Source organism: Gilliamella apis (assembly GCF_030758615.1).
Classification (GTDB): Bacteria; Pseudomonadota; Gammaproteobacteria; order Enterobacterales; family Orbaceae; genus Gilliamella; species Gilliamella apis_A.
This window is the reverse complement of sequence record NZ_CP132381.1, coordinates 1,326,445-1,384,115: the sequence shown is the minus strand read 5'-3', so window position 1 is coordinate 1,384,115 and position 57,671 is coordinate 1,326,445. Positions and strand designations below refer to the sequence as shown.

Annotated in this window: 53 protein-coding genes, 2 tRNA genes, 1 pseudogene, 1 CRISPR repeat array and 1 riboswitch (2 of these 58 only partly in view); of the genes and pseudogenes, 16 read left to right on the top strand and 40 right to left on the bottom strand. The window is 35.3% G+C overall.

Annotated features, from left to right (window positions below; all coding sequences use genetic code 11):
* On the bottom strand, positions 1 to 358 hold the 5' portion of the coding sequence (locus RAM17_RS06315) for an RHS repeat domain-containing protein (RefSeq protein WP_110447996.1). Its footprint begins 293 nt before the window's first position; the window shows 358 of its 651 coding nt (coding positions 1–358); the start codon lies at positions 356 to 358; its stop codon lies off the left edge, out of view.
* Between the two features lie 39 nt (positions 359 to 397).
* Here RAM17_RS06315 and RAM17_RS12675 point away from each other — a divergent pair, with 39 nt between their 5' ends.
* Positions 398 to 820 (top strand): hypothetical protein, encoded by a 423-nt coding sequence (locus RAM17_RS12675; RefSeq protein WP_146208329.1) that lies wholly within the window; start codon positions 398 to 400, stop codon positions 818 to 820.
* Positions 821 to 1,008: 188 nt separating this feature from the next.
* On the top strand, positions 1,009 to 1,170 hold the full coding sequence (locus RAM17_RS06305; RefSeq protein ID WP_181414670.1) for a hypothetical protein: 162 nt from the start codon (positions 1,009 to 1,011) through the stop codon (positions 1,168 to 1,170).
* 7 nt (positions 1,171 to 1,177) lie between these two features.
* On the opposite strand, the gene RAM17_RS06300 is transcribed toward RAM17_RS06305, so the two are convergent.
* Positions 1,178 to 1,600: a hypothetical protein gene (locus RAM17_RS06300; RefSeq protein ID WP_110447999.1), complete on the bottom strand. Its 423-nt coding sequence runs from the start codon at positions 1,598 to 1,600 to the stop codon at positions 1,178 to 1,180.
* A gap of 135 nt (positions 1,601 to 1,735) precedes the next feature.
* A complete protein-coding gene (locus RAM17_RS06295) occupies positions 1,736 to 2,380 on the bottom strand; it encodes an SMI1/KNR4 family protein (RefSeq protein WP_181414671.1) in 645 nt (214 codons plus the stop codon).
* 332 nt (positions 2,381 to 2,712) lie between these two features.
* Here RAM17_RS06295 and cysK point away from each other — a divergent pair, with 332 nt between their 5' ends.
* On the top strand, positions 2,713 to 3,678 hold the full coding sequence (gene cysK / locus RAM17_RS06290) for a cysteine synthase A (protein WP_086364358.1): 966 nt from the start codon (positions 2,713 to 2,715) through the stop codon (positions 3,676 to 3,678).
* 92 nt (positions 3,679 to 3,770) lie between these two features.
* On the opposite strand, the gene ruvB is transcribed toward cysK, so the two are convergent.
* The 7 genes from ruvB to recQ all read right to left on the bottom strand — a co-directional run bounded on the left by ruvB (position 3,771) and on the right by recQ (position 12,769).
* Complete coding sequence (gene ruvB / locus RAM17_RS06285; RefSeq protein WP_065578930.1) at positions 3,771 to 4,775, bottom strand: Holliday junction branch migration DNA helicase RuvB; 1,005 nt, start codon at positions 4,773 to 4,775, stop codon at positions 3,771 to 3,773.
* A 14-nt stretch (positions 4,776 to 4,789) separates the two neighbouring features.
* Positions 4,790 to 5,398, bottom strand: coding sequence for a Holliday junction branch migration protein RuvA (gene ruvA, locus RAM17_RS06280; RefSeq protein WP_110448001.1), 609 nt, complete (start codon positions 5,396 to 5,398; stop codon positions 4,790 to 4,792).
* Positions 5,399 to 5,653: 255 nt separating this feature from the next.
* Positions 5,654 to 5,992, bottom strand: a complete 339-nt coding sequence (locus RAM17_RS06275; protein WP_086364356.1) for a YbaB/EbfC family nucleoid-associated protein — start codon at positions 5,990 to 5,992, stop codon at positions 5,654 to 5,656.
* A 33-nt stretch (positions 5,993 to 6,025) separates the two neighbouring features.
* Entirely contained in the window at positions 6,026 to 8,086 is a 2,061-nt protein-coding gene (dnaX, locus tag RAM17_RS06270; RefSeq protein ID WP_110448002.1) for a DNA polymerase III subunit gamma/tau, read from the bottom strand.
* A 251-nt stretch (positions 8,087 to 8,337) separates the two neighbouring features.
* Positions 8,338 to 9,516 carry a M20 family metallopeptidase gene (locus RAM17_RS06265; RefSeq protein WP_110448003.1) on the bottom strand — a complete coding sequence of 393 codons (1,179 nt, stop codon included), beginning with the start codon at positions 9,514 to 9,516 and terminating at the stop codon, positions 8,338 to 8,340.
* 92 nt (positions 9,517 to 9,608) lie between these two features.
* Positions 9,609 to 10,835 carry a hypothetical protein gene (locus RAM17_RS06260; protein WP_110448068.1) on the bottom strand — a complete coding sequence of 409 codons (1,227 nt, stop codon included), beginning with the start codon at positions 10,833 to 10,835 and terminating at the stop codon, positions 9,609 to 9,611.
* A gap of 104 nt (positions 10,836 to 10,939) precedes the next feature.
* Positions 10,940 to 12,769, bottom strand: a complete 1,830-nt coding sequence (recQ, locus tag RAM17_RS06255) for a DNA helicase RecQ (protein WP_110448004.1) — start codon at positions 12,767 to 12,769, stop codon at positions 10,940 to 10,942.
* Between the two features lie 291 nt (positions 12,770 to 13,060).
* Between recQ and RAM17_RS06250 the strand changes: the two genes are divergently transcribed.
* Positions 13,061 to 13,137: transfer RNA gene (locus RAM17_RS06250), tRNA-Val, on the top strand.
* A 768-nt stretch (positions 13,138 to 13,905) separates the two neighbouring features.
* Here RAM17_RS06250 and RAM17_RS06245 read toward each other — a convergent pair.
* On the bottom strand, positions 13,906 to 14,727 hold the full coding sequence (locus RAM17_RS06245; RefSeq protein WP_110448005.1) for a hypothetical protein: 822 nt from the start codon (positions 14,725 to 14,727) through the stop codon (positions 13,906 to 13,908).
* Between the two features lie 183 nt (positions 14,728 to 14,910).
* A tRNA-Arg gene (locus RAM17_RS06240) sits at positions 14,911 to 14,982 on the bottom strand.
* Positions 14,983 to 15,109: 127 nt separating this feature from the next.
* Between RAM17_RS06240 and RAM17_RS06235 the strand changes: the two genes are divergently transcribed.
* Positions 15,110 to 15,868 carry an MlaA family lipoprotein gene (locus tag RAM17_RS06235; RefSeq protein WP_110448006.1) on the top strand — a complete coding sequence of 253 codons (759 nt, stop codon included), beginning with the start codon at positions 15,110 to 15,112 and terminating at the stop codon, positions 15,866 to 15,868.
* 45 nt (positions 15,869 to 15,913) lie between these two features.
* Here the strand turns inward: RAM17_RS06235 and RAM17_RS06230 are convergent, their stop codons facing one another.
* On the bottom strand, positions 15,914 to 16,711 hold the full coding sequence (locus RAM17_RS06230) for a TIGR03915 family putative DNA repair protein (RefSeq protein WP_110448007.1): 798 nt from the start codon (positions 16,709 to 16,711) through the stop codon (positions 15,914 to 15,916).
* A 3-nt stretch (positions 16,712 to 16,714) separates the two neighbouring features.
* Positions 16,715 to 17,980: a putative DNA modification/repair radical SAM protein gene (locus tag RAM17_RS06225; protein ID WP_110448069.1), complete on the bottom strand. Its 1,266-nt coding sequence runs from the start codon at positions 17,978 to 17,980 to the stop codon at positions 16,715 to 16,717.
* Positions 17,981 to 18,290: 310 nt separating this feature from the next.
* Between RAM17_RS06225 and fabB the strand changes: the two genes are divergently transcribed.
* Positions 18,291 to 19,502 carry a beta-ketoacyl-ACP synthase I gene (gene fabB, locus RAM17_RS06220; RefSeq protein ID WP_110448008.1) on the top strand — a complete coding sequence of 404 codons (1,212 nt, stop codon included), beginning with the start codon at positions 18,291 to 18,293 and terminating at the stop codon, positions 19,500 to 19,502.
* A 389-nt stretch (positions 19,503 to 19,891) separates the two neighbouring features.
* Here the strand turns inward: fabB and RAM17_RS06215 are convergent, their stop codons facing one another.
* The 3 genes from RAM17_RS06215 to RAM17_RS06205 all read right to left on the bottom strand — a co-directional run bounded on the left by RAM17_RS06215 (position 19,892) and on the right by RAM17_RS06205 (position 26,509).
* Complete coding sequence (locus tag RAM17_RS06215; RefSeq protein ID WP_110448009.1) at positions 19,892 to 20,218, bottom strand: hypothetical protein; 327 nt, start codon at positions 20,216 to 20,218, stop codon at positions 19,892 to 19,894.
* 156 nt (positions 20,219 to 20,374) lie between these two features.
* Positions 20,375 to 22,327, bottom strand: a complete 1,953-nt coding sequence (locus tag RAM17_RS12670; RefSeq protein ID WP_181414672.1) for a PT domain-containing protein — start codon at positions 22,325 to 22,327, stop codon at positions 20,375 to 20,377.
* A 323-nt stretch (positions 22,328 to 22,650) separates the two neighbouring features.
* Positions 22,651 to 23,158: direct repeats of the CRISPR family, unit length 28 nt; unit sequence TTTCTAAACTACCTACACGGCAGTGAAC.
* A 1,503-nt stretch (positions 23,159 to 24,661) separates the two neighbouring features.
* Complete coding sequence (locus RAM17_RS06205; RefSeq protein WP_306239634.1) at positions 24,662 to 26,509, bottom strand: hypothetical protein; 1,848 nt, start codon at positions 26,507 to 26,509, stop codon at positions 24,662 to 24,664.
* 105 nt (positions 26,510 to 26,614) lie between these two features.
* On the opposite strand from RAM17_RS06205, the gene RAM17_RS12665 reads away from it, so the two are divergent.
* A complete protein-coding gene (locus tag RAM17_RS12665; RefSeq protein WP_444848746.1) occupies positions 26,615 to 26,911 on the top strand; it encodes a hypothetical protein in 297 nt (98 codons plus the stop codon).
* A 253-nt stretch (positions 26,912 to 27,164) separates the two neighbouring features.
* On the opposite strand, the gene RAM17_RS06200 is transcribed toward RAM17_RS12665, so the two are convergent.
* From RAM17_RS06200 to RAM17_RS06165, 8 genes are all read right to left on the bottom strand, one after another.
* Positions 27,165 to 27,293: a hypothetical protein gene (locus RAM17_RS06200; protein ID WP_258334366.1), complete on the bottom strand. Its 129-nt coding sequence runs from the start codon at positions 27,291 to 27,293 to the stop codon at positions 27,165 to 27,167.
* Between the two features lie 263 nt (positions 27,294 to 27,556).
* The gene (locus tag RAM17_RS06195) at positions 27,557 to 27,685 is read right to left on the bottom strand and encodes a hypothetical protein (RefSeq protein WP_255547753.1); all 129 of its coding nucleotides are present in this window, start codon (positions 27,683 to 27,685) and stop codon (positions 27,557 to 27,559) included.
* A gap of 1,443 nt (positions 27,686 to 29,128) precedes the next feature.
* Positions 29,129 to 30,412, bottom strand: a complete 1,284-nt coding sequence (locus RAM17_RS06190; RefSeq protein WP_110448071.1) for an MFS transporter — start codon at positions 30,410 to 30,412, stop codon at positions 29,129 to 29,131.
* A gap of 201 nt (positions 30,413 to 30,613) precedes the next feature.
* Positions 30,614 to 31,846: a pyridoxal-phosphate-dependent aminotransferase family protein gene (locus RAM17_RS06185; RefSeq protein ID WP_110448072.1), complete on the bottom strand. Its 1,233-nt coding sequence runs from the start codon at positions 31,844 to 31,846 to the stop codon at positions 30,614 to 30,616.
* 57 nt (positions 31,847 to 31,903) lie between these two features.
* Positions 31,904 to 32,827 (bottom strand): HTH-type transcriptional activator AllS, encoded by a 924-nt coding sequence (allS, locus tag RAM17_RS06180; RefSeq protein WP_110448073.1) that lies wholly within the window; start codon positions 32,825 to 32,827, stop codon positions 31,904 to 31,906.
* A gap of 3 nt (positions 32,828 to 32,830) precedes the next feature.
* Positions 32,831 to 33,784, bottom strand: a complete 954-nt coding sequence (locus RAM17_RS06175; protein ID WP_110448074.1) for a DUF2877 domain-containing protein — start codon at positions 33,782 to 33,784, stop codon at positions 32,831 to 32,833.
* A gap of 3 nt (positions 33,785 to 33,787) precedes the next feature.
* Positions 33,788 to 35,047, bottom strand: a complete 1,260-nt coding sequence (locus RAM17_RS06170; protein WP_086363310.1) for a DUF1116 domain-containing protein — start codon at positions 35,045 to 35,047, stop codon at positions 33,788 to 33,790.
* Between the two features lie 11 nt (positions 35,048 to 35,058).
* Positions 35,059 to 36,726 carry an acyl-CoA synthetase FdrA gene (locus tag RAM17_RS06165; protein WP_110448075.1) on the bottom strand — a complete coding sequence of 556 codons (1,668 nt, stop codon included), beginning with the start codon at positions 36,724 to 36,726 and terminating at the stop codon, positions 35,059 to 35,061.
* Positions 36,727 to 37,139: 413 nt separating this feature from the next.
* Here RAM17_RS06165 and allC point away from each other — a divergent pair, with 413 nt between their 5' ends.
* From allC to allD, 5 genes are all read left to right on the top strand, one after another.
* Positions 37,140 to 38,366 (top strand): allantoate deiminase, encoded by a 1,227-nt coding sequence (gene allC, locus RAM17_RS06160; RefSeq protein WP_110448076.1) that lies wholly within the window; start codon positions 37,140 to 37,142, stop codon positions 38,364 to 38,366.
* A 12-nt stretch (positions 38,367 to 38,378) separates the two neighbouring features.
* Positions 38,379 to 39,623: an MFS transporter gene (locus RAM17_RS06155; RefSeq protein ID WP_110448077.1), complete on the top strand. Its 1,245-nt coding sequence runs from the start codon at positions 38,379 to 38,381 to the stop codon at positions 39,621 to 39,623.
* A 151-nt stretch (positions 39,624 to 39,774) separates the two neighbouring features.
* Positions 39,775 to 40,554 carry a (S)-ureidoglycine aminohydrolase gene (allE, locus tag RAM17_RS06150; protein WP_110448078.1) on the top strand — a complete coding sequence of 260 codons (780 nt, stop codon included), beginning with the start codon at positions 39,775 to 39,777 and terminating at the stop codon, positions 40,552 to 40,554.
* A 40-nt stretch (positions 40,555 to 40,594) separates the two neighbouring features.
* A complete protein-coding gene (locus RAM17_RS06145) occupies positions 40,595 to 41,497 on the top strand; it encodes a carbamate kinase (RefSeq protein ID WP_110448079.1) in 903 nt (300 codons plus the stop codon).
* Between the two features lie 51 nt (positions 41,498 to 41,548).
* Complete coding sequence (gene allD, locus RAM17_RS06140; RefSeq protein ID WP_110448080.1) at positions 41,549 to 42,598, top strand: ureidoglycolate dehydrogenase; 1,050 nt, start codon at positions 41,549 to 41,551, stop codon at positions 42,596 to 42,598.
* A gap of 124 nt (positions 42,599 to 42,722) precedes the next feature.
* On the opposite strand, the gene RAM17_RS06135 is transcribed toward allD, so the two are convergent.
* Entirely contained in the window at positions 42,723 to 42,863 is a 141-nt protein-coding gene (locus RAM17_RS06135) for a hypothetical protein (RefSeq protein WP_181414677.1), read from the bottom strand.
* A 302-nt stretch (positions 42,864 to 43,165) separates the two neighbouring features.
* Between RAM17_RS06135 and asnA the strand changes: the two genes are divergently transcribed.
* Positions 43,166 to 44,158 (top strand): aspartate--ammonia ligase, encoded by a 993-nt coding sequence (gene asnA, locus RAM17_RS06130; RefSeq protein ID WP_110448081.1) that lies wholly within the window; start codon positions 43,166 to 43,168, stop codon positions 44,156 to 44,158.
* Between the two features lie 69 nt (positions 44,159 to 44,227).
* On the opposite strand, the gene tenA is transcribed toward asnA, so the two are convergent.
* The 8 genes and pseudogenes from tenA to RAM17_RS06090 all read right to left on the bottom strand — a co-directional run bounded on the left by tenA (position 44,228) and on the right by RAM17_RS06090 (position 50,446).
* On the bottom strand, positions 44,228 to 44,890 hold the full coding sequence (tenA, locus tag RAM17_RS06125; RefSeq protein WP_110448082.1) for a thiaminase II: 663 nt from the start codon (positions 44,888 to 44,890) through the stop codon (positions 44,228 to 44,230).
* A 51-nt stretch (positions 44,891 to 44,941) separates the two neighbouring features.
* A riboswitch (TPP riboswitch) is annotated at positions 44,942 to 45,031 on the bottom strand.
* 131 nt (positions 45,032 to 45,162) lie between these two features.
* The gene (locus RAM17_RS06120) at positions 45,163 to 45,543 is read right to left on the bottom strand and encodes a DUF1161 domain-containing protein (protein ID WP_110448083.1); all 381 of its coding nucleotides are present in this window, start codon (positions 45,541 to 45,543) and stop codon (positions 45,163 to 45,165) included.
* Positions 45,544 to 45,679: 136 nt separating this feature from the next.
* Positions 45,680 to 45,910: a hypothetical protein gene (locus RAM17_RS06115; protein WP_110448084.1), complete on the bottom strand. Its 231-nt coding sequence runs from the start codon at positions 45,908 to 45,910 to the stop codon at positions 45,680 to 45,682.
* A gap of 461 nt (positions 45,911 to 46,371) precedes the next feature.
* Positions 46,372 to 46,572, bottom strand: coding sequence for a SemiSWEET family transporter (locus tag RAM17_RS06110; RefSeq protein ID WP_065579012.1), 201 nt, complete (start codon positions 46,570 to 46,572; stop codon positions 46,372 to 46,374).
* Positions 46,573 to 47,130: 558 nt separating this feature from the next.
* Positions 47,131 to 47,613 carry a GNAT family N-acetyltransferase gene (locus tag RAM17_RS06105; RefSeq protein ID WP_198199656.1) on the bottom strand — a complete coding sequence of 161 codons (483 nt, stop codon included), beginning with the start codon at positions 47,611 to 47,613 and terminating at the stop codon, positions 47,131 to 47,133.
* Positions 47,606 to 47,749, bottom strand: coding sequence for a hypothetical protein (locus tag RAM17_RS06100; RefSeq protein WP_181414678.1), 144 nt, complete (start codon positions 47,747 to 47,749; stop codon positions 47,606 to 47,608). The genes RAM17_RS06105 and RAM17_RS06100 overlap by 8 nt, the downstream gene beginning before the upstream one ends.
* A gap of 47 nt (positions 47,750 to 47,796) precedes the next feature.
* A pseudogene (locus RAM17_RS06095) lies at positions 47,797 to 49,010 on the bottom strand (MFS transporter).
* Positions 49,011 to 49,045: 35 nt separating this feature from the next.
* Entirely contained in the window at positions 49,046 to 50,446 is a 1,401-nt protein-coding gene (locus tag RAM17_RS06090; protein WP_110448086.1) for an aminotransferase-like domain-containing protein, read from the bottom strand.
* Positions 50,447 to 50,596: 150 nt separating this feature from the next.
* Between RAM17_RS06090 and pdxS the strand changes: the two genes are divergently transcribed.
* The 3 genes from pdxS to RAM17_RS06075 all read left to right on the top strand — a co-directional run bounded on the left by pdxS (position 50,597) and on the right by RAM17_RS06075 (position 53,493).
* Positions 50,597 to 51,484, top strand: coding sequence for a pyridoxal 5'-phosphate synthase lyase subunit PdxS (pdxS, locus tag RAM17_RS06085; RefSeq protein ID WP_110448087.1), 888 nt, complete (start codon positions 50,597 to 50,599; stop codon positions 51,482 to 51,484).
* Positions 51,484 to 52,077, top strand: a complete 594-nt coding sequence (gene pdxT / locus RAM17_RS06080) for a pyridoxal 5'-phosphate synthase glutaminase subunit PdxT (RefSeq protein ID WP_110448088.1) — start codon at positions 51,484 to 51,486, stop codon at positions 52,075 to 52,077. The genes pdxS and pdxT overlap by 1 nt, the downstream gene beginning before the upstream one ends.
* A 1,011-nt stretch (positions 52,078 to 53,088) precedes the next feature.
* Positions 53,089 to 53,493, top strand: a complete 405-nt coding sequence (locus RAM17_RS06075; RefSeq protein ID WP_110448089.1) for a GFA family protein — start codon at positions 53,089 to 53,091, stop codon at positions 53,491 to 53,493.
* Positions 53,494 to 53,580: 87 nt separating this feature from the next.
* Here RAM17_RS06075 and RAM17_RS06070 read toward each other — a convergent pair whose 3' ends face one another.
* The 6 genes from RAM17_RS06070 to nlpD all read right to left on the bottom strand — a co-directional run.
* Positions 53,581 to 54,030 carry a pyridoxamine 5'-phosphate oxidase family protein gene (locus tag RAM17_RS06070; RefSeq protein WP_110448090.1) on the bottom strand — a complete coding sequence of 150 codons (450 nt, stop codon included), beginning with the start codon at positions 54,028 to 54,030 and terminating at the stop codon, positions 53,581 to 53,583.
* Positions 54,031 to 54,041: 11 nt separating this feature from the next.
* The gene (locus RAM17_RS06065) at positions 54,042 to 54,635 is read right to left on the bottom strand and encodes a UbiX family flavin prenyltransferase (RefSeq protein WP_110448091.1); all 594 of its coding nucleotides are present in this window, start codon (positions 54,633 to 54,635) and stop codon (positions 54,042 to 54,044) included.
* 162 nt (positions 54,636 to 54,797) lie between these two features.
* Positions 54,798 to 56,006, bottom strand: a complete 1,209-nt coding sequence (locus tag RAM17_RS06060; protein ID WP_110448092.1) for an aldose 1-epimerase family protein — start codon at positions 56,004 to 56,006, stop codon at positions 54,798 to 54,800.
* Positions 56,007 to 56,102: 96 nt separating this feature from the next.
* Positions 56,103 to 56,681, bottom strand: coding sequence for a thymidine kinase (locus RAM17_RS06055; protein ID WP_146208330.1), 579 nt, complete (start codon positions 56,679 to 56,681; stop codon positions 56,103 to 56,105).
* Between the two features lie 88 nt (positions 56,682 to 56,769).
* Positions 56,770 to 57,522: a 2,3-diphosphoglycerate-dependent phosphoglycerate mutase gene (gene gpmA / locus RAM17_RS06050; protein ID WP_034902210.1), complete on the bottom strand. Its 753-nt coding sequence runs from the start codon at positions 57,520 to 57,522 to the stop codon at positions 56,770 to 56,772.
* Positions 57,523 to 57,630: 108 nt separating this feature from the next.
* Positions 57,631 to 57,671: the final stretch of a murein hydrolase activator NlpD gene (nlpD, locus tag RAM17_RS06045; protein WP_110448094.1), read on the bottom strand. Its footprint extends 1,045 nt past the window's final position; only the last 41 of its 1,086 coding nucleotides appear in the window; its start codon lies beyond the right edge, outside the window; it ends in the stop codon at positions 57,631 to 57,633.

Genomic DNA, 57,671 nt, shown 5'->3' with positions numbered 1-57,671 from the left:
ACCCAATCGGGGCTAGCTGAGTAAATCTACCTATATCCGGATCATAGTACCTGAAAGTATTGTAATGTAAGCCGTTTTCTCTGTCTAAATATTGTCCCTGATATCTGAGGTTTTGCTCTATAGGTTCGTGTTCGATTTCATGAATCCGCTTTCCCCATAACTGAAAGCTACATTCCCACAGTATTTTACCGTTTGCATCGGTAAGTTCTTCCGGACAGCCATTCAGGTCGGTGTGGAAGTAGCGGATATGTTGTTCTTGGTTGCCGTCTGTGTCTATCCGCGCCAGTGGTTCGTAGCTGTTCTGGTCGGTATAGATATACAGGCTGGTGGGGTGATTCGAGCCGGTTTCCTGAATCATTCTTAAGCCGTCCCACAGGAAGCGGGTACGGTTGTAGGGTTGGCCTTCGCGGTCTATCTGATGTTTTTCGATACGCCGGCCAAGGGCGTCGTAGACGTAGCCGTAACGCTGACTGCGGCCTGTTTGTTCGATGCGTACTTCGCTCAGGCGGTGTTCAGCATCGTAGTGGTAGTGCAGGGTTGTGCCGATGGTCTGTTTGCTGGCAGTTCTGCCGTGCTCGTCGTAGCGGTAGTGGTGTCCTCTGAAATGCAGGAGCTGGTTACAGCGAATCAGGTTGTGATTGCTGTAGTCTTCTCTGTATTTGCTGTCCAGCAGGTTGGCAGCGGCATCGTATTGCAGGTTTTCCCAGTATCTCTGATTACGGCAGCCTTCGATTCTGCCAGTGTGATCATAGCGGTAATCGGTCTGGCGTGTTTGCTGTGTTTTTTGCTTACCAATCGGTCGAGGTTGTCGTACTGGTAGCTGCGTTCGAGCAGGATATCAGGCAGGATGGGATTCTGATTGCGCTGTATCTGTTTGCATTGCAGCCGGCTGTTGCGGTCGTATTTGAACTGGGTGTTCAGGCGTCCCTGAGTGCGTAATATTTCGCGGTGCAGGTGGTCGCGTTCGATATCGCTGATGATGTTGCCGTCGATATTTATCTGGTGCAAGTGTCCGGAATCATAATACAGTTTGTCGATGGCTCGCCTATCCGGCAGGGTAGTGGCGATATGGTTGCCCAATGGTTTGGTCGTAGCTTAGTTGTTATTTACGCCCGTCCAGATAGGTTTGTTCAATTAATCAGCCAGCAATCTTATATTGGAAACAGTTAAAAGTTATTCAAGAAAGAGAAATCATTCCTACTTTTCCATCCGGTGATAAACAAATAACTATTCCTTTTCCTTCCAGTCGAACTACATCACAAATTTTATTTACATTCCAATTTTTTATTTTAGCTAGCTCTAGCCAATTATTAAGTTTCCAGCTATTTATTCTACCAAGAATTACCATCTTTTTTCTAAAACCATGCATGTCAATATCTATACTTATTACAGTGTTATTTTTAGATAAAATATTGACATTGCCATATAGATGGCTAAATATTTTTGATTTTCTGTTCAGTCTTGCTACAGGTAATTCTGGTTCTCCCATCGTTTCATAAATAAGAGAATCAGATGATCCGACATGCAATTTTTTGATGTGTAGACTGTTAATAATATCCATTAACTCTATTTGAAATATGGGGTTCCATTCTTCATTCATTATGAGTAACCTATTTTAACATTATAGCTTTGTTCATTACGTCCAATCTCAATATTACCCAAAGATTTGTAGCTTATGATATCTGCATTAAAATCTATCATTTAGATGATCCTTTTTAATAAAATTATCCCTTTTTTACCTTATAAGCCCTTCTCTTTTAAATTTCGCTATCAACTCACGTCCTTTTTCAGAAAGTTCTAATTTTTTTAAACGCACCTGAATTATTTTTTTCGAAGACATAAAAAAGTATTTAGAATCGTTCATCAAAAAATCTATATAATCATCAGAATAAGGAACATTAGGATCAAAACCTTCGATTTCGGTTTTAATAATTTTTGTTAAAAATTCATCAAAGGAATTAGCGACAAGTTTTAAATCTAGATTCTGCTCTAAATAACCATTTCTGACTGTCATATCAAAATAGAGATCATTAACTTCATGATCCCAATGATAAACTTTGCCATTTGGATACAAACAAAGTAAATCTCCGAAATTTAGAGATGCTATAGCAATGGACCGTTTAGGGATTCTATTTAAATACATCCAGTTATTAGCAATTACATCTTCCCGATCTAGTTTCCTAGAGAATCCGAACATTACTTCAAGCGGAAGTAATTCACCTTGACAGTCAATGGAGTAATCAAACAGATCCTCATCAAAAGCAATGACATTATATTTCTTTAAAAATTTAATATAAGAATTATGAGAATCTGTTGTAATTTTTAATTTAGAAATAAGCTTATCAATATTTCTTGGCACAGCATATTTTGATTCAAACATTCGATTTCCTTTAATATCATTCATAATTAAGAACTAATTTATTAGCAACTTAATAGTTCTTGTTTTATAGTTTTGCGTTATTAAAAGTTACCAATCTATCAGATAATTATGAATTTTTATACTACGTTGAGATCTAATTAAATTAACTTAAATTATTTACTATTTTATGATCACATTTTTAGTTATCAATGATAATTAAACCTTCTCTTATATCAAAAACGAATATTGTTATAATTATTAATTAGTTTTATCTTTTATAGTTATATTTATAATGATATTAATATTAACAAAGTGATACTATTTATCATTAGGCAATAAAAAAGGATTCAAACATGAGTAAAATATTTGATGATAATTCACAGACCATTGGCCATACACCTTTAGTTCGTTTAAAACATTTCGGACAAGGAAATATATTAGCCAAGGTAGAATCTCGTAATCCTAGCTTCAGTATCAAGTGTCGCATTGCATCAAATATGATTTGGGATGCTGAGAAACGTGGTTTATTAAACCCTGATGTTGAACTTATCGAGCCAACCAGTGGTAATACTGGTATCGCACTTGCCGCGGTTGCAGCTGCTCGTGGATATAAATTAACCTTAACCATGCCTGAAAGCATGAGCATTGAACGCCGTAAACTTTTAAAAGCTTTAGGTGCTAATCTCGTGTTAACCGACGCAGCTAAAGGAATGAAAGGCGCAATCGAAAAAGCGGAAGAGATTGTTGCTAGTAATCCTAAACACAATATTATGCTTCAACAATTCAGTAATGCCGCTAATCCAGAAATTCATGAAAAAACTACCGGACCAGAAATCTGGCTTGATACTGACGGACAAGTCGATATTTTTGTTGCTGGGGTCGGTACTGGTGGGACTTTTACTGGTGTAACTAAATACATTAAAAAAACTCAAGGTAAAAACATCACTGCAGTAGCAGTTGAACCAAGTACCTCACCGGTTATTAGCCAAGCACTTGCTGGTGAGCCAATCAAACCTGGACCACATAAAATACAAGGTATTGGTGCAGGATTTATCCCTGATAATTTAGATTTAAGTTTGATTGATTTGGTCGAAAAAGTAAGCAATGAAGATGCTATTGATACTGCGCGGCTATTAATGGAAAAAGAAGGTATTTTAGCAGGAATTTCTTCAGGTGCCGCCGTATTTGCCGCTGACCGCTTAGCTCGTTTGCCTGAAAATGCCGATAAAACTATTGTGGTGATACTACCATCATCAGGTGAACGTTATCTTAGTACTGATCTATTTAGTGGGATTTTTACCGAGAAAGAACTCGGTTAATTCCGTTAGGTTATTGAATAAAAAAAACACCGCTGTTAAGCGGTGTTCTATTAAATAATAAAGAGTTAAGCTATTATCTTATTCGATCAAATTTAAACGTCTTGAATAATACCAAAATGTCGATAAGCATGAGGCGTAGCAATTCGGCCTCTCGGTGTTCTTTGGATATAACCTTGTTGAATCAAAAATGGTTCTAACACATCTTCAATGGTTTCACGTTCTTCACCTATTGCAGCTGCAATATTATCTAATCCTACCGGCCCACCCATAAATTTTTCGATAATAGCCAGAAGTAACTTACGATCCATATAATCAAAGCCTTCATTATCTACATCTAACATATCTAATGCTTGAGTGGCAATTCGTTCATCAATAACGCCTTTAGATTTGACATCAGCATAATCCCTAACTCGCCGTAATAAACGGTTAGCAATCCGTGGCGTACCTCGCGAACGTTTAGCAATTAAGTAAGCACCTTCTTTAGAAAGATCCATACCTAAAAATTTTGCACTACGGCTAACAATATATTCCAAATCTTCTACACGATAAAACTCAAGCCGTTGCACAATACCAAAACGATCACGTAATGGCGAGGTTAATGAACCGGCTCGAGTTGTTGCGCCAATAAGGGTAAAAGGTGGCAGATCAATTTTAATTGAACGTGCAGCAGGCCCTTCACCAATCATAATATCAAGTTGATAATCTTCCATTGCTGGATATAAGATTTCTTCAACAACTGGCGATAATCGATGGATTTCATCAATAAATAACACATCATTAGGTTCTAAATTGGTTAGCATAGCAGCTAAATCACCCGCTTTTTCTAACACCGGGCCTGATGTGGTACGTAAATTAACATTCATTTCATTAGCAACAATGTTTGCCAATGTCGTTTTACCTAGACCTGGAGGGCCAAATATTAAAACATGATCAAGTGCGTCACTACGCTGTTTAGCAGCTTGAATAAAAATTTTCATCTGCTCACGAACTTGAGGTTGGCCAATATACTCATCCAAATACTTAGGACGAATGGCTCGATCTAAAGACTCTTCTTCTTTTTGTGCCTGTGGAGCAATTAAACGATCCGCTTCAATCATTATCAATACCTACTTTACAATACTGACTTTAATGCTTCACGTATTAGCATTTCACAATCCATTTCTGGTCTAATGACTTTACTAATAATACGACTGGCTTCTTGTGGTTTATAACCCAAAGCAATAAGTGCTGAAACAGCTTCACTTTCAATTTGATTGGATGATTTTTTAATATCACCAATATCAATAGCTGGGTTAACATTTGATAGTTCTTCACCAAAGCGTTTAACACGATCTTTCATTTCAACAATTAATCGTTCAGCGGTTTTAGTCCCCACACCTGGTAATTTGACCAATGTTTTAATTTCACCTTGTTCAACAGCATTAATAAATTGTGCTGCTGACATTCCAGATAAAATCGCCAGCGCTAATTTTGGGCCAACGCCATTAACTTTAATTAATTCACGAAACAACTCTCGTTCTTGTTCATGATTAAAACCATAAAGCACTTGAGCATCTTCTCGAACAGCAAAATGCGTTAACACAATCACTTCTTTGCCATTGTCGGGTAACGCATAAAAACAGGTCATTGGCATAAAAACTTCATAGCCAACACCACCAACTTCAATTAATACTTTGGGTGGTTGTTTTTCAATAATGATTCCACGTAAACGACCTATCACAATATATCCTTAATAAGTTAATGTTGATTACATAAGTTTGATTAAAATAACCCTAAATTAAATAATATTTAAGATTCTAGATTAATCAAATTGATATGATCAACATTGAAAGTGAATTGAATGTAATTGTCAGTTAGTTTACCTGATAGGAAAAAATTAATAAAGAAAAACTGTATAAATAGACAGGAGATAAAAAGAAATTTTGCCGACCATGTCGGCAAAATGGATAAGACAATATCGGATTAGTTTTTCAACTTAAAATGGCATTTTAAAGCCTGGTGGTAATTGCATGCCGCCAGTTACTTGAGCCATTCTTTCTTTTTGCGCTTCTTCTAAACGACGAGTTGCATCATTGTAAGCAGCCGCAATCAAATCTTCTAACATTTCTTTATCATCTTCAGTTAATAAAGATGGATCAATTTCCACACGTTTACAACTATGTGCACCATTTACAGTCACTTTAACGATACCAGCACCAGACTCGCCGGTAACTTCTAATTTAGCAATTTCTTCCTGAGCTTGCTGCATTTTGGCTTGCATCTGTTGGGCTTGCTTCATCAAATTTCCCAAGCCACCTTTTCCACCTGAAAACATAATTATTCCTCGTTAATAATATTTAGCCCGTAATTATACAGGACGAATACTCGCTTCATCAATCTTCGCATCAAAATATTGACAAATCATTTCGACTTTAGCGTCTTGATTAATAGTCTGTTTAGCTTGTTCAAGCTTTTGTTGATATAAATCTTCACGCATTTCTAACGGCGTTTTATTTTCTTGATTATCATCAATAACAATTTTTAAGTTTAATGGTTTTTGACGATATGCAGATAAAGCAGATTCAAGTTTTGTGCAATTTGCCGGTGACTTTATCAAGTGTTTTACTGACGAACGCATATGCAAAACAATATTATTGTCATCAATTTGTTCAAAATAAGAGTTAATTGCGATTTGTTTAATTAATGGCGCAAGTTCTAATTGTTCAATTTCAGCACACCACGCGTCTTTTTCAGCCATTTCAACAATTAGTTTTTTAGTCATTTCTGGCGTTTTATCAACTTTTAAAGAATCGCATAATGTTTTTGCATCAAGTGCAGGTTCATTTTTCGTTTCAACTAAGCCACAAGCTTGCCATTGATAATTTTCGGCAGTTATCTCTTCTTGTTTTGCTTCCTCATCATTTTTTTCAATATTATTGCCTAACTTGTTGGCAAGCTGCTGAGCGTCATCCCGTTTACTGTTAATTAAAGAATTAGATGGTTGATGGTGATCAACCAATTCAGGCTTTTTTGGTTTTTGTTCCTCTTTAATTAACTGCATTCGCATCTCTAAAATATTTTTAGTGATTGATGATGCATCATCGGGAAGTGATATTTCTGGTTGTGAAACAGTATTTTCATCACTAGTAACTGGTCTTACTATTGTATTGTCATTCAATTGCTGATTTTCAATAGCTGGCTTAACAGTTTGCCTAATAGACGCGGCTTCATTTACGCTTTGTGATGAAGGTGTCACAACCTGATCTGATTGTGTTCTAATAGGCGATTCAGCTTTTTTTGTCGGTATAGTAGCTGTTGCAGCTGGTGGCTTAATTGCATCGACATTTTTAGGCATAAATGCTAAAGCGCGTAAAAAACTCATTTCAACACCCATTTTTTTATCTGGTGCAAAAGCAAGTTCTTTACGGCCCATTAATAAAATTTGATAAAACAGTTGCACATCATTAGGCGCCATATATTGAGCTAAGAAGCGTAACTGTTCTTCATTGTCTGTATAATCACCCAATGCTGTCGGCACAACTTGTAATAAGGCAATTTGATGTAACAAAGCAATAGATTCGGCTAATAAATTATCCCAATCCGCACCTTGTAAAGCAGCTGCTTCAATCTGTTGCATCAAAGTATTACCATCATTTTGATAAAGAGCATTGATTAATGAAAAAGGAATTGATTTATCTAAAGTACCAAGCATAGAGGCTGCTGACACAGCATCGATTTTACCATTACCAAGCGCTATTGCTTGATCGGTTAAACTTAATGCATCGCGCATACTACCATTTGCTGCTTTAGCTAACAGCTGTATTGCTCGCGGTTCACTTTCAATTTGTTCTAATTGCAAAATATGTTTTAGTTGCTCAGCAATTAATGATGTATCAAGCACATTTAAATGCAGATGCAAACAGCGAGATAAAATAGTGATAGGTAATTTTTGCGGATCAGTTGTTGCTAATAAAAACTTAACGTGTTCTGGTGGCTCTTCCAATGTTTTTAATAAAGCATTGAAGCTACTACGAGAGAGCATATGTACTTCATCGATTAAGTAGACTTTAAAACGGCCTTTGCTTGGCAAATATTGAATATTATCTAAAATTTCCCGAGTATCTTCGACTTTAGTACGTGATGCAGCATCAATTTCGAGCAAATCAACAAATCGACCCTGTTCAATCTCACGACAATTATCACAAACACCACAAGGGGTTGCCGTTATACCACTTTCACAATTTAAACCTTTGGCTAATAATCGAGCAATCGAAGTTTTACCTACTCCTCGAGTACCAGAGAACAGATAAGCGTGATGAACTCGACCAAGAGAAAGAGCATTAGATAAAATTTTTAAAACATGCTGTTGCCCTACTACTTCAGAAAATGATTTTGGTCGCCACTTACGTGCTAAGACTTGATAACTCATAATCACCGTTACTTATTACTAATAAATTTTGCTAATCATACCATAAAGTGTCAATGTAGTCTTTAAGATGCCGATAACCGATTCGATATTAGGTGAGATTTTTAAGCAATAAAATACCCTTTGCACAAATTTTGAAACTATTAGGCTGTTTTGAAGGATTAATTATTGAAAAATGATTTATCAACCTTCAAACAGTCAATCGAAGGTTGATAAGTAAAGGAAATAATCAATTGATGATTAATCATGAATGGTTAATCTTGATTTAAAAAAGCCCATGCATATTGTGCATAAAATTCTGCACCTAATGCCATGCCATCTTCGTCGACATTAAAACAGCCATGGTGATGTGGCCATTGAGTATCTTTTTCAGGATTACCTGATCCGACTAGAGCAAATGCACCAGGAATGTTTTCAGTATAATAACTAAAATCTTCACCGCCGGTAGTTGGTGCTTCAAAATACAATGCATCTTCGCCAAATGATTCAACAATGACTTTTTGTGCTAATAGAGCGCTTTCTTTATCGTTAATAACCGGTAAAGTACCATAGATATACTCAACTTCAGCTGTCGCTCTATACATGGCTGCAACTTGGTTAGCATAACGTCTAATTGCAGCTTCAATTTTCTCACGCACTGCAACATTAAAGCATCTCACCGTTCCTTCTAAAACCGCATTTTCAGCGATTACGTTAAAGCGCGTACCCACATCCATTCGACCTATAGTAACAACCGCAGGATCGAGAGGCGATATTTCACGAGAAACAATTGATTGAACATTCATAACAAATGCAGATGCAACCATAACCGCATCCACTGTGTCATGAGGCATTGAACCATGACCTCCTCGCCCTTTAAATCTAACTGTTAATAGATCTGCTGAAGCAAAGCTTGAACCAACAACACAAGATACTTTACCTACCGGCATTTGTGACCATATATGCATACCAAAAGCGCTATCAACACCTTCAAGTACACCTTGTTCGATCATCCCTTTTGCCCCTTGAGCAATTTCTTCAGCCGGCTGAAATACTAACCGTACATTACCTTTTAACTGTTCACGGATAGAATATAACGTTTTAGCAGCCGTTAGCAGCATAGCCGTATGAGTATCATGTCCACAAGCATGCATTTTGCCATCAATAGTGGATTGATAATCAATATTGGTGCTTAATTCCTTTACTGGCAAAGCATCAATATCTGCCCTAAGTAAGATCGTTTTACCTGGTTTACCGCCTTGAATATCAGCAATAATTCCAGTCGGTTTAGTGCGTCGATAAGTAATACCAATTTTATCAAGTTCGTCAGCAATTCTATCGGTGGTTCTAAATTCTTCCCACGGTAGTTCTGGATGACGATGTAAATCACGACGAAACGCGATCATGTCGTTAATATTCTGTTTTATTGAATCTTTAATAGTTTGATTAATCATGTTACTACCTTTTATATATTTCATATGTATTCATTTAATAGTGCACATATTTGCACAAATCTACAAGTTGAATCTGATAATTAAATTTCCAACTATTTTATTGGTGTTAACGGGCCAACAATCATATTAACCATGATGCCAGCTAATACAACTGATACCATCGTTACTGAAATAAATCCGCCAATTAACATTGGTGGTAACATATGGCTGGTTAATACCTCTTTTTCTTTTGGATCTTTGGTTAAATTATTAATGACCTCATTAGTGATAATATAATCGGCCGGAAATCCATATAATGCAGTTAAGGCGATCGAAAAAGCCATTTCTTTACTTACTTTTAAAACTTTACCGACAATAACCGAGAAAATAAACATCCCAATAACAGCAGAAAGAATAAAAATAATTAAAGGTGTGATAAGCCTAATTAACATATCTGGCGTTGCTCGGCTCAAAGTATCAAAAATAAATAACATCAATCCCATTACTGCTAGCCCGAAACCACCAGCTTTCTTTAAAGGATGACGCTCTAAAAAACCTAAAGAAGCAGCAACAACACCAAATAATAAACATAAGACAAATGGGCTAATACTGACGACTGGTTTTAATACTTCCGATACTGAATAAGCTAAAAAACCGACTATTGCAATACGCAAAAAGATAAAATACGAAGAATTATAACTCGCTGGAATTTTAGCAAACAGACTCGGCATTGGATTTTCATCAGTAGTTGCAGTTTGCTTATCCATAGTAGTAACATCTTTTTCAACGACCCAAGTCCCTTCATGATATTTTTTCAATACTCTGCGACCTTCTTTTTTCAGCATAATTGATGTTAATGGATAACCAATAAAACCTTGCATTACATAAATTATAATTGCAAATACAGCCAAATCTGGCAATCCTGCTTCGGTTGCCCCTTTAGCCATAATAATAGCTGAAACAATACCACCGACTAATGGTGGAATAGCGACAATAATAGTATTGAGATCAAAAAATAGATATCCAACAATAATAGCAATAACAATAATACCCACAATTCCTGAAAGCGATATAAGTATTGTCTTCCATTGTAGTATCAACTCATTTATTGATAACAAAGTTCCCATGTTCACAATCAATAAATACATAAACATAACAGCGACTACATTTGGAATACCTGCTCGAGCAACAATATCAGTTGGAAAAAATGTCCAATAACCTAATAAAAACAGTACCGCGCAAATAAAAACTGAAGGTACCCAAGCTTTAGTTCGTGTTGAAACAACATCACCTAGATATAAAATAATAAGCAATAAAACTAATGCCAACATCTGTGGCATATCATTCATAGTGGGCATAAAAACTCCATTTTTAATAAATTAAATTATAAAAATTAATTAAAATGATATAAAAATGGCTATTATAGATAATATTTTAAACATTGTTATATGTTTTTTATCATAAAATCATTAATTTCGTCTAAGAAAAGATTGCCATATTTTTCTAATTTGATTTTACCAACACCAGTAACATTAATAAGTTGTTTCTTACTTTCAGGTTTGATTTGCACCATCTCAAGCAAGGTTGCATCACTGAATACAACATAAGGGGCAATATCCTCCATATCAGCAATTTCTTTGCGTAACCGCTTAAGATTATTGAATAATATTCGTTCTTCATAAGATAATATCGTGGTTAAATTAATCGCTCGAGCATAACGATTTAAGCGACTTTTCTTCACAATTTCTAAACGTGGTTTTGCTAAAGATAAAGCGACTTGACCTTTAAGAATCGCACGTGCTTGTTCGGTCAATTGTAACGTAGTAAAGGTGGAAATATTTTGACTCACATATCCCAAATAAATTAATTGTCTAATTACACTAAGCCAATAATCAGAAGAATGCGCTTTTCCTATTCCATAAACCGATAATTTATCATGACCATTTTCTTTAATTTGTGAGCGAGAAGAACCACGTAACACATCGACAACATATTGAGCACCATAACGTTGCTCAACTCGGTATATGCAAGAAAGTATTTTTTGTGCATCAATTAATCCATCATAATGCTCGGGTGGATAAAGACAGATATCACAGTTGTTGCAAGGTTCGGTTCTATTCTCACCAAAATAGTTAAGTAATACGGTACGCCGACAAGTCATACTTTGGGCGAATGACTCCATGGATTGAATCTTATGTAACTCAACTTGTTTATGTTTATTCTCTGGTTTATCAGCAATTTGGCGATGATACCAGTTTAGATCTTTACTATTAAATAATAAAAGAGCCTCTGCCGGAACGCCATCCCGCCCTGCTCGACCAGTTTCTTGATAATATGCCTCAATCGTTCTAGGGCAATCAGCATGCACCACAAAACGGACATTGGGTTTATTAATTCCCATCCCGAAAGCGACAGTTGCCACAATAATTTGCACATTATCTTTCAAAAAACTTTCTTGTGCTTGTTGACGCTCAGCAGTGGTTAAACCAGCATGATAAGCAACGACAGAGAATCCTCTCGCAGCCAGTCTGGTTGTCATATCCTCAACTTTGGAACGACTAGAACAGTAGACAATACCACTATTCCCTTTTTGGGTTTCAATAAAAGAGACAACTTGCTCAGTAAGATTAAATTTTTCAACTACCGTATAACGTATATTTGGCCGATCAAAACTACGCACCACCACTAACGGATCGATTAAGTTAAGCTGATTAATCACATCTGCTTGAGTCAATTTATCGGCGGTTGCTGTTAACGCGATAATTGGAACTTCGGGAAAACGCAATGATAAATGGTTTAATTGACGATAGTCAGGCCTAAAGTCATGCCCCCATTGTGAAATGCAATGCGCCTCATCAATAGCGATTAATGATGGAGGATGAGCAGTAATTAATGAAGAAAAGGACGACACGGCCAGTCGCTCAGGTGAAATATATAATAATTTAATTGTGTGATTTAAATACTGTTCAATAATGTTTTGTTGCTCTTCTGGAGATTGAGTCGCATTTAAAAAAGCCGCCGAAATTCCATTAACGATTAATTGATCAACTTGATCCTTCATTAACGAAATAAGTGGCGAAATAACCAACGCAGTACCAGGCAATACTACTGCCGGAATCTGATAACAAAGCGATTTACCGCCACCTGTTGGAATAATGGTTAAAGTATCTCGTCCGGCAATAACTGATTCGATAATATCTCTTTGCTGATTTCTAAACGATTTGTACCCAAAAACATTATGTAAAACGTCTTCAATCTGATCTTTAAATGACATACTAACCTAAACCAGTAATACCTTATCTATTTTCAAGGAGTATAACGAATTTGAAATTAACAAACCACCGTGAATTTACATTTATTTACAATTCATAAAAAATTGCACTATCCCTAAACGATTATCATCGGGAAATAAAATTGGTAAAAATCGGATTTTGTATATTATTTGATTAATAACATTGACTGTTTTTCCAACAAACAAACTCAAAAGATTAAAAAAACAGCTATTTTTGATTTTTTTACTTGAAACAAAACAGTTTGCCAGCTAATATTTGCGTGTTTCAAATGTACGCCCGTAGCTCAGTTGGTTAGAGCATCACCTTGACATGGTGGGGGTCAGTGGTTCGAGTCCACCCGGGCGTACCAATTTAAAGCCTTATTCCACAAGAATTACAACAAATTTAAATCACCTTTTAAAAAACCGCTGGGGTAAAATAGGGGTAAAACCTCTACCAGTAAGTTTGTATTTTTAATATTAAAATTTCTAAATTTTCGATCTGCTTGCCAATATTTAATGTCACAAATTCACATAAAAATATTTTTTATTTATGATAAATAAACCCAATTGTACAAAAATTTGTATTTAAAACGTTAAACATTAAATTCCCGCAAAATTTTGTTTTATTTTTTTAATTAGTCAACTGAGGTAAATTAGTTTAATGATTCTAAATATCGTGTGATAGTAGCTAAATGAAATACGTATAAATACCACAATGCTTTTTTTTTCTAGTTTGTGTGCATTTAGTTTGGCGATAACGAATCAAATATAGATAAAATGGAATTGATAAACAAAATGAACTAAACCCTACAGCTTCTCAATTAATAACATTTACTGATAGCAAAAAAACCAAAATTACCTACTAGTTGATTTAACATTGCTATTTTTACTACCAGTTATTAAATTATTTACGCGATAAATTGCATAAAGCGAAACACAATAGTTGTGCAAATATAAACAAATTAAATGCTGTCATATATTAAATCATAGGAAGAGCATTAGCTAAATTTTCTTAAATGATAATAACAATATTGCAACATGCAAAAAACAGTTTAATGATAAAAAAAGATGCGCAAAAAACCCCTTTCCTCACTTTTTTATTAATTAAATTCTACTAATCCAACCCCTATTCCAATTTAGCTTTCGTCAATAATTTTTACTTCTTGGGGTAATTGGGGCGTCCGTCCATAATAGGTATAAGACTTATTTGGTTTTATTCTTTTTTTGAATTCAGGACTTTGTGGATCATCAAACAACAATGGATCTCTTTTACGATTCATTTCTCTAAAAGCATAGTCTTCATTAGCATGCATATGTCGCCATGAATTTCGATAACCTAAAGTTGCATAGATTCGATTGTTTATAAATGAAGAACGCATACCAAATAAAATAAAGCAGATAACAACAAAAGAAGCATAAATAACCAAAAATAACAGAGTAATAAAAATAAAATCACTACCATCATCAAAAATAGCTATTATCATAAAAACAATATAAGGAAATATCAGTAGGCAACAAATCAATAGACAACCCTTAAATAATTCTAAGGTTGATGAACAATTCCCTTTAGGAAAAAACAAAGCATGGTATTTGGGCATTCGCACAGCATAAACAAAATACTTATTTTTTTCGGTCTGTTCGACAACCATTTCAACATAGTCGCCATTCTTAAAAATAATATCTTCTAATTTTCCTTCAACTTTAATATTACCAACATAACAATAAAAGTATGTACCTTTAATAAGTTTTCTTTGTAGAGTTTTAGAAGGTATGAAAATAACAACCATGTCTCTTATAATTGTATAAAATAATAAAAAAATGGCCATAATGAACCCACCGTATTCATCAATAAATGCTTTTGTAAGATCGCCTGAGTGCTGTTCAACTTTAGTTTTAGTCTTTTCGAATACCGTTAAATAATTAACTCTACCTTTTAATAAACAATAATATTTAGCCATTAACTTCCCTAAATCCATCTAGTTAATTGTTCCATAAGCCATTCAATGGATGATTATTTAAATGAGTTATATTACTATATTATTTACAATCTTATCACTTAAAGCGAAATAAAATAATTTTATAAATTGAACAATTAGGTGGTTTATTGAGGAAGAAAAGAGATAAGTAAGTTAATACAACTTTGACCCCAGTAGGAATCGAACCTACAACTAGCCCTTAGGAGGGGCTTGTTATATCCATTTAACTATGAGGTCATCAAGGACGTTTATTCTAATAAATTTACCAAGGCAATATCAATCAAATAATGAAAAATTTTCTATTTTAAGCAAACATGATACAATCGTTACATTCAACACTTTATCATTTGTATTCGGTAGCATTATGAGAAAAAAAATTATAGGTATGATGTTCTCGGTTTTAGCGTTGACAGGTTGTGCGACCTATCAGGCTGAAACAAATAGTTATAGTGACCCATTATCGGGTTTTAATAAAACAATGTTTAATGTTAACTACTATGCGCTTGATCCTTATATTTTGCGCCCAGCTGCCGTAGCGTGGAAAGATTATGTTCCAACACCAGTACGTAAAGGAGTAGTTAATTTTTCCTCTAACCTTTCTGAACCTGCATCGATGGTAAATAGTGCTTTACAAGGTGAAGGACATGAAGCAGGGAAACATTTAGCAAGGTTCTTTATTAATACTGTTTTTGGTGTTGCCGGTTTATTTGATGTTGCAAGTGTGGCAGATCCTCAATTACAAAAAGGTCCTAAACGTGGTTTTGGTGATACATTAGGTCATTACGATGTCCCTTATGGCCCTTATGTTGTATTACCTTTCTATGGTTCAGCAACACTTCGTCAAGAAGGTGGTGATCTGGTTGATACTTTATATCCACCACTTGTCTGGATTGATTGGCAATGGGCACTGGTTCGTGGTGTATTTGATGGCATTGAAGCTCGTGCTGTGGCTATTGAGTATGAAGATTTAATTAAAAATAGTGATGATCCATACAACTTTATGCGTAATGCTTACTTCCAGCGCAATGATTTTAATGCTTCTGGCGGTAAAGTTGATGAACAAAAAGAACAACAACGTCAACAAAGCATTAATGGCATTCTTGATGAAATTGATGCCCAATAAATAGTAAGATTTATTAATAATTAACGCCGATTTATTCGGCGTTTTTTATTTGCCTTGCATTTCGGGTAAATGGTGCCAGAACCGTCTAGGCATATTTTGCCTTTGTAATCTTGGATTAATTCGTTCTTTTATGGTTAAGGCCTGACAATAACGATTCCACATGGTTTGAAACAATTTTTCATCATCAGTTAGATAATCTTGGTTAATTTGCTTATTAACGATCAGAGGATCATTATCGTTCAACCAGATTTGCTCTATCTTATCTAAATCATAAAAATAACCATATTGGCGTTTTTCATCATAAATTGCCCATTTTTGATCGGCATAACGATCTTTAAAAAATCGAGTAGTTAACGGTAAAGCGTTATATATAGGCTCTATAACCGCAAAGTAAATTTTGTCATTATTATCACAACTGTTTGCTGGATTTTGGATACTATTGAAGCGAACAAATTGCTGAATATGATGTTTTTCTTTATTTACCTTTTTAGCTATATCATAAACAGCTAACACATCCGCATCAGCAAAATCAGTTTCAATCGAATTGGTTGACTTGAATACTTTACAAATATAGCGAAAGATAATTAAATCACTTTCAGGTAATTCTGATAGCCAAGTAAACAAGAGTTGATTTAGCGCAATCTGTGATAATTTTTTTTGCAGTGCAGTATAAACACGCTCATATTTACTGTTGCGATACTCAACTTGATGAAAATCAGTAACCAAAAGTGGCACATCTTCGCCCTCAGCTAATAAACATTCAGGCATTTTTTTTAGTTTAAATGCATCAAACACCGCACACATTAGTCCTTCGAAAGACTTATCATAATAGAACGCCAGCATAAATTACCATCCCATAACTAGTTGCTGTGGAAGGGCTTGTTGTTTTACTTCAAGACGAGGCAAATCTTGTAAACTAAGACGGATATATTCGGCGGATGAATCAAGTACTTTAAATGTATTCATTTCATGGCAAATAATAAAAAACTGCGCTCGTTTTAGCACCACACCAATACGTTTGAGCGCCTCTTTATTTAGTTTTCGATGTCGCCTTGCCATAACAATTAATTTTGCTGATTTAACGCCAATTCCTGGCACCCGTAGAATTTTTTGATAACTATCCCGATTGATATCAACCGGAAAAAATTGTGGATTACGAATCGCCCAAGATAATTTGGGATCGACAGTCAAATCAAGATCTGGATGTTCATCATTTACAATTTCATCGACACTAAAATCATAAAAACGAAGTAACCAATCGGCCTGATATAAACGATTTTCTCGCACTCTTGGTACTTCTTGCAAAACAGGTAATCGCTTATCATAACTATTCACAGGAATAAATCCCGAATAGTAAACCCGCTTCATACTTGGTCGCTTATATAGTTTGGCGGTGAGCTGTAAAATTTGATTATCAGTTTCATCTGTCGCGCCAATAATCACCTGAGTACTTTGCCCAGCAGGAACAAATTTTGGTGTTGATTTGATTTTTTTACGATCTTCAATATTTTCTAGCAAATTTTGCTGAATATGTCGCATTGGTTGATAAATGGTTTGATGATCTTTATCTGGCGCCAATAATTTTAAATTTCGCTCGGTAGGGATCTCTAAATTGACACTCATTCGATCAACGAGTAAACCTGCTTCACGAATTAATTCATTACTTGCACCTGGAATCGCCTTCATATGAATATAACCATTAAAGTTATATTCTTGCTGTAATATTTTGACCACACGAATCATTTTTTCCATCGTGTGATCAGCACTACGTACAATACCCGAGCTTAAAAACAGCCCTTCAATATAATTGCGACGATAAAATTCAATCGTCAGTTCCGCTAACTCTTTTGGTGTAAATCCTGCACGAGGAATATCATTACTCTGGCGATTGATACAATAAGCACAGTCAAACATGCAATAATTCGTTAACATGATTTTCAACAGTGAAACACAGCGACCATCAGCAGTAAATGAATGGCAAATACCACAGCGAGAAGCACTACCAATACCTTTATTTTTATTACTGCGTGAAGTACCACTTGAGGCACATGAAATGTCATATTTTGCAGATTCGGCTAAGATCTCAAGCTTTGAGATCATTTTTTCTTGAATCATAACTATCACCAACAACTGTATATACTTACAGTATTATAATTATTTTATTGCCGTTAGCAAGTTAATAATCAGATCGAATTTAAAAATTTTTGTTCAATAAACTTGCGATTAAGACTGATTTAATCAAAATTTCATTAATAGAATGTAAATATATTCATATTGATTGATTTATTGACCGGTTATCCCAATTTTATTTATTAACTTAACAAATAAAATCAATCTGGGGGTATTGTTCAGCTTACAAGTGTACGCTATAATCAGACCAATTTTTCATATGAAGCCAGTTAACTTAGGAGTAGAGCATTAGATGAAACGTGTAGTAATTACAGGATTAGGTATTCTTTCAAGCATTGGGAATAATACCAAAGAAGTTTTAGAATCGTTAAGAGTAGGCCGAAGTGGTATTACTTTTTCGCAAGAAATGAAAGATAGCGGAATGCGTAGTCATGTTTGTGGTAATGTCAAATTAGATACAACTGGATTAATCGATCGAAAAGTCGTCCGTTTTATGAACGATGCTTCTATTTATGGATATCTTGCGCTACAACAAGCAATCGAAGATGCAAAATTAACCCCAGAGCAAGTATCTAATCCACGCACAGGTCTTATCGCTGGTTATGGTGGCTCAACCAAAACTCAATATAATGTTGTTGCCGGCATGAAAGAAAAAGGTTTAAGAGGTGTTGGGCCTTATGCAGTAACAAAATCTATGTCATCGGCAATTTCTGCATGTTTAGCGACACCATTTAAAATTAAAGGAGTTAGCTACTCAATGACTTCAGCTTGTGCAACATCAGTACACTGTATTGGCCATGCAGCTGAACTTATTCAACTTGGTAAACAAGATATCGTGTTTGCTGGTGGTGGTGAAGAGCTATGTTGGGAAATGTCATGCGAATTTGATGCTATGGGGGCATTATCAACTAAATATAACGACACACCAGAAAAAGCATCACGTGCTTATGATAAAAACCGTGATGGTTTTGTAATCGCAGGCGGTGCCGGAATGGTAGTAGTTGAAGAACTTGAGCATGCTCTTGCCCGTGGTGCACATATCTATGGTGAACTCGTTGGTTATGGGGCAACATCTGATGGTTATGACATGGTTGCGCCATCTGGTGAAGGGGCAATGCGTTGTATGCAGCTTGCTATTCAAGATCTTGATGGACCAGTTGATTATATCAATACTCATGGTACCTCAACTCCAGTTGGTGATGTCAAAGAATTATGGGCAATCAAACAAGTATTTGGTGATAACATCCCTGCTATCTCTTCAACTAAATCCATGACTGGTCACTCATTAAGTGCTACCGGAGCACAAGAATTGATTTATTCATTACTTATGCTTGAACACGGCTTTATTACACCAAGTATCAATATTGACGAACTTGCAGATGAAGCAGTAGGCATGAACATTATTACCGAGCCAACTGAACGTGAATTAACCACAGTAATGTCTAATAGTTTTGGTTTCGGCGGTACTAATGCGTCAATTGTCATGAAAAAATACCAAGCATAATTGTTAAATTATCTAACCAATAATAAAAAACCGTTCTTAACTAGAACGGTTTTTTTATTTGACAACGCTATAATTAATTTGGATTTTTAGCTTTTTAAAAAATTTTTCCTAATCTTTTTAGAAATAATTAATGTCTTAATCTAGCTATACGGCAGTGAACAAGATTGTAAAGTATTTTGAATTTCTTCAATCTTTCTAAACTACCTATACGGCAGTGAACTAGAATCCCATATACTATAAATGTTGTTGGCAAAAAGGCAAAGTCTATTTTTACCAGTAAAAAAATTTTTTGAGCCCCTCCTAATATATTGATTTTTTAATAACTTTTCTATAGCGCAATAAGAGGTAAGAATTATAATATTTTAGCTTTGCCCACTTCTCCAAATATTTTATTTAAGTATGAAGTTAGATATTATTTTTTCACGCCACTGTAAATAACAGCTTAAATCAAAATCACCTATTAATTGAAATCCCCACTCAGTTTCAACCGAATTTGGAAAACGCTTTGTCACACTGGTTATGGGAATACCACAACTTATGACAACTTGATGATTGATTTTCTTTATCGTTTTAGCTCTTAACTTTAAATCATAATGTAATAATTCAGTAACTATATAGGCTGACTGATTGTATAAACCACAAAATAGTCCACTATCTTTGATAAAACTAATCTGGTTTGTTTGTTGACTGAGTTTTAATTTCTGCTGTATATCCATAAGGTAACTACAAAGTGCTTATATTAACAATATATTAAATGATGGTATTTTGTACAATTTTTCGAATCTTATAGTGCTTAGCACCTTAAGATTCGAATCCTTTTTTCCATTTGCCATCAAAGTTTTAGCTATAGATTTTTATAACATCAATTTAAATCAAGGCGTTACACAGACGGCTGCAGCAGCAATGGAATCTGTGGTTGTAGCATAAGCCCATCTAAAACCTAACTCTGCATCAACCATTAATCCTCTCCTCTTATTCCGACCTTCTACTCTAACATCTGTTGTCCAATACATATAAGAGTTCCAATCAGAACCTTGATAGCCATTACATATATTAGAAGAAGTAGTAATACAGCCCCATTCATTAACTATTCCGCCTCTAAATTCATTATTAATATTATAACCAACACTACGAGTGTGTGGTTCTCGACCTATGATAATAACTCCATCACCAATAAAAAATATCTCTTTCCCATTGGGCAAATGATAGTTATTGCCTAGACCTGAACAATAATTTTTTGCTTGCTGCTGGTATCCTAAGCCCTTATCCCCCATAATAACACCGCCGTTACCAGTTGTTTTATTACCATATAACACATCTGGCTGTGCGATATACCATCGCTCTAATTTAAATTCATACAATAAACGCTGCTTAGCACTATCGGCATATATTCTAAAGGTCGTCGGACTAAAACTTTTATCCGCTGAATTATAACGAGGACCATTCAAAGTCACTTTTAATGCTGGTTCTATCTTTCCATAAGGATTAGGCACATTACTTTGTTTATGTCGCCATAGCTCTGTATTACCGGCACTTAACGATAAGCTCACTGTTCCACCTTCTACTGATCTCACCGTTTTACCGTTAGCTGATACGACAGCATTTGGAGTAATTCCCTCTAGCAATAGATAAAAATATAAACCATGTGAACCTGTAGTTGGAAAATTACTGTAGTTATGATTATTATTCAAAGGATCATGCCCACTGTTAGCTGCTCGTAGTATGATAAACCCCTTACTTGGTGAACCTCTATAATTATTTTTAAAAAAATTATTGGCCGAATCCCATCTAAAACTATCGAACATATAAGTTATCTTAGTTGGAGCAACAGAAGCATTATCAAAATATAAATTAGGTTGGGCAAAACACGCTGCAGGCGATTCACCATTCGCCTTGATATAGTAACTATGACTGCCACCAATAAAATCACTCTTATTGGGTTGGCCATACGCAGTCTTCAGCTCACCATTACTTGCACTGATGGTTAAACGATATGGCTTATGACAAGCATTAATTAAGGTATTAGGTTCACTTCCCACTGTTTCAGTAATATCATAAAACGCATCACTAGCGTTGGTATCACTAAATCCAGGTCTAAGTACTTCCCACTTTAAACTTACCTGACCACTCGCTGTAGCAATTACACTACCACTTTGATCATAACCATCACCATCATCATCACCATAGTAGTTATACGGTGCTTTTAATAAATCTGTGATATTGGCTGTTGGATAATTATTATTACCTGACTTTGGTAGTGGAACAATAGTTTGAATATTGGCATAAGTATCATAAGCACTCGGCAACTCTATTGGGTTTGTTGGGCTTGATTTATCTTCTAAAGCCGTTATAACGGTACCATCTGATAAAGTTATTCCTAATAGACTTTCTAGACTATCTGCTTTATTGATACCACCATCATAAGTAAGATAAGGTGCACTACCATGAATTTCATTGGCAGTACTTGCATTTAATGCATAGGCTGATTTTGTTGAAATACTTAATAGACTACTTAGAACCAATATCCACAATAATATCGGTTTTAAACTTAAAAATCGTTGTTTTAAATTTGAATTTGAATTTGAATTTGAATTAATCGAATAAGATTTTAAAAAATATAAATCTTTAAATAAGAAAAATAATGTTTGATTCTGAAATAAATAACCTAACTTTCGTCGGCTAAATAATCCTAAATTATGGCTGGCTGGCTGGCTGGCTGGCTGGCTGGCTGGCTGGCTGGCTGGCTGGCTGGCTGGCTGGCTGGCTGGCTGGCTGGCTGGCTGGCTGGCTGGCTGGCTGGCCTCTAAACAACTGTATTTTAACATTTTTTCAATCCTTTGTCACGATATCCGATTGTTTTGTTTCAATAAAAATATATTTTATTATATTCGAAAAGTATAAATAAACTCATTAATTTTAGCAATTCTTGTTTTGCTGATTTTGTTAAGATATGTAAATAACTGAATATAAATAATCATGATTCGTTAAATAAAAGTATTAGACATAATAAGAAGAGCAATTTTTTTATACCATCCCCTTTTTAGTTAATGGTATGTTATTTAAGGGTTAAGAGCAATAAAAAACCGTTCCAAGGTGGTTTGTGTGAATTTAGTGACTACCTACCTTGCAAGCAATGACGTAATTACCATTTCTAAACTGCCTACACGGCAGTGAACGGGTTAGATTAATTATGAATAATACATGTATATTTCTAAACTACCTACACGGCAGTGAACCGAATTACAACAATTAAAGGCTGAATTAGAAATTTCTAAACTACCTACACGGCAGTGAACTTAAAGCGCTTTCTATAGCAGAAAATGACGACTTTCTAAACTACCTACACGGCAGTGAACAACTCGAAACCCAAACCGTCACGTTTTCGGTTTTTCTAAACTACCTACACGGCAGTGAACATCATCACGATAAATCTTAACCTCGAACTTTATTTCTAAACTACCTACACGGCAGTGAACAAAGTGATTTTTCTTGTAAAGCTACGGCAACATTTCTAAACTACCTACACGGCAGTGAACAGGAGAGTGGGCGAATCAATAATTATTGGTGATTTCTAAACTACCTACACGGCAGTGAACGTTTTTGTTGATGATTTTGAAATGTAACACAATTTCTAAACTACCTACACGGCAGTGAACTAGAATCCCATATACTATAAATGTTGTTGGCAAAAAGGCAAAGTCTATTTTTGCCAGTAAAAACCCTTTTTTTGAGTAACTTCTTAATGTTTTGATTTTTAATCATTTTATTTTAAGTCAAAAAAAAGGGTTAGTGATGAGGAGTCTTTAGATTTCAAAAAACCCGTTCTTCAAACTTTTTATAATCGACCTTTATTATTTACTCTATGGTCAATCATTTCTTCATAATGAAATATATTATTAAATTAATTTACCTAGAAATCTCAATTAATTAATCGTATGCTTTTTTAGAATAATTGAATACTTTGCTCTTTTATCCAATAAGCAAAAAACAACTATCTTTTTGAATAAAAAATCTTTATAAAATATCGACTAAATATTAAAGAAAACAACAAATTTATCCCAGAAAAACTGTACAAAAAGTAAGAAGAATAAAATTGGATTTTATTTTTCAAATTCAGATGTGCAGGCATATAAAGCATTAATATTATAAAAACAATAATAGTGCTTATCAAAGCACTTAAAAAAATTGTTCCAAGAAGAGTTAATATTAATTTTTTAAATTTAACTTGTGAATCAAATTCTCCAAAACAATTTATAAGAATTATATTGAAAAGCTTATATAAAATTCCCCATCCTAAAAAGGTTAACAATACAAATAGTAGCATTACGGTAATACTTGAATCAAATAATTCGTTGATTGCATAAACATTTAGCAAAATAGTTTTAAGTGAAATATAAGACAAGAAAAAGCTATATATTTGAATGTGAATTCTTTTTATTACTATAGAATTAAACTCGATTACTGAAGAATAAAAAGGTATTATTTTAAATAATATAATTAAAATAATTAATATTGATATAATATCAAACCATTCTAGAAATCTAAGACATAAGGGAATATAATCATGATCGAAAAAACGAAAAATTATATTGCTTAAAATATAGTGTTCTAATATATAAAAAACATATCTAATTAAGGTATAAACGGTAATTAACAAACATATTCTTACCAAATTTTTTGACAAGTCATATATACGATATTTTTGAAAAAAATACAAAGCAATCATATAAACTAACAAATAATAAGTTAGACTTCCCAATGTTATATGATAGACAAAAATATTATCATATCTATAACGTATAGTAATGTTGGCAAAATCGAAAAAATTAATCATTGGAACTATCAACCAAATGAAATAACAAGCAAAAGTAAAAAATAAAGGCAGTTTAAAGTAAGACTGATTTTGATTATCCATTATATCCCTATATTATATCCTAATTATGATCTGACAAAATCATAACTACGTTTAACAATAGTTGCAAAGAACCATTTAAAAAAAATTTCAATTAGTTAAATACTAGATATTATATTGGTTTTTTATGTTTTTTATGCAATATATTAATAAAAAACCAATACTCTAATAACTGTTAAAATACATCAAAAACTAACAGTGACTATAACTTGCGTTTATTATATTTTAGGATTAACACAATTAACACTTAAGGTGTAACACATGCGGCACGAATTGGCCACAAAATAGATTGAAGTATCTCGATAACTCCATCGGGATCAAATAAAAATGGTTTTCCTTCATCCTTAGGTCGCGCAGTATTTGTTGCTACATTATTCGTCCAATAATCATATGCCTTCCAGTCTGTGCTTCTATAAGATGGGCAACTAGCGTCACTATCATCCTCACTCATAGGCATACATCCCCATTCATTGGCAATTCCACCAATCCATTTTCCATTCTCCTGATAACTTAATTGTCGACGAGCATACATTCCATACCCATTAATATTGGTAAAATCATTCACATCTGGCAATCGATAACCACTACCTAAACTTTTACAATAATCCCTTGCCTTAGATTGATAACTTAACATTTCTTTATTTTCATCAGATGATGGAAATCCATGTTCCTTATTAAAAAAAATCTCAGGATTAGCAATAAACCAACGCATTAATTTAAATTCGTAAATTAGCGTACTTTTATTACTATCAGCATATAATCTGAAAGTCATAGGTCTAAAACTCTTATCCGCTGAATTATAGCGTGGACCAACTAATGTTACTTTTATAGCTGGTTCAGCCAATCCATATGGACTGGGTCCATGCTCACCATGCTCCCATTCAGTGGTTTTACTTACACTTAATGATAAACTAACATTTCCCCCCTCTATAGATTGTATAGTACTGCCATTGGCAGCTAATACCGCTTCAGGTGTTATACCGCCAAATAGTAAATAAAAATACAATCCATGTGACCCGGTCGTTGGAAAGTTATTTTTAGTTATTGAAGTTTCACCTTGATAATTACCACTATTGGTTGCTCGTAATACCTTAATACCTTTACTTGGATACCCTCGATAAACACCATAATCATGGTCACTCTCGATTTGTGCGGCATCCCATAAAATGCCATCTATCTCATAATCACGACCAGCTAAACTAGCGTTATCAGGATACAAATTTGGCTGGGCATAACACACTTTTGGATCTAATTTTGGCGTTAAATAATAACTATGTGAACCTTCTTGAAAATGATTTGTATTGGGATCACCATAAGGTGTAGTTAACTCACTATCACTAGCGCTAATGGTTATTTTATGTATCCCATCACATAAATCTGGAATGGCATCAGGATGACTTTTCACCTTCGATGTAATATCTATAAATGCGTTTTTAGCATTAATATCTGCTACGGCAGGATTACGGGCTTCCCATTTTATCTTAATGTCACCTGTTGCGGTTGCGGTAATAAGATCACTATCATCAAATCCATCACCATCATCATCAGCAAAATAATTATACGGTGCAGCAAGTAAATCAGTCATATTTATTACAGGAAACTGATTATTGCCTGATATAGGTAATGGAACAATCGTTTGTACACTGGCATATGTATTTTTTTTATCAGGTAACTCGATCGGATTGGTTATACTTGATACATCATTTTGCGGGGTTATCACAGTACCATTAGGTAATTTAATTGCCAGTAGCTCTTCTGTACTCGTTATTTTACTAACACCATCATCTAGCGTTAAATATGGTGCACTACCTTTTATACTTTCTGTGGTAAATGCACTTAACGCGTATACAGGGCTAAATATAGTTGAAAAAGTCATAGAACATAAACACATCTTTTTCAAGAATTTCACTATTGTTTGGCAAAATGAGGATGAATATTTAAGTAGTGTTTTATTAAACGTTGAATTTCGCTTTATTGGCTGATTAATGAATAATTGCTGTATTGAAGGGGCGTGACTCAATATATTTTTTTTACTGGTCAATGTTGTATTAACAATTAATTTAGAAATAGCGCCTAAATAAGGGTATCTCAACATGCTCTTAATCCTTTAATTTATAATTTTTATCTAAAAATATGCAATCCTTGCAGAAAAAAGTATAGATATATTAGGTGATTATAGCAAATTCAGATTGGTAAATAATTGTTAAGACTTTTGTCATACCTACAAGGTAGTGAACGTTGGGTTAAATCTTGTACTAGAGTTGTTTATTTTCTAAACTACCTACACGGTAGTGAACCATATTTTGGATGGAACACCCTATATTCATCATTTCTAAACTACCTACACGGTAGTGAACTGGTATTACGTCCAGTATTCGAGGTGAGGCGATTTCTAAACTACCTACACGGTAGTGAACATAATGGTAAAAGTGATTTGTCAGACCAAGTTTTTCTAAACTACCTACACGGTAGTGAACTAGAACACAACATACTATAAATGCAGTTGGCAAAAAGACAAAGCCTAATTTTACTATTAAAAACCCTTTTTTTGAATAACTTCTTAATGTTTTGATTTTTAATCATTTTATTTTAAGTCAAAAAAAAAGGGTTAGAAATGGGTACAAATTTAAGTTTCAAAAAACCCCTCTCCTCAAATTTTTTGGTTCTTTTAGTTTCGGACGTTTTGTTGTTTGGTAGCTAGTTCTATATGCCGATTACGTCCGAGTAATGAGGGTTTGTGTGAACCCTCTTTACCAACTCCCGCGGCGACTACGCAAATGGTCACTGCGTGACTGCCTTCCGCCTTCGTTCGCTATTAACGCATCGGCTGTATTTGTTCCTGACAAACACCAGCCTTGCCAAACATCCCTGTTTGCCATGCTAATCTCTCTCAGTTGTCAGCACATTGCTAATGTCGCTAAATGAAGCACTCCAATCTGATTGTCTATAAATAAACTTTTATATTTAGAGCGAACTGATTTTAGTTTTAAAGCCAATTTCAGTAAAATTGTGGCTAGATTTAGGCTTTAAAAACCCCGTTCCTCAACTTTTTTAGTTCTTTTAGTTTCGGACGTTTTGTTGTTTGGTAGCTAGTTATATATGCCGATTACGTCCGAGTAAAGAGGGTTTGCGCGAACCCTCTTTACCAACTCCCGCGGCGACCACGCAAGTGGTCACGATGTGACTGCCTTCCGTCTTCGTTCGCTTTTAACGCACCGGCTGTATTTGTTCCTGACAAAACACAGCCTTGCCAAACATCCCTGTTTGCCATGCTAATCTCTCTCTGTTGTCAGCACATTGCTAATGTCGCTAAATGAAGCACTCCAATCTGATTGTCTAGAAATAAACTTTTATATTTAGAGCGAACTGATTTTAGTTTTAAAGCCAATTTCGGTGAATTGTGGCTAGATTTAGGCTTTAAAAAACCCCGTTCCTCAACTTTTTTGTTCTTTTAGTTTCGGACGTTTTGTTGTTTGGTAGCTAGTTCTATATGGCGTTTACGTCCGAGTAAAGAGGGTTTGCGCGAACCCTCTTTACCAACTCCCGCGGCGACCATGCAAGTGGTCACTACGTTACTACCTTCCACCTGCGTTCGCTGTTAACGCACCGGCTGTGATTTGTTCCTGACAAAACACAGCCTTGCCAAACATCCCTGTTTGCCATGCTAAGCTTACACAATTGTCAGCACATTGCTCATGTCGCTAAATGAAGCACTCCAATCTGATTTGCTAGAAATAAACTTTTATATTTAGAGCGAACTGATTTTAGTTTTAAAGCCAATTTCAGTAAAATTGTGGCTAAATTTAGGTTTTAAAAACCCCTCTCCTCAACTTTTTTGTTTTTTTAGTTTCGGACGTTTTGTTGTTTGGTAGCTAGTTCTATATGGCGTTTACGTCCGAGTAAAGAGGGTTTGCGCGAACCCTCTTTACCAACTCCCGCGGCGACTACGCAAATGGTCACTGCGTGACTGCCTTCCGCCTTCGTTCGCTCTCAACGCACCGGCTGTGATTTGTTCCTGACAAAACACAACCTTGCCAAACATCCCTGTTTGCCATGCTAACCTCTCTCAGTTGTCAGCACATTGCTCATGTCGCTAAATGAAGCACTCCAATCTGATTTGCTAGAAATAAACTTTTATATTTAGAGCGAACTGATTTTAGTTTTAAAGCCAATTTCAGTAAAATTGTGGCTAGATTTAGGCTTTAAAAAACCCCGTTCCTCAACTTTTTTAGTTCTTTTAGTTTCGGACGTTTTGTTGTTTGGTGATTAGTTCTATATGGCGTTTACGTCCGAGTAAAGAGGGTTTGCGCGAACCCTCTTTACCAACTCTCGCGGCGACCACCAAGTGGTCACTGCGTGACTGCCTTCCGTCTTCGTTCGCTTTTAACGCACCGGCTGTATTTGTTCCTGACAAAACACAGCCTTGCCAAACATCCCTGTTTGCCATGCTAATCTCTCTCAGTTGTCAGCACATTGCTCATGTCGCTAAATGAAGCACTCCAAACTGATTGTCTAGAAATAAACTTTTATATTTAGAGCGAACTAATTTTAGTTTTATAAGCAATTTCGGAGAAAATATGGGGAGATTTTTAAGTTTTAAAAAACCCTGTTCCTCAAATTTTTTTAGAATAAACTATTTTTTCAAAGTAAAAAAATACTCAAACTTAGTTTGAGTATTTTTATGATTTGTTAGATCGAAAATCTATTTCTATGCTTAAATATTCATTTTTTTGATGAAAAAAGTCAAAATTGCCGAACTAATTAGCGCTATTACCATAAATATAAATGCATGATTATAACCACCGTTAGCGTTATCGATTAAGAATCCAATGATAAATGGAGATAATACCCCTGCAACTTGACCACCAAAATTAACAATGCTTGAAGCTTTACCCATAATCACCGGAGGGATCATATGCATTAACATTCCCCAGAAGATCGCAAAAGCAATAAACATAAATAGTGCTGATAGACATTGGAAAATAATGGCCGCTTGCAGATTATCAACTTGGAACATAAAGAAGAGAAATATGCCAGATATAAAAGCAGTTAAGCCATAAACATATTTTAATTTATGTTCAAATTTATCAGCAAAATATCCACCTACTAATGTGCCTAATGCACCAAATAGGAAAGGAATTGCCGCTAAAATCCCGGTTTTTGAAAGGGATAATCCTCTTGCTTCGAGTAAATAACTTGGTAACCAAGTTGTGAAGCCCCAAAATGTGATATCAAACAAAAACCAGATAAGCGATAACTTCCATAGTATTGGCATCTTCAATACGTTTATTAACGAAGATGAGCTGTTATCTACTACTGAATTATTGTTATCTTGGCTATTGCTAACTTCCAACTCTTGCAATTCGTTAGCATCAAGCAAACTATTTTCTGTCGGATTGTTGCGGATAAATTTATAAATAAATAATCCTAATATGAATCCAGGAATACTTAATATAATAAACACATCACGCCAACCCAACCATTCAATTATAGCCACAGCAACAATAACTGAAATTGCTGGCCCTAAAGTATTAACTGATGATTGAATTGCTGTTGCTCTGCCCCGTTCTTTAGCTGGAAAATAAGTTGCAATTGTTTTCCAAGATGATGCGGGGAAACATCCTTCACCGGCACCAAATAAAAATCGAGTCAATAACATCAGAGGTAATACATAAATTAATCCAGTAAACAGAGTAAACATTGACCACCACACAATGGCAAAAGCCATCACTTTACGAGGACCAAATTTATCTGATAAATACCCGCCCGGAATTTGAAATAACGCATAACCAACAAAGAAAGCACTGATAATCGAACCTTGTACTGTTTTGTCAATACCGAGATCTTGACCGATAAAAGGTAGCGATACATTCATTACCATTCGGTCAAGAAATGAGAGTAACCAACCTGACCATAAAAGTAATAGTATTGTATATCGTCCTTTCCATTTTTTTTGTTTATATCCAGAGTTAGAAATTTTATTGTGTAACTGATTCATTAAATTTCCTTTTGTTTAAATAGTGTTATCTTGATTAACTTGAAACAAAAGTTAATATTTGTAGCAATAGTAATCTATTGTTGATTTTTATCATTTAATCAATAGATTACTATTTATTAATTTAAATCAAACGCTCAATATCCAATGGATATAATTTATTTCACTTAAGTGAATTTTTTATAATTATCAAATATCTACTACTTATTTATTGTAGACATTCCAAGCGGCTTCTAGACCAGCTCCTTGGGTTGTTTTAAAGCCAACACGATTTAATACTGCTTCAAACGCAGTAAGGGTTTGCATTACACAAGATTTTCTTGCATTGTATCCCATAGTACCGATACGCCATACATTACCTTTAAGAGGCCCAAAAGAGGCGCCAATTTCAATACCAAAATCATTGAGCATTAAATTGCGAACTTCAAGATCATTAATATGATCAGGTCGTAAAACACCAACAACATTATTCATCTTATGAGATAAATCACCGAATAAGCTCATCCCCATTGCTTGTAAACCTGCAACCATCGCTGCACCATTGATACGGTGACGCTCAATAACATTATCTAAACCTTCTTGTAACACGATTCGAGCACATTCTCGTGCTGCATAAAGCATTGATGTGGCTTCGGTGTGATGATTAATACGCTCAGATCCCCAATAACGAATAATCATATCGATATCGAAATAGTTAGAATAGATCATCTCATCATTGCCACTGGTGTCATTATCAGATCTTATACCTAATTCAACACATTTACGTGCTTGGATGATTTCGACCATTTTCGGACTTAATGTGAGAGGAGCAACACCTGGAGGCCCACTTAAACATTTTTGTAAACTGACTGAAACACCATCAAGTTGCCATTTATCAACTTCAAGCGGGTTACCAACAATTGAAGCTGTAGCATCAACATAAGATAATACGCCATGTCTACGGCAAATTTCACCAATATTATCTAATGGTTGTAACAATGTTGTTGAAGTATCACCCTGAACACAAAGCAGTAATTTTGGTTTAACTTTTTTAATCGCATCTTCGATAACATTAGGATCAAAAACTTCGCCCCATGGCACTTCAATAGTATGAACATCAGCACGACAACGATGAGCAATTTCACATAGTAATAAACCAAAGCGACCAAACACGGGTATTAAGACTTTATCACCTGGTTTAATCGTTGATACTAATACTGCTTCAATACCTGCCCTTGCTGTTCCATCGATAACAAAAGTTTGTTCATTTTTGGTTTTGAAAATATCCCGATAAAGTGACATGGTTTGATTCATATAATCAGTCATAATCGGGTCAAATTGACCAATTAAAGGGGCAGCCATCGCTCTAGTTACACGAGGATCTGCATTAATTGGACCGGGACCCATTAATAGCCGAGAAGGCGGATTAATTTGATCATATTTATTTAGATCTAACATTATTTTTTCCTTTATTAATATCGAGTTAATTAGTTAATGATCACACTAATTGGTAATTCATCTTCTTTTATCTATATTTTTTAAAAAATTATTGGCAATGGGATGATGAAATCTAAATAGATTTACAATTTCATTCATCACTTTACCCATATGCGTTTTTTTCCATGCTAAGGACAATGGTGATGGTTTACGTTCATTAATAACTCGGCAAGCAATCAATTCACCTGAATCCAAATAAGATTGACAGATTGATTTTGGCAAGAAACCGATCCCAAGTCCCCTTAAGTGGCAAGCCAACTTGGTTGAAATATTGGGAACAATAATCTCTGATTGACTTGGTAATAACCATGCCACTCGTTTATTCATATGAACAGATGTATCTTCAACATTAATTGCTGGGTATTTGCGTAATGTTTCATTCGATAACGCCCCCTCAATTTGAGAAATAGGATGATGTTTTGCCGCAACGAATACCCAACTAACTTCACCAAGCGGAAGTATATTTATCATAGTATCAAGCGATTCAGTACCTGTTGCACCGATGGCTAAATGGCATTCACCATGCAATAACGAGTCCCATACCCCCATATACACTTGTCGATTCACATTAAAATGGGTAAAAGGAAACTTTTCTTTCAGAAAAGCCAATAAATCGGCAACAGCTTCAACATCATACAATAAATTATTGATAGTAATGTTAATTTTACGTTCAACACCATCACGGATTTGTTGAAGCTCATCGGGCATAGTCGATAACCAAAGCAACCATTGGCTACACTGTTCATAAAGGTGTTGCCCTGCTAATGTAAGTGTCACGGTTCGAGTGGTTCGTTCAAAAAGTTGGGTATTGAGATCGGCTTCCAATGATTTAATGCGATAACTAATTGCGGCAGGTGTTTTGTAAAGTAGTTTTGCGGCTTTTGAAAAGCTATTACTTTCTACTACTTTGATAAAGGTTCGCATGGTTTCTGTATCTAACATGATTTAATCCCTTAAAACAAAACGATCAATACCTAACCATATACCAAGTAAAAGATCTGATCCAGAGGTGTGGCCATAATTCATTAAGTTTTTTATCGATGAATGATGATAGTGACCTTTTACAAATGAGTTAATGACTTGTAATACCAGTAACGAAAATTTGCCTTGTAATGCATAATTTAAGAAGGCAACACTAACTGTTGTAGTTAATAAATCTAATGATAACTTTGCAAAGGCTGTTTTAAATCGTTGCATTCGATCTACAAAACAAGGATCACTTGAGGTGACAGCTAAAATACCAACAATAATGTCATCAAAGCTTGGTGTTAAACCGGGACCTAAACCAATAAATGGCGAGATATCATCAACATTGCCATTCATTAAATTCATCATAATATTGCATAACTGATTTAATTGCTGTGGATAATGACCATTTACATTATTGCTTAATTGGCCAAATAATCCCGTAGGATTGTGAATTTGCTTTAACTGATTAGCAACTTGCAATTTACTCATGTTATTTAGTGAATACTTTTTTGAATTAAGCTGGCAAACATGTGTATCAAAGGAAATGAGAAACATGCCGATTTGCAAGTCACCAGTCGACAATTGATAAAGCGATATCTTATTATTATCCAATAATAGCGACATAAGGAAATCAAAATCAGACGATTTAAACACTACACCCATTGGTGATAAACCACTGTTAAAGCGATGTAATGTGATTAATTGCCGATTTGCTGTAATTAAATTAATGGTATGTTGATAACAGCTAAATAGCGATAATTCGCCCTCTTTTATTGGAATATCGGCACTAATTAATAATGGTTTGATGATATGCGATGATTGAGCTATAAATAGACCACGCTGTTGACAATAATCAACAACATTTGTACTTAACTGAGATCGGTTAATCGGTTTATTTAAGCATTCATCATCTGCATATATCAATTTCATAATCTACACTTCTAATTTTTCAGCTAATGCTTCGAGTGCTTTTTCAAAACATGCTAATGGTGCTCTTACCGTTCCTGCACCGATTTGGCCCACACCTGCTTGTTTATGAGCTATACCAGTATTAATTAATGGTGTAATACCGGTTTCGACCACCAAACGAAGATCTAAACCTAAACAACAGCCTTGGAAATTCCAAGTTGGAATTTGGAATAGCATATTATGTTCTAAATAAATTTCACTCATCTCTTCTGATACTTCATAAGCAACATCTGTGCCACCTGCACCAACAAAACGAGTTACGCCTGGTGCGGCAACCATGGCGGCGCCACCAATACCAAAGGTTTCAGTGATAGCACTATCACCAATATCTGGGTTAGCATCTTGTTGGGAATACCCAGTAAAGAAAAGACCTTGAGGGGTATTAACTGGTGCAGTAAACCACTGATCACCAAGTCCACTGACTTTAATTCCAAACTCTTTGCCATTACGAGTCATTGCAGTAACAATGGTACCTTCTTTGATTTGCGCTGCACTATCCATAATGGACTTACAAAATGCCATAGCAACATTTAAAAAGAACTGATCTGTCACACTTAAAAAGCTGAAGATTTTTTCCATTTCTGCTTTACTACGGTCAAGTAAAATTAATTTTGGTGAAAGCGTTCGTAACAACAATGCTGAAGCAGCAATATTACGTTGATGGAATTCATCACCCATGGTTATGGCTTGCGCCATAAGAGCCGTTAAATCGATACCATTATCAAATAGTTTTAATGCTTCATTTAATGCTGGCCCTAATGACTCTTTCATCCAACGATGACGGTCTAAAACTTCTTGTCCATAAGCACCAAAACGCATTACTTTACCAATGCCCTCATTTAAATTGCAGTAAGCTCGATTACCATGAGTAACATTTTCAACAACAATCATTGGCATATTGGCTGAGGTTATCCCCCCCATTGGACCAACGGCATTGACTGAGTGACATGGAATAAATTCTACTTGTCCAGATTCTAACAGATGCAAAGCTTGCTTTTCATCTTGTGCCCAACCTTCAAACAAGCATGCACCAATACAGGCACCTTGCATTGGTCCAGTCATATCATGCCAAACAATTGGAGGACCAGCATGTAATAATTTTTTACCTTGCGCCAATGTTGGTACGGCTTCTTTAGCAGCAATAACACCGACCCAATGTGGTCTAGCCGCTTTAATTCGTTCAATAATTTTTTGGTTTGCTTCATTTATTGCGGTACTTAACATATCAAAACCTCTTAATTTAATTTTTGCAAAATAGCCGCTAATCTTTTATTGCCGCCGGCTATTGGCGCCCATTGATAATGCACAACAGGAATATTCGATGCCTGAAGATCTTCAGCAAAACCTCTTAAACCAGCATTAATAACACTAATATGACTTAATAAAGGATAAGGTTTAACTAAATTGGCAGATTTATTTGTTGTAATGAGTTTTTTAGCTAGCAAGATAGCTTCGGGTAAATTATTCATCACAACAATATTTGCTGATTTTAATGCTTCAATTTGCTTACTACGGCACTGAGGATCTTGTTCAGAACCAGTCACAGTTGCGATAGCAATTAATGGATGATTATCATCACGTTTAGCGCAAGCTTTTTGATAACCAGAAATCACTGATTCGGCAGGATCAGCATTTGCACCATAACCGATTACTAAATCAATAAGTAATACACCAACATCAGGTTTATTGCCGAGTTGAGCGATTTCATCTTCGCGGATTGAAGGATCGATCATCGGATGAGGTTTACCTACTGTATAGAAATCATCACCTAAATCGATAATTTTATGTCCATTTTGCTCTAACATAACCCCTTTATCATGATGATGACTTGTTGTTAGATTCAGTTCCTCTGCCAACAGCATTGCTGCTTCTGAGGCTAACGTTCCGCCAGTATACAATCCTGTAATAGTTTTGTTAGCTAAATTAGGTAAATTACTTGCTATTGCTTCGACTGGGCTTAATAAACAGGCTAATCGAGCAGCTTCATCTAATGTTCTGGCAAAATAGATATTATCATCTTTAGGTTTATCAATTTTAGAGCCCAAAAATAGTGCTACTACAGGTTTATCAATTAACTTCATAGCCGAAATAACTTTTTCCCTAACACTTTCCGCAGGCGGTTTCGAGATAAAGGTAATGACTTGAGTTTCGGGATCAGCCGCTAACATTTTTAAGGCAGTGAGTGCACTAATTCCTCCAACTTCTAGGGATAAATCTCGTCCTCCTAGGCCAATGGCTTGGGCAATTCCCTGATTTAATAAAGCGATTTGCGAAACCACCTCTTGAATACCGGTGCCAGATGCACCGATTACCCCAATGTTTCCTTTTGGAATAACATTGGAAAACGCCAATGGCGCACCAGCAATAAATGCAGTCCCACAATCTGGCCCCATGACAATTAAATCTTTTTCAGCTGCTTTTGTTTTTAAACGGATTTCATCTTCAATTGATACATTATCAGAAAAGATCATAACGTTTTTATTATCATCTAAAGCACGATCGGCTAACTCAGCAGCATATTCACCCGCTATCGAGATTAAAACCAAATTGGCATCAGATAATTTTTTTGTCGCACTGGCTAGGCGTCTGGCTTTGAGCAGCTTTGCGCCACCTTGCTGAGCTTGAGCTATATTTTTTAAGGCATCTTCAAGTTGTTGACTGATTAACTCGACAACATCGGCAGAATCGTCGTTGGTTTTAATCGCCACACAAATATCATTTGGTGTAGCATCATTAAAATGATCACTCCAAAAACCAGTTGCGGTTAATAAAGACTTATTGGCAGGAGTACCCATCATGACAGATACTTCATCAACCTCATCAAGATTACTGAGTTTTTTGGATATCAACATCAAACTAACGGAATCTTGAAAGCTTCCCTTTTTTATAAAAGATTGAATCATGAAAACAGGCCTCTCAAATATGATAAATGCTGTTAATTTTGAACCTCATTAAGCTCATTATAAAAATTTAACAATGAGATTGTATTTATATATTACGGAAAAAATCAGTAATAAGCAGTTTATACATCACAAAACAATTACAATAACAAAAATATAATATTATTTAAAATCAGTATTATAAAAGATTATTAAAAAATTTTTTATAATAGTAACTAATTAATTTAATTAAATTTCACAAACATAAAAAAGCTAGTTTGATCACATTATTATTTGCTATTAATAGTATGGTAAACAAATATAAAAAAACGTTTAAAATGCTCCTGAGTATCGAAACAATACGATATGTGTAGTTAATATTAATCATGATTGATGTTAATAATGGATGGCGAGTTTTAAAAAATAGGTAAATATTAATGAATATTTTATATGATGATGTTGCTGATGCAGTTAAATGGATATCCAGTTTTGGTGGTTTAGAACAAGGTGGCTCAACACGATTACTTTATACTACTGAGTGGCTGGCTGCCCAAAATGCGCTTAAAGAAAAACTTACGCAAATCGGCATGGATACCTATTTTGATGATGTAGGAAACTTATATGGCCGATTTGAAGGTAGCAAATATAAAGAACAGGTGATTATGTCTGGTTCCCATGTTGATACGGTCGTAAATGGCGGAAAACTTGACGGACAATTAGGCATTATTGCAGCTATGCTTGCCATGAAATATTTAAAAGAAAACTATGGCCAACCATTACGCAGTTTAGAACTTATCTCAATGGCCGAAGAAGAAGGTAGCCGTTTTCCTTATGTCTTTTGGGGAAGTAAAAACGTCTTTGCCATAGCGAACAATGACGATGTAGCCACAATTCAAGATAATAATGGAATCAAGTTTGTTGATGCTATGAGCAGCTGTGGTTTTAAATTTAACAGCCAAAAAGCACGAACTGATATCAAAGCCTTTTTAGAACTTCATATCGAACAAGGTGGTGTGCTTGAAAGAGAACAAAAAAGCATTGGTGTTGTTACCAGCATCGTAGGCCAACGCCGTTATAATGTTCGCCTAGTTGGTGAAGCCAATCATGCAGGCACCACACCAATGAGTTACCGTAAAGATGCTATCTATACCTTTAGCCGAATTTGCCACGAATCTATCAATAAAGCGATCAAGATAGGCGATCCATTAGTATTAACCTTTGGTCATGTTGATCCTAAACCCAATGTAGTTAATGTGGTGCCTGGTGAAGTGATGTTTACGATAGACTGTCGTCATACTGATCAAGCTGAACTTAAAAAATTCACTGAAGAATTGGAAGCCGATATGCTCGGTATCGCTAAACAACTCGGTCTTGAGATCGAAATAAATCGTTGGATGGATGAATTGCCAATCCCAATGGATGATCAATTAATCAAAATGTTGAAAGATATCTGTCAACAAGAAAACCTTAGCTATCGTGTTATGCACAGCGGTGCTGGTCACGACTCACAGATTTTTGCACCACGAGTACCTACCGCCATGTTATTTGTTCCAAGTATCAAAGGTATAAGCCACAATCCAGCAGAAGATACTAAAACTGAAGACTTAGTAGAAGGCATAAAAGCATTAACCTATGCGCTTTACCAATTGGCTTATCAGGAATAATAAGGAAGTAAAATGACAACAATAGAAACAAAAGGTGGCATTCAGTACTGGCATAAAATCGTTGCTTTATTATTCCTTGGTTGGTTAGTAATGTGGATATATCGCCCTGTTTTAGCGGCGCTTTTTCCGGAAATTCAACAAACTGTAGGTCCACAATCAAATACTGAACTAGGTTTAATTGCTAGTTGTTACTTTTTTTCTTATACCCTGATGCAAATCCCAGCAGGGATCTTAGTCGATAAATATGGTAAAAAAGCCGTGGTTATACCAGGCTTTATTTTGTTCACTATTGCAGCGGCAATAATTGGTAATGCTCATTCGATGATGATGATTTATATCGGCAGCTTACTTGCTGGTTTAGGTTGTGGTTCTTATTATGGTTCTGCATGGTCACTATCAGCAGAAAATATTCCTGCTGAACATCGTAGCTTTGCCTCGGCAATTATCAATACTGGTGCAGCATTAGGTATGGGGATTTGTTTACTATCCACCAGCTTTTTAGTTAAATCATTAGATATGCCATGGCAATATATGCTCTTCATTATTGCAGCATTAACTCTCGCTTTAATAGCTGGATTTGCCATAATCATTAAAGAGCCATCGATTAAAACAGTTATAGCACGCAACAAACAGCAAAAACATAAAACCGTAACCGAAACGACAACAAAACAGAAACACAGCTTTTTTACAAGCCCAATGGTTGCTTGTTATATCATGTACTTTGCCACTTGTTATGGCTATTACATGGTAGTAAGTTGGTTACCCAACTTTCTTGAAACTGAACGGGGTTTTTCCGGCGGTAGTGTTGGTTCAGCATCCTCATTGGTTGCCTTTGCTGCTATTCCTGGTGCATTAGTTATCAGCAAAATTTCTGATAAATTTAGATCTAAACGACTGATGTTTATTATCGTATTAGAGCTGCTTTCAGCGTTAACACTGTTAATGGCAGTCCAATCAGCTACCATCACATTGTTGCTAATCGGCTTAATCTTATATGGATTGTTTGGCAAATTTGTAGTTGAACCGATTTTAATTTCTCACGTTGCTGACATTGCCCCAAAAAACAGTTATGGCACTGCATTTGGTGTATTTAACTTTTTTGGTATGAGTTCATCCGTTATTGCACCACCGTTGACAGGCTTACTAGCGGATATAACCGGTACCAAAATTACTGGTTTTTACGTTGCTATAGCAATATTAATCATTGCAACGGCGTTATTCTTTTTAATTAATTTGCGTAAACATATAACTTACTGATTGCGCAAAATGTCGACTATTTATCGATCTATAGCCCGAGTAAATGGTCGACCAATTAAAAATTAGTACACCAAGTTATGCTTTTAGGTTCACGCTCGTTGCACCTAAAAACCATAGCAGACCGAACATTATATGTTCCAAGGAGATCATTATGGGATATATCAATAATAATACCGGTTACCCAAAAGACCTATTAGCATCACGCGCAGTTATCAAACGTCAAAACTTCGCTTTAATTCCTCCAGATGGTTTAGTTAAAAATATTATTCCTGGTTTTGAAAATTGTGACATAACTATCTTAGCTACCCCTAAATTAGGCGCTTCGTTTGTTGATTATCTGGTTACCATGTATCAAGGTGGTCATAACTTACAAGGATTTGGTGATGATGGTATTGAGGTATTTGCTTATGTGATTGAAGGTGAAGTCAAGGTTAAAGCAAATGAACAATCATATGATCTCCATGCTGGCGGATATATCTATTGCCCTGCTGGCGTTAAACTTTACTTACAAAATTTAGTTTCTTCATCACGCTTATTTTTATATAAGCGTCGCTACAATCCTATTTTAGGTTACCAAACACGAGTTATTGTCAATCATGTTGAGCAATTAGAACGTGTTAATTATGAAAATATGAATAACGTATTTATTCAAGACCTACTGCCTAAAGAGCTCGGTTTTGATATGAACTTTCACATTCTCACCTTTTTACCCGGTGCCAGCCATGGCTATATTGAGACTCATGTACAAGAGCATGGCGCCTACCTACTCAACGGTGAAGGAATGTACCTACTTGATAATCAATGGATTCCAGTAAAAAAGGATGATTATATCTTTATGGGTGCTTATGCATTGCAAGCTTGTTATGCGGTAGGCCAACAACCTTTGAGTTATATCTATTCCAAAGATTGTCATCGCGATGTAAATATCTAAACAATAAACTATATTAGCTAAATATCTCAAAGGACAGCATATGGAACTGATAGTTATTGCACTAGGTGGTAATGCAATTTCAAAACGAAACGAATTACTTTCTATTGATAACCAATATCAAAATATCAACAGCACCACCAAATTTATTGCAAAATTAGCCAATAAATATCGACTGGTAATTGTCCATGGCAATGGCCCCCAAGTAGGACTACTTGCCTTACAAAATGCCAGTTATCCAAGCGTGCCAGCCTATCCTCTCGATGTCCTAGTTGCACAAACCCAAGGCATGTTAGGTTATATGATACAACGCAGCTTACAACAATATGAAAATATCAACCAAGTCGCCTGCGTATTAACCCAAGTTGAGGTCGACAATAACGATCCGTCATTTAAAGATCCAACCAAATATATTGGTCCTGTATATAAACCAGAAGAACAACAGAATCTACAAAATCAATATGGTTGGCAATTCAAGCAAGATGGTAAATATATTCGTCGAGTTGTGGCATCGCCAAAACCGAAAAAAATAATCGAGCTTGATACTATTAAAGAATTGCTAAGCCAGAATACTATCGTTATCTGTAACGGTGGTGGTGGTATACCTGTAATAAAAGATAATACTGGTTATAAAGGTGTTGAAGCTGTCATTGACAAAGATCATAGTGCCGCACAGCTCGCTATTGAATTAAAAGCTGACCATCTAATGATATTAACCGATACAGATGCAGTGTATGAAAATTGGGGTACGCCACAACAAACCGCTTTAGGTAAAGTCGATACCAAACGTATACAACCAATGGCTATTGATGATGGCGCCATGGGACCCAAAATAAAATCAGTGATTGAATTTGTTGAGCAAACAGGTAACACCGCTTATATCGGTAATTTAACCGATATTGAATCGCTATTAGCAAAAACCAAAGGTACCATTATCAGCCAATAGCACCTATAAAACTCAGCAGTAACGGATAGATAGCTTGGACAGGAGTTTAATATGAGATTAGACAGACAAACACTACATAACTTGATTGCCAAAAAGTTACATAAAGCTGGATTAACTCAAGAGCATGCCGATATCGCCGCTGATACACTGGCATTTGCCGATGCCAGAGGTATTCACTCGCACGGCGCCGTACGAGTTGAATATTACGCGGAACGGATTGCCAAAGGTGGCATGACTCCCTATCCTAATGTCACTTATAAAGAAACTGGCCCATCGTCAGCAATCTTAGATTTTGATAATGGTTGTGGATTAGTTGCTGCTAAGGTCGGTATGGACAAAGCGATAGCAATGGCGAAGAAAAATGGTGTTGCAGTAGTTGGGATTCGTCGAATGTCACACAGTGGTTCACTGTGCTATTTTACCGAGATGGCAGCCAAACAAAACTTAGTCGCCATATCCATGTGCCAATCTGATCCAATGGCAGTTCCATATGGTGGCGCTGAAGAATTTTTTGGTACCAATCCTATTGCATTTGCTGCTCCCACCAATAACGAGCGAATTGTCTCATTCGATATGGCAACCACAGTTCAAGCTTGGGGAAAAGTATTATATGCTAGATCCAAAGGTGCCCAAATTCCAGCTACATGGGCGGTTGATGAATTAGGTGAGCCTACTACTGATCCATATAAAGTAAATGCACTATTACCGATTGCCGATGCTAAAGGTTATGGATTAATGATGATGGTTGATGTACTTTCTGGCATATTACTTGGCTTACCATTTGGTAAAAATGTTTCATCCATGTATGCTGATTTATCCAAAGGGCGTGACCTTGGCCATCTGCATATTGTTATCAATCCTGAATATTTTATTGGCCTTGATATATTTAAACAATGTATGTCTACTATGCTAGACCAACTAAAACAAACTAAACCAGCCAAAGGTAATAGTGAAGTTTTCTTCCCGGGAGAACGAAGCAAAAAACGTGAAGCCGATTATCAAAAAAATGGTATAAAAATTGTTGATGATATTTATAACTATTTAATTAGCGATGATATTCACTATAATCGATATGATCATAAAAATAAATTTGCGGAATAGTATCGAGGTTAAAAACCCCCTCTCCTCAAATTTTTTTATTCGGTGAGTTTCGGACGTTTTGTTGTTTGGTAGCTAGTTCTATACGGCGATTACGTCCGAGCAAAGCGGGTTGGCGCAACCCGCTTTACCATCTCCCGCGGCGACCTCGCAAGTGGTCACGATGTGACTGCCTTCCGCCTTCGTTCGCTCTTAACGCACCGGCTGTGATTTGTTCCTGACAAAACACAGCCTTGTCAAACTTCCCTGTTTGCCATGCTAACCTCACTCAGTTGTCAGCTCGTTGCTAAGGTCGCTAAATAAAACTCACCAAACTGATTGGCAAACAATAAACTTTTATGTTTAGTGTGAGCTGATTTAATAACTAAGTGGTCCTGACACTAATTATTAGCAATAGATAAAAGATAATTAGTTTGTAAAAACATCATAAATAGTTATTAGTAAAAATATATTTTAGAAGTAATTGAGATAGTTTTTGATCTTTAGTTTAAGCCAGTTAACTAAACTTGCATATTTCTGCTTTCTAGTTTAATTTAACAACACAAATTTTTTTATATTTCGAGACTAAACATGACAATATCATTTAAAGAGCAGCAACAACGAATCAATTTTGTTAAACAATTTTTTGCCGAGCAATTAGCAAATAATCTATCATTAATTGAAGTTCAAGCACCAATATTGAGTCAAATTGGTGATGGCGTTCAAGATAATTTGTCAGGTACCGAAAAAGCCGTTCAAGTTAATATTAAAAGTATTCCTAATGCACAATTCGAAGTTGTTCATTCACTAGCTAAATGGAAACGTAAAACGTTAAGTCAGCACAATTTTCCTGTTGGTGAAGGCATTTATACAAATATGAAAGCTCTGCGCCCAGATGAAGATAAACTTTCGCCTATTCACTCTGTTTATGTTGATCAATGGGATTGGGAAAAAGTGATTCGTCCCGAAGATCGCAATTTAGCTTATTTAAAACAAACGGTTGAAAAAATTTATAGTGCAATTAAAGCGACTGAAAAAGCAGTCTCTGAAAAATATCATCTATCACGTTTTTTACCCGAAACAATTACCTTTATGGATAGTGAACAACTGTTAAAACGTTATCCAAATTTATCACCGAAAGAGCGTGAAAATGCAATTACCAAAGAGTTAGGCGCCGTATTTTTAATTGGTATTGGTGGTGAATTATCAAATAACGAAAAACATGATGTACGTGCTCCTGATTATGATGATTGGAGTAGTGATAATGAAATGGGTTCAAAAGGCTTAAATGGTGACATTTTAGTTTGGAATCCTGTTTTAAATAGTGGTTTTGAAATCTCGTCTATGGGAATCCGTGTCGATCCAGAAACCTTAAAACGACAATTAAAACTGACGAATAATGAAGATCGCCTCCAATATGCGTGGCATAAAGCATTAGCTAATGGTGATTTTTTACAAACAATTGGTGGTGGAATTGGCCAATCACGATTAACCATGTTACTTTTACAGCAACAACATATTGGCCAAGTACAAGCAAGCGTTTGGGACGATGCCACCAAACGAGATTATTCAAAACTACTTTAGTTTAAACATTGTTTAAATATAGTTCAAATTCAGCATACTTTACCCAGAGTGGTAAAGTATGCTTATTATTTAAATACTTTTATCTAATCCCATTTGCCAGAAACCAGTTTCAAGTTTAGTTGCTTGCCTGAATAATTTTGTTAAATGTTCAATATGACTAGCATCCAAATTTACTAAGCGCTGATCAATCAACGCAATTTCATTTTGCATTGTTTGTTGGAATTCCTTACTTGCATACATGTTAACCCAACTGTTATATCTATTGTTGTTAGCATCATACCAATGTTGTTTGGTTAGCCAATCAGCAATCATACCGTAACCAATTAAACAAGGCGCTAATACAATATGCAAATCTAATATATCCCCATGTAATCCGACATCCAATACATAACCCGTATATTCACTATTTGCTTTGGCTTCAGTTAATAGGTTAAGTTCGTTCTCAGTTATTTGCCACTTTTTACAATATTCAATATGTAAGTCTAGTTCAACTTCAACAATTGCTTTCAAGCTATTTAAAGATTGTTTGATTTCAACCAGATCATGACTTTTATACACTGCTAATCCCCATGCTCGGGAAAAATTGATAAGGAAAAGATAATCTTGTTTTAAGTAGTGTTGAAAGCAGGCAATATCTAATGTACCTTTACCTAATTGTTGAATAAACTCATGTTGAATATAGTTATCCCAATCACTTTGGCATGATTCAATAAGTGAATAAAATGACGACATGACGACTCCTTTTTATAAAAATTAGTAATTAAGGAGTACAACAGACTTGCAGAAAAGCGTGTTTTATACTCCCTTCGTCGGTACTAACCGAATCAGGTTCAACGGGTATAATCTCAGCCTAAGGCACCCCGGATAAATACAGATGAATAATAGCTCAGAAAATAACTAACAATTTTTGTAAAAATAATAGTTTATTAACCGTTACTATTTATTCAAATGTTCTTCATTAACTAACCGATAGATCTTCTATAACTGTAGCTAATAATCAGTGATTATTCTGTCTTCGAGTCAATTTGCTGATTATCTTCTAAAGATGGCGCAACTATTTCTTGTTGAGAAGATTTCTCTAATTCAGCTTTTTCGGCTTGCTGATTAGAATTTGAAGGTTCTTGTTGTTTTGCTTCAGTTGTTACTGAATTATCTTGTGAACGAATATATACAATCTTTTGTTGACCTCGGTCACACGATCCGACAATTTTACCAGCAACGCCTTGCTCAGCTTGTTCTGATGGAACTAAATTTAATTGAAAACTGTTTTCATCAACACCATTGTTTTTGATTTTCTCAGCGATACTGGCACTAATTTCTTCACAATTAGAAGCAGCAGCAACCATTGGAAGACCTAACAATAAAACCATGACTAACTTTTTCATACCCTTTCCTATAAATTATAAATAATAAGTTTGTTGCATTGTAAAACGATTGATAAAACTGTCCATATTGTTATAAGCAATATGATAAATAAATTTTATCAATTTATTAATGAAGTTAGCGCAAGATTCTAACCGATTAATCTTGCTTATGCTGGCTTTCAAGTACTTTCAATTTATCTAAAACCCAACAGCGAATATCGGCTAGTTCAGTTTCAGACAATCGATTAACAAAATCTCTTTTTTCATGAAGTTGTTTACGATCTTCATCAGTCAAAACAACCCCTTTTAAATTTAATAATACTTCTTTACGGTACATAGAATAAATAAAATCTTTTATCAAATCGTCAGAAAGATTAATGTTAGTCATTTTGATTTCCTTATTTTATATCTTTAACGCTCATACGATTAAGTCGACATCTAAATTAATAACATCACCACTTAATATAAAAGAGTATTAAAAAATAAACTCTGTTTAATAAACAGCCGGATCTCCAATATAATCGAATCGCAAATAGATGACAATGATTGAATCAAATAACACAAACTAAAACTTTTTCATTTATTCAAAACTAACTTGTGAATTATTCACTTAATTATTTGATAAGTATTTAACAAACCTGTTGATAACTCTATAACAAATTGATATTTATGAATTTAACCTCAAGGTTAAAATTTAATCTGCAATATAAAAACCTATTTTTGAAAATAAATACTCTATATTTGTCAACAGAAATCATCTAACAATTTGATAAAATTTTGATAAAAAAATACAGCATAAGGTTTAAATTATGCTGTATTGAAATAATACAAAGAAGTATAACAATATATTTACAATGCCGTAAAAAACGCAATCAAACCAAACAAAACACCAGGGGAATTAGCTATAGCAATCGGCCAATCTTTTTTAGGTTGTAATAATCCATAACAAACCCATAATGAACAGTTAATTGCTGCTGCTAATGGTTGAGTTGGATTGGTTTTAAAACCATGAAGATTGTCGATAATTTGTGGGATATATGACACATACATGCCTAATGATGCAATCGTTGCAACGACGCCTAAATAATGGAAAGCTTTAGGGGAAAGATTCAAGATCAACCTGCCTGCTTAAATGTGAATGGAGAAATTAATCTATCATAGATAATCAGCGAGTTAAACCTTGTCCTACCTAGCTTTTAGACAATTTTATGTAAATAAAATGATAAAAAATAACTGGCAAAATTAGTAATATTTTGAAAATAAAAAATAAAAAAATTTACTTTGGTTTGCCAAATTGCTTTGCTGAATTTTTTTGCTTTTATATTATCGTTAAGCTTAAGAAGCAATGTACAAAAACTGATTACGACATTAGCAGTATTAACAACTGAGTAAGGTTAGCATGACAAACATGGATGTTTGACAAGGCTGTGTTTTGTCAGGAACAAATAACAGTTCAGCAGGAAATTTGCGCCTAAAACAGGGAGATGACGATAAATAGTCACTTATCTAGAGGTATTTAGGTCTAAATATAAACCCAAATGCCTCAAAAAAGCGCGGTTAGGAATTTAGTCTAAGTAAAGCTTTACCGTACAAAGGCCACAATAAAAATCAAAGTGTTTTATACATATGGTAATTTATTAGGACCTGATTTTTTCTATATATTTTGTTAGCTCGCTTTATTATAAAACCCCATTTTTGGAAAATTGGCATGGCCACTTTTGATGCATCTACACTTAATTGTGAAAAATTTTTCTGGTGGGCCAAATCGAGCACATGGTTATAGAGTTTTCTAGCTACGCCTCGTTTTTGAAAGTCAGGATGCACGTAAAAACAGTCTATGTAACCATCATCTTTAAGTTCAATAAATCCCGCAAGGCGTGAGCCAAAGATAGCTATCCAAGGCTGAGTGTTATCTAAACGTTTTAGCCACATCTGATAATCTGGTGGTGTTGGGCACCATGCTTCTTGCTCTGCTTTGCTATAAATATCGGTATCAATAGCATGAATAGTCGAATGAAACAAATCGCATATTTCAATGGCATAGAGTGAAGAGTATGCTTTTATTTCAATTTTAGATGTAGAATTATCCAATGTGTTTCCTATTTTCATTATGATTTACTTCAACAACTTCATTATCGCCAACATTGACAAGACTGGCTGTAGTTGGTAAAGAGGGTTTGCGCAAACCCTCTTTGCTCGGACGTAATCGCCATACAGAACTAGTCATAATATAATAAAACGTCCGCAACTAAAACAACTAAGGTGGTTAATTAGTTATAAAAGACGAGTTTGTTTGGTCTCTTTGCCAAGCAATAATATTGCTAAAATAGCAACCAGAATTGATAAACTAAATAGCGCAAATATCATGCTTACACCAACTTGGTTAGCCATTAAGAATCCAACCATTAATGGACCTAATATGCCACCAATTCGACCAATAGATGCAGCCATACCAGCACCGGTAGCACGAATATTGGTGCTATATTGTTCTGGTGTATAAGCATACATTGCTCCCCATGCTCCTAAATTGAAAAATGATAATAATGCTCCACTGATAAGCAATTGGTTAATTGAGTCAGCAATATCAAATAAATAAGCACTGATTAAAGTACCCAATAAATATGCTATTAATACCCATTTACGCCCTACTCGTTCAATCAACCACGCAACTGTGAAATAGCCGGGTAATTGGGCTAAGGTCATCATGAGAATATAACCAAAGCTTTTTACCATATCAAAGCCTTTAAGCATCATTACGCTTGGTAACCATAAGAACATGCCATAGTATGAAAATACTACACAAAACCATACTATCCATAACATTATCGTTTGACGTCGGAATGAGTTTGATAATAGTGATTGTATTTTTTTGATAACTGGCTCTGTTTGAGCATGGCTATTTTGATGTTGATACGATTGTGAGTCTGGTAAATTAAAGCGTAAGTAAAGCGCGTAAAAAGCCGGTATTGCACATAATATCATTGCGCCACGCCAACCAACTGCAGGCAGAGGAATTAGAAAATAAGCAATTAGCGCAGCTAAAATCCAACCTACAGCCCAAAAGCTTTCACCACAATGCGCCCACGTACTTCAGGCTCAACACTTTCACTAACTAGCGTCGATGCAACAGGTAATTCACCACCTAGCCCCATACCAATGAAGAATCGTAAAACTAATAAACTACCTAATCCCCAAGCAAAAGCACTTAAGCCACTGGCAATACTAAACATTAATAAAGTGAATAGAAAAGCTGATTTGCGACCTTTTTTATCAGCATAAATACCAAATAAAAAGGCACCAACAGCCATACCAATTGAATTAACACTACCAATCCAACCAAGTTGTGATGGTGTTAATCCCCAATCTTGCTTTAAAGCAGCTAATATAAAAGATAATAATCCAACATCCATTGCATCAAAAAGCCAGCCAGTGCCGGCAATAAGCAATAATTTATTGGTAGATAATAATGCGGTTTTAGAACTTTCCATAATCAATAATTTAACGCAGATTTTAGTATGTGTGATCAAAGCAAATTTTTTTCAAAATGTCCATAACTTAATCGGATAGAACCCACCTTATCGCCAAAGTCAGTACCTTGCGAAACAATAATATGTTTTGACAACAATTGATTTAATATTGTCAGTTCTTGTGCAGCATTATTAACTGGTAAATGAGCATATAAATGAAAACCTCCGGTTGGGACTCGGTAAATAACATCACCATTAAAATAATCATCAAGCCAATCCATTAATTGATTAGCTTTATTCTGCAATTGTTGGCGGAGCCATTTTTGATGTGTTTGATAATGGTGACTTAAATATTCCTCAGCTAATAGTTGCGGTAAAATACTTAAGCCAGAGTCAATATGATGCCGGATATTGGCTAATTTTTCGATAATTTCACTTGGTGCTATCATCCAACCAATACGTATATTACGGCCGATATATTTGGATAAAGATCCTAAATAGACCACTTGATTACTTACATCAAATTTTTTAATCGGTAAAATATTGGTCTTTTCATCAAAAGCTAATCCACTATAGGCATCATCTTCAACAATACCAATACATTGTTTTCGACAAAATGCCAGTACCTGCTTCTTGCGCTGATTACTCATCACACAACCAATTGGATTTTGAAAGATAGGATTTAGAAATAACCATTTTATTTGTCGCTCTAAGGTAACTTTTTGTAAACTCTCTAAAGTAATACCCTCTTCATCACATTCAATACCGTATAAACGCAATCCTGCAGCTTGAAATAATGGTAATGAATAAAAATATGATGGTGATTCAATACCTATCGCATCGCCAGGTTTTAATAATCCTTGGGTAATCAAAAAAAGAGATTGTTGAGTGCCTGAGGTAATAAGAATTTGTTCGGTATCAACCACCATAGCAAATTGTTTCTTCATATAATGCGCAATTTGCTGCTTAAGCGAAGGAAGCCCTAATTGCAACATGTCGCTTTTCTTTTCGTAAGCAACCATTTCATGGGAAGTAATATTGGGTAATATTAATTTTGGGATCATATTAGTGGGCAAGTCACCATTAGCTAAATCACAAATATGATCCATTTGCTGACGAACCTGTGTCACTTTTTGGTGATATACATTTTGACGATGATGATAAAAATTGGCTGGCAATCGCCAATTAATAGTCGAATAAGCTTGCAGCCCCCACTTTTGTTCATTAACAAAAGTCCCACAGCCCTGCTTTCGCACTAATATACCTCGTTCAGTCAAACTATCTAGCGCATGCACAATAGTTGAACGGTTAACTTGTAGATCTTTGGCTAAATTACGCTCAGATGGTAATCGTTCACCGGCTATTAATACTCCTTGTTCGATATAGTTCTCAATCAATTGCGTGACTTTTTTAAATAATGCGCCATTAAAAAGGCTCAATTTTTGTTTATTCCACATCTTTTATTTTTTAAGTTTTCTAGAACTTATTACCTTAAAAGCAAAATTGGATGGGTTAATTATAGTCCAATTGGCTGTTTATTGCAGTGATTTAATTTTGAATAATAGTCCTGACATTAGACAAATAACATTAATTAATCAGGAGTAGCAATGAAACAACATACCGGTACACAAACTGTAAAACGTGGAATGGCACAAATGCAAAAAGGCGGCGTGATAATGGATGTCGTCAATGCCGAACAAGCAAAAATCGCTGAACAAGCGGGTGCCGTAGCTGTTATGGCTTTAGAGCGTGTTCCTTCCGATATTCGTGCTGCTGGTGGCGTCGCAAGAATGGCCGATCCGACCATTGTTGAAGAAGTAATGAAAGCAGTAACAATTCCTGTTATGGCTAAAGCAAGAATTGGCCATATTGTTGAAGCACGTATTTTAGAATCAATGGGTGTGGATTATATTGATGAAAGCGAAGTGTTGACTCCTGCCGATGAACAATATCACTTATTGAAAGATGAATTCACTGTGCCTTTTGTCTGTGGCTCTCGAGATTTGGGAGAAGCATTACGCCGAATTGGTGAAGGTGCATCTATGTTACGAACCAAAGGTGAGCCAGGAACAGGCAACATTGTTGAAGCAGTTAGACACATGCGTCGTGTCAATGAACAAATTCGTTTAGTCGTTGGCAAATCTAAGGATGAACTTATGACATTTGCTAAAGAAATTGGCGCACCATATGAATTAGTATTACAAATTAAACAACTTGGTAAATTACCTGTCGTTAACTTTGCTGCCGGTGGTGTGGCCACGCCAGCTGATGCTGCATTAATGATGCAACTTGGTGCTGATGGTGTATTTGTCGGTTCAGGTATTTTTAAATCACAAAATCCAGAAAAATTTGCCAAAGCGATTGTTCAAGCAACAACTTATTTTGATGATTATCCAAGATTAGCTGAATTATCCAAAGGATTGGGTGAAGCAATGAAAGGGATCGAAATCAGTAAATTAACTGAATCAGAAAGAATGCAAGATCGAGGCTGGTAATGACAACAATTGCCAACGTAAAAGCTAATAAAATCATTGGGGTGCTTAATTTACAAGGTGCCGTAACCGAACATTTAAACATGCTTGCTAGCATTGATTTTGTGAGTCCTATTGCAGTTAAAAAAAACGAACAATTGCGTCAACTTGATGGCTTAATTATTCCGGGAGGAGAATCAACAGCAATAAGTCGTTTAATTAGACAAAATGATTTATTTGAACCAATCCAAGCGTTTGCTAAACAAGGTAAAGGTATTTTTGGAACCTGTGCTGGATTAGTACTTTGTGGCACTGAAACGAGTCATAATGAGGTTGAACAACTAGGATTAATAGATATTCTTGTTGAAAGAAATGGCTTTGGGCGACAAATAAATAGCTTCGAAACACTGTTAGATATTGCACCTATCGGTCAGCAAATTCCAGCGGTATTTATTCGTGCCCCCTATATTGCCAAAGCAGGTAAACAAGTAAAACAACTCACTTCTGTTGATAATCATTGTGTAATGGCGGAACAAGATAATATTTTGGTATGTTCATTCCACCCAGAACTAACTACTGATAACCGCATAATGCGCTATTTTGTTGAAAAATGTTAATGCTTAAAATATAGTCCATTTTTAAACTATAAAAATGGCAAATTTTAGTAATATTTGATTATTGGCACTAATTATTAGTGCCATTTTTTTGTTTTAAAAACCTCGTTCCTCAAATTTTTTATTCGGTGAATTTCGGACGTTTTACTGTTTTGTGGCTAGTTTTATACGGTGATTACGTCCGAGTAAAGAGGGTTTGCGCGAACCCTCTTTACCAACTCTCGCGGCGACCACGCAAGTGGTCACGATGTGACTGCCTTCCACCTTCGTTCGCTGTTAACGCACCGGCTGTGATTTGTTCCTGACAAACAACAGCCTTGTCAAACATCCCTGTTTGCCATGCTAACCTCACTCAGTTGTCAGCACATTGCTCATGTCGCTAAATGAAGCACTCCAATCTGATTTGCTAGAAATAAACTTTTATATTTAGAGCTAACTGATCTTAGTTTTAAAGCCAATTTCAGTGAAATTGAGGCTAGATTTAGGCTTTTAAAAACCCTCTCCTCAACTTTTTTGTTTATTTAGTTTCGGACGTTTTGTTGTTTGGTGATTAGTTCTATACGGCGATTACGTTCGAGCAAAGAGGGTTTGCGCGAACCCTCTTTACCAACTCTCGCGGCGACCACGCAAGTGGTCACGATGTGACTGCCTTCCACCTTCGTTCGCTGTTAACGCACCGGCTGTGATTTGTTCCTGACAAACAACAGCCTTGTCAAACATCCCTGTTTGCCATGCTAACCTCACTCAGTTGTCAGCACATTGCTAATGTCGCTTAGATGAAGTATTCCAGTCTGATTTGCTAGAAATAAACTTTTATGTTCAGAGCTAGCTGATTTTAGTTTTATAACCAATGTCAGTGAAATTGTGGCTAGATTTAGGCTTTAAAAACCCCGTTCCTCAAATTTTTGTGCTTTTGTTGAATTATGCTGATCATTTAGCTATCTATAGCTTATTTTAAATTTGCATGTAAAATGCGGTAATAATACGACTATAAATAATACAAGGAAATTAATCATGATGACAGGTAACTGCTTATGTGGTGAAATTGTCTATCAACTAAATAGTGATATCAAAGCGATTGTTTTTTGTCACTGTTCACGTTGTCGCAAACAAACCGGTTCAGCCTTTAATTCTGCCACACTCATTAACAAGGAAGATTTAACTTTTATCAAAGGGGAAGAAAATATAAAAGTTTTTTCTAACTTAGGTGTCAACCGTCATTTTTGTGGTAATTGTGGTTCACATCTATTTTCTAGTCGTGATAATGATAATAGTACTTACCGATTACGTATTGGATTGATTAATGAGCCAATTAATGCTGAAAAGCGTATACACATTTATATGGGTTCAAAAGCCAATTGGGATACTATTTGTGATGGTGATACTGAATATGAGGAAAATATCCCATCCAAGTTGTGATAACTCATTTTTGATTTAAGTTATTAGTGGGTTTTAGTTTGTGATTAGATAATGATTATGCTAAAACCTAACATACCATTTATCAAATTAATGATTTTTCAGATCTTCGTCTCGTTGCCAATAGCTTTTGTGCGCAAAACCAATTAGATTATTGGTCATCTTAATTTCTTGCAATCGTAGTGACCAAATCGGTGCTTTCATAACTCTTGCAAAAGGAAAGGCGGAATAATAAAGCTTATAAGCATTGCTAGCTTCATTATCAATGAGTTGTTCAGCTATAGCGCTAAATTGAATACCTTGAATTTTAATTATCGATTTTGGATTAATACTTATAGTACCTGCAACATTTGGATTCTGTAACATTGCTTGTGCATGCTTAGTTTTCAATTCCGATAAGAAATATAAACACCAGCCCTCGTTGTCAAATACATAGAAGACATTACATGCCCATGGCTGGCTATTAGCTAATATCACACATAAATTTAGTACATGTTGTTGCTGGATAAATTGCGCTATTTTAGACTCGGTTGTCTTCATGATATTACGGTTTATTCAGACTTTTGATTAAGATGCATATCTTCACCCCAGCGAGGTAAACAAGGTACATCAATATCAAACAGATCGAGCGCTCTAGCAACACTATGGGTAATAATATCATCCACACTGTCAATATGTTGATATAGGGCAGGAACTGGTGGAAAAATAATCCCTCCCATTAAAGTCACTGCCTCCATATTTTTGATATGACCTAAATGTAATGGCGCTTCTCGCGTCATTAAAACTAATCGACGACGCTCTTTCAATACCACATCTGCTGCTCGAGTAAGTAAATTATCTGACAAACTATTCGCTATAGCTGCAAGTGTTCGCATTGAACATGGTGCAACTAACATTCCCATTGTTTTAAATGAGCCACTCGCTATCGCTGCACCAATATTATCGATCGCATATACAACATCAGCTAACGCTTGCAATTGAGTTAATTGTGATTTCGAATGCTCATAATGACCGGTAATTTTTGCCGCTTTTGAGATCACTAGATGTGTCTGAATATCCATTGGTTTTAATAGTTCTAAAGCTTTGATACCATAAGCAAAGCCTGTAGCACCACTTATTCCAATTACTATCCTTTTCGCAGCCATATTTATTCCTGTTATTTAATTGAATCCGAAAATTTGTTGATTAGTGTAGCTTAGAATAACATATTATAGATAATAATATTTTGAATCGACGGGATGATTAAAACTTTCTTTGAACAAGAAAAGATACCGCCAACAAAATTGTTAGCGGTATTTGTGAATGACTTATTCTTTTGCCATAGGCTCTTCAACTACTTTGGTCTGTTTGTTTCCTTGAATAGCCTTTATTTTAGCATCATAGTTTGCCACTTCTTCTTTATTTGACAATAGGCTATAAGTTAAAATAAATTCTGTACTTTTGCCCGCACCCAATTGAGGCACACGTTTTTGCTCACGCTCAATTGTAACTGGATAAGCAAAGCTTGTTCCTGGTTCAATACCAGTCACATAACCTTGTTTAAGCGTATCAGTATTTTTCCATAATGTCAGTACAGGTAATTGTTGAGTATTAAAAGCAATTCCAACCCCTTTATCACTTGCATTATTCGTCAACATAACTTGAGTCTGATTATTTGCATCTGAATAAGGGAAAATGTTATAAACCATTTCATCAAAGCCTTTGGTTGGCCCTTGATAAGTTTGCCAATTTTTCAAACCAGTTGCTGCATATTCATTGAAAGGTGAAATTTCTTTAACTGGTGCAACAAATTTAGCCCCTTGTTCTAAAATTGGCGTACCGAAATTGCTGTGATAAATAATTTGATAATCACGATCATAATCACTTAAATTAGTCAGGATATCATGTACGGTAAATTCTTTGCTGCCAGGAACATGTCGGATAGCAACCCAAGTTTCAAAATTGCTCTTCTTAAAAGTATTTTCTTTGATTAATCCCCTTATAGTAATCGTAAAAGGAGCTTGATCTTCAACCTCAACAAATAATTTTGACACAGGAGTATTTTGTGCACGACCATGAAGTGTATACATCATACCATCAGCTTGAACAGCATGCCCTGTCCATTCGAAACCACAACGAACCATCATTTCGTTAAAGCCATCTAGCCAACCTGCACCACCACGACTTTCTAAATTCATATATTTAGGATTAACAATCTCTTTAACCGGAGAGTCCCAACCTAAGCGAATCCCATTACCTTCAACGTTTACGATACCTAAACCACGAGTTGGGCTTAAATTAATTGTTAAGCCTTCACTCTTAATCGTTAATAGTTCAGATCCCTCTTGCTTCCCACCTTTGAGAATTACATTTTCAATAGTAAAAGAAGGTGCATCTGGACTAATATTTTTGTTTGATATTTGCCAATCACCTTTTTGAATTACTCTATCTCCATCGGTAATTACATAATCTTTTGCACTGGCGGAAGATGAAACTAAACCTAGTAAAATAGCTAATGATGTATTTTTAATTTTCATGAGATTAATTCCTTATAATAATTTAATATTTTTGCACATCAAAATATGAGCATTATTTTCTGATGCTAGAATATTTATCCAAATGCACAAGTAAATTTAATGATTTGGTCTTACCTGTCCAGCTTTCCAGTGTTTTCGACAAACTGAATGATACTCGCTATCACCAAGATGTATCGAATTTCCAAATTTCACTATTTGTCCATTTTCTCCCTCTAAAAGGATCATGGTGGCTTTTTTACCACACCAGCAAACCGTTTTAAGTTCTCTATAATTATCAGCAATTTCTAATAGAGTTTTCGAACCTTCAAATAAATGCCCCATGTAATCTGTTTTTAAACCAAAAAACATCATAGGAACACTGTATTCATCACAAACATCAGATAATTTCCAGATGGTGTTAGATGATAAGAACTGACTTTCATCAATTAAAATACAAGCGTAATTATTTTGTTTGATGTGCTCAATTATGCCATCCACTGTACTATCGTCAAGTTGTAATGCTTTTTTACGTAAGCCAAGCCGAGATACAATTTCAACAGCGGAATCTCGAGTATCAACCGAAGATTTAAGCAATAATGTTTGCATATTATTACTTAAGTAGTTATGGTCGATTTGCAGTAATTCGGTAGATTTTCCAGCGTTCATTACGCCATAAATATAATAAATTTTCGACAAAATTAGCGTCTCAAAAAGTTAAATATTTATTTCCTATGTTAGGAAATAAAAGGTAAGTTATACAACTTACCCTTTAGATTAATTAATACTATTTTGCTTTACCTTGGTTCGCTACCGCTGCTTGTTTAGCGGCGATTTCATCAGCATTACCTAAGTAGTAGTGTTTAACAACTTTCATGTTGTCATCAAATTCATAAACTAGTGGCACACCAGTTGGGATATTTAGATCGATAATATCATCATCACTGATGTTATCTAAATGCTTAACTAGCGCACGAAGTGAGTTACCGTGAGCAGCAATAATTACACGTTCACCTTTAGCAACACGTGGAGCAATAGTTGATTCCCAATAAGGAAGAACGCGTTTAATCGTTAAAGCTAAGCTTTCAGTTAAAGGTAATTCAGATTCTGGTAATTTGCTATAACGTGAGTCATGCCCTGGGAAACGCTCATCAGATTTTTCAAGTGCAGGAGGAGTAATCGCAAAACCACGACGCCATAATTTAACTTGCTCATCACCATATTTAGCAGCAGTTTCAGCTTTATTTAGACCTTGTAGCGCACCATAATGGCGTTCATTTAATTTCCAGCTTTTTTCAACCGGTAACCATGCTTGATCAACTGCATCTAAAACGTGCCATAATGTGTGAATTGCACGTTTTAAAACAGAAGTATATGCATAATCAAATTCGAAACCTTCTTGTTTTAATAATTGACCCGCTTCTGCTGCTTCTTTGTTACCTTTGTCAGATAAATCAACATCAGTCCAACCACAAAAACGGTTTTCTTGATTCCAAACGCTTTCTCCGTGACGAATAAGAACTAATTTTTTTACTGCCATGAATATAACTCCTTAAGTTACGTAAAATAAAATTGTTAAATCAAATTGGTTTGCAATAAAACACCTGATTAATTGGTCATAAGCCTCTATATTAATATAAAATACCGATTATTTTGTCGGTAAGTATTTTAACGGATCGACTGATTGTG

Coding starts and splice junctions, on each gene's coding strand:
- RAM17_RS06300 (WP_110447999.1), bottom strand. CDS start 1,600: ATGAATGAAGAATGGAACCCCATATTTCAAATAGAGTTAATGGATATT.
- RAM17_RS06295 (WP_181414671.1), bottom strand. CDS start 2,380: ATGTTTGAATCAAAATATGCTGTGCCAAGAAATATTGATAAGCTTATT.
- cysK (WP_086364358.1), top strand. CDS start 2,713: ATGAGTAAAATATTTGATGATAATTCACAGACCATTGGCCATACACCT.
- ruvB (WP_065578930.1), bottom strand. CDS start 4,775: ATGATTGAAGCGGATCGTTTAATTGCTCCACAGGCACAAAAAGAAGAA.
- RAM17_RS06275 (WP_086364356.1), bottom strand. CDS start 5,992: ATGTTTTCAGGTGGAAAAGGTGGCTTGGGAAATTTGATGAAGCAAGCC.
- dnaX (WP_110448002.1), bottom strand. CDS start 8,086: ATGAGTTATCAAGTCTTAGCACGTAAGTGGCGACCAAAATCATTTTCT.
- RAM17_RS06265 (WP_110448003.1), bottom strand. CDS start 9,516: ATGATTAATCAAACTATTAAAGATTCAATAAAACAGAATATTAACGAC.
- RAM17_RS06260 (WP_110448068.1), bottom strand. CDS start 10,835: ATGCCACAGATGTTGGCATTAGTTTTATTGCTTATTATTTTATATCTA.
- recQ (WP_110448004.1), bottom strand. CDS start 12,769: ATGTCATTTAAAGATCAGATTGAAGACGTTTTACATAATGTTTTTGGG.
- RAM17_RS06245 (WP_110448005.1), bottom strand. CDS start 14,727: ATGGCTAAATATTATTGTTTATTAAAAGGTAGAGTTAATTATTTAACG.
- RAM17_RS06235 (WP_110448006.1), top strand. CDS start 15,110: ATGAGAAAAAAAATTATAGGTATGATGTTCTCGGTTTTAGCGTTGACA.
- RAM17_RS06230 (WP_110448007.1), bottom strand. CDS start 16,711: ATGCTGGCGTTCTATTATGATAAGTCTTTCGAAGGACTAATGTGTGCG.
- fabB (WP_110448008.1), top strand. CDS start 18,291: ATGAAACGTGTAGTAATTACAGGATTAGGTATTCTTTCAAGCATTGGG.
- RAM17_RS06215 (WP_110448009.1), bottom strand. CDS start 20,218: ATGGATATACAGCAGAAATTAAAACTCAGTCAACAAACAAACCAGATT.
- RAM17_RS12670 (WP_181414672.1), bottom strand. CDS start 22,327: ATGTTAAAATACAGTTGTTTAGAGGCCAGCCAGCCAGCCAGCCAGCCA.
- RAM17_RS06205 (WP_306239634.1), bottom strand. CDS start 26,509: ATGTTGAGATACCCTTATTTAGGCGCTATTTCTAAATTAATTGTTAAT.
- RAM17_RS06200 (WP_258334366.1), bottom strand. CDS start 27,293: ATGGCAAACAGGGATGTTTGGCAAGGCTGGTGTTTGTCAGGAACAAAT.
- RAM17_RS06195 (WP_255547753.1), bottom strand. CDS start 27,685: ATGGCAAACAGGGATGTTTGGCAAGGCTGTGTTTTGTCAGGAACAAAT.
- RAM17_RS06190 (WP_110448071.1), bottom strand. CDS start 30,412: ATGAATCAGTTACACAATAAAATTTCTAACTCTGGATATAAACAAAAA.
- RAM17_RS06185 (WP_110448072.1), bottom strand. CDS start 31,846: ATGTTAGATCTAAATAAATATGATCAAATTAATCCGCCTTCTCGGCTA.
- allS (WP_110448073.1), bottom strand. CDS start 32,827: ATGTTAGATACAGAAACCATGCGAACCTTTATCAAAGTAGTAGAAAGT.
- RAM17_RS06175 (WP_110448074.1), bottom strand. CDS start 33,784: ATGAAATTGATATATGCAGATGATGAATGCTTAAATAAACCGATTAAC.
- RAM17_RS06170 (WP_086363310.1), bottom strand. CDS start 35,047: ATGTTAAGTACCGCAATAAATGAAGCAAACCAAAAAATTATTGAACGA.
- RAM17_RS06165 (WP_110448075.1), bottom strand. CDS start 36,726: ATGATTCAATCTTTTATAAAAAAGGGAAGCTTTCAAGATTCCGTTAGT.
- allC (WP_110448076.1), top strand. CDS start 37,140: ATGAATATTTTATATGATGATGTTGCTGATGCAGTTAAATGGATATCC.
- RAM17_RS06155 (WP_110448077.1), top strand. CDS start 38,379: ATGACAACAATAGAAACAAAAGGTGGCATTCAGTACTGGCATAAAATC.
- allE (WP_110448078.1), top strand. CDS start 39,775: ATGGGATATATCAATAATAATACCGGTTACCCAAAAGACCTATTAGCA.
- RAM17_RS06145 (WP_110448079.1), top strand. CDS start 40,595: ATGGAACTGATAGTTATTGCACTAGGTGGTAATGCAATTTCAAAACGA.
- allD (WP_110448080.1), top strand. CDS start 41,549: ATGAGATTAGACAGACAAACACTACATAACTTGATTGCCAAAAAGTTA.
- asnA (WP_110448081.1), top strand. CDS start 43,166: ATGACAATATCATTTAAAGAGCAGCAACAACGAATCAATTTTGTTAAA.
- tenA (WP_110448082.1), bottom strand. CDS start 44,890: ATGTCGTCATTTTATTCACTTATTGAATCATGCCAAAGTGATTGGGAT.
- RAM17_RS06120 (WP_110448083.1), bottom strand. CDS start 45,543: ATGAAAAAGTTAGTCATGGTTTTATTGTTAGGTCTTCCAATGGTTGCT.
- RAM17_RS06115 (WP_110448084.1), bottom strand. CDS start 45,910: ATGACTAACATTAATCTTTCTGACGATTTGATAAAAGATTTTATTTAT.
- RAM17_RS06110 (WP_065579012.1), bottom strand. CDS start 46,572: ATGTATGTGTCATATATCCCACAAATTATCGACAATCTTCATGGTTTT.
- RAM17_RS06100 (WP_181414678.1), bottom strand. CDS start 47,749: ATGACTAGTTCTGTATGGCGATTACGTCCGAGCAAAGAGGGTTTGCGC.
- RAM17_RS06090 (WP_110448086.1), bottom strand. CDS start 50,446: ATGTGGAATAAACAAAAATTGAGCCTTTTTAATGGCGCATTATTTAAA.
- pdxS (WP_110448087.1), top strand. CDS start 50,597: ATGAAACAACATACCGGTACACAAACTGTAAAACGTGGAATGGCACAA.
- pdxT (WP_110448088.1), top strand. CDS start 51,484: ATGACAACAATTGCCAACGTAAAAGCTAATAAAATCATTGGGGTGCTT.
- RAM17_RS06075 (WP_110448089.1), top strand. CDS start 53,089: ATGATGACAGGTAACTGCTTATGTGGTGAAATTGTCTATCAACTAAAT.
- RAM17_RS06070 (WP_110448090.1), bottom strand. CDS start 54,030: ATGAAGACAACCGAGTCTAAAATAGCGCAATTTATCCAGCAACAACAT.
- RAM17_RS06065 (WP_110448091.1), bottom strand. CDS start 54,635: ATGGCTGCGAAAAGGATAGTAATTGGAATAAGTGGTGCTACAGGCTTT.
- RAM17_RS06060 (WP_110448092.1), bottom strand. CDS start 56,006: ATGAAAATTAAAAATACATCATTAGCTATTTTACTAGGTTTAGTTTCA.
- gpmA (WP_034902210.1), bottom strand. CDS start 57,522: ATGGCAGTAAAAAAATTAGTTCTTATTCGTCACGGAGAAAGCGTTTGG.